At 72.5% G+C, this 56420-nt stretch carries 54 protein-coding genes (1 of these 54 running past the window's edge); 35 read left to right on the top strand and 19 right to left on the bottom strand.

What is annotated here, in order from left to right; translation table 11 throughout:
- Nucleotides 1-118 precede the first annotated feature (118 nt).
- The 9 genes from ACWDNY_RS03055 (at nt 119) to ACWDNY_RS03095 (ending at nt 7885) form a co-directional block, all read left to right on the top strand.
- Nucleotides 119-775: an HAD family hydrolase gene (locus tag ACWDNY_RS03055; RefSeq protein ID WP_451643949.1), complete on the top strand. Its 657-nt coding sequence runs from the start codon at nt 119-121 to the stop codon at nt 773-775.
- Between the two features lie 93 nt (nt 776-868).
- Nucleotides 869-1576, top strand: coding sequence for a VC0807 family protein (locus tag ACWDNY_RS03060; protein WP_451643950.1), 708 nt, complete (start codon nt 869-871; stop codon nt 1574-1576).
- A gap of 78 nt (nt 1577-1654) precedes the next feature.
- Nucleotides 1655-2866, top strand: coding sequence for an MFS transporter (locus tag ACWDNY_RS03065; RefSeq protein ID WP_451643951.1), 1212 nt, complete (start codon nt 1655-1657; stop codon nt 2864-2866).
- Nucleotides 2817-3989 (top strand): acetoin utilization protein AcuC, encoded by a 1173-nt coding sequence (locus ACWDNY_RS03070; RefSeq protein WP_451643952.1) that lies wholly within the window; start codon nt 2817-2819, stop codon nt 3987-3989. The genes ACWDNY_RS03065 and ACWDNY_RS03070 overlap by 50 nt, the downstream gene beginning before the upstream one ends.
- A gap of 103 nt (nt 3990-4092) precedes the next feature.
- A complete protein-coding gene (locus tag ACWDNY_RS03075) occupies nt 4093-4908 on the top strand; it encodes a phosphatase (protein WP_451643953.1) in 816 nt (271 codons plus the stop codon).
- A gap of 129 nt (nt 4909-5037) precedes the next feature.
- Nucleotides 5038-5250 (top strand): helix-turn-helix domain-containing protein, encoded by a 213-nt coding sequence (locus tag ACWDNY_RS03080; RefSeq protein WP_157842153.1) that lies wholly within the window; start codon nt 5038-5040, stop codon nt 5248-5250.
- A gap of 178 nt (nt 5251-5428) precedes the next feature.
- Nucleotides 5429-5527, top strand: coding sequence for a 30S ribosomal protein bS22 (locus ACWDNY_RS03085; RefSeq protein ID WP_003948845.1), 99 nt, complete (start codon nt 5429-5431; stop codon nt 5525-5527).
- A 211-nt stretch (nt 5528-5738) separates the two neighbouring features.
- Complete coding sequence (locus ACWDNY_RS03090) at nt 5739-6800, top strand: NAD-dependent epimerase/dehydratase family protein (protein WP_451643954.1); 1062 nt, start codon at nt 5739-5741, stop codon at nt 6798-6800.
- Nucleotides 6801-6814: 14 nt separating this feature from the next.
- The gene (locus ACWDNY_RS03095; RefSeq protein WP_451643955.1) at nt 6815-7885 is read left to right on the top strand and encodes a lysophospholipid acyltransferase family protein; all 1071 of its coding nucleotides are present in this window, start codon (nt 6815-6817) and stop codon (nt 7883-7885) included.
- A gap of 122 nt (nt 7886-8007) precedes the next feature.
- Here ACWDNY_RS03095 and ACWDNY_RS03100 read toward each other — a convergent pair whose 3' ends face one another.
- The 3 genes from ACWDNY_RS03100 to ACWDNY_RS03110 form a co-directional block, all read right to left on the bottom strand.
- A complete protein-coding gene (locus ACWDNY_RS03100) occupies nt 8008-9240 on the bottom strand; it encodes a DUF5667 domain-containing protein (protein ID WP_451643956.1) in 1233 nt (410 codons plus the stop codon).
- A gap of 232 nt (nt 9241-9472) precedes the next feature.
- The gene (locus ACWDNY_RS03105; protein WP_451643957.1) at nt 9473-10291 is read right to left on the bottom strand and encodes an ECF subfamily RNA polymerase sigma factor, BldN family; all 819 of its coding nucleotides are present in this window, start codon (nt 10289-10291) and stop codon (nt 9473-9475) included.
- A 515-nt stretch (nt 10292-10806) separates the two neighbouring features.
- Nucleotides 10807-11724, bottom strand: coding sequence for an HAD family hydrolase (locus ACWDNY_RS03110; RefSeq protein WP_451643958.1), 918 nt, complete (start codon nt 11722-11724; stop codon nt 10807-10809).
- Between the two features lie 204 nt (nt 11725-11928).
- Between ACWDNY_RS03110 and ACWDNY_RS03115 the strand changes: the two genes are divergently transcribed.
- The 5 genes from ACWDNY_RS03115 to ACWDNY_RS03135 all read left to right on the top strand — a co-directional run bounded on the left by ACWDNY_RS03115 (nt 11929) and on the right by ACWDNY_RS03135 (nt 17874).
- The gene (locus ACWDNY_RS03115; protein WP_451643959.1) at nt 11929-12213 is read left to right on the top strand and encodes a glutaredoxin family protein; all 285 of its coding nucleotides are present in this window, start codon (nt 11929-11931) and stop codon (nt 12211-12213) included.
- A 279-nt stretch (nt 12214-12492) separates the two neighbouring features.
- Nucleotides 12493-13254, top strand: a complete 762-nt coding sequence (locus ACWDNY_RS03120) for a redox-sensing transcriptional repressor Rex (protein ID WP_451643960.1) — start codon at nt 12493-12495, stop codon at nt 13252-13254.
- Nucleotides 13251-15017: a glutamyl-tRNA reductase gene (locus ACWDNY_RS03125; RefSeq protein ID WP_451643961.1), complete on the top strand. Its 1767-nt coding sequence runs from the start codon at nt 13251-13253 to the stop codon at nt 15015-15017. The genes ACWDNY_RS03120 and ACWDNY_RS03125 overlap by 4 nt, the downstream gene beginning before the upstream one ends.
- A 161-nt stretch (nt 15018-15178) precedes the next feature.
- Entirely contained in the window at nt 15179-16171 is a 993-nt protein-coding gene (hemC, locus tag ACWDNY_RS03130) for a hydroxymethylbilane synthase (RefSeq protein ID WP_451644062.1), read from the top strand.
- Complete coding sequence (locus tag ACWDNY_RS03135) at nt 16168-17874, top strand: uroporphyrinogen-III synthase (protein ID WP_451643962.1); 1707 nt, start codon at nt 16168-16170, stop codon at nt 17872-17874. The genes hemC and ACWDNY_RS03135 overlap by 4 nt, the downstream gene beginning before the upstream one ends.
- 159 nt (nt 17875-18033) lie before the next feature.
- Here ACWDNY_RS03135 and ACWDNY_RS03140 read toward each other — a convergent pair whose 3' ends face one another.
- From ACWDNY_RS03140 to ACWDNY_RS03165, 6 genes are all read right to left on the bottom strand, one after another.
- Nucleotides 18034-18240, bottom strand: coding sequence for a DUF397 domain-containing protein (locus ACWDNY_RS03140; RefSeq protein WP_451643963.1), 207 nt, complete (start codon nt 18238-18240; stop codon nt 18034-18036).
- Nucleotides 18230-19075 carry a helix-turn-helix domain-containing protein gene (locus tag ACWDNY_RS03145; RefSeq protein ID WP_451643964.1) on the bottom strand — a complete coding sequence of 282 codons (846 nt, stop codon included), beginning with the start codon at nt 19073-19075 and terminating at the stop codon, nt 18230-18232. The genes ACWDNY_RS03140 and ACWDNY_RS03145 overlap by 11 nt, the downstream gene beginning before the upstream one ends.
- Before the next feature lie 162 nt (nt 19076-19237).
- Nucleotides 19238-20260: a cytochrome d ubiquinol oxidase subunit II gene (locus ACWDNY_RS03150; protein ID WP_451643965.1), complete on the bottom strand. Its 1023-nt coding sequence runs from the start codon at nt 20258-20260 to the stop codon at nt 19238-19240.
- A 165-nt stretch (nt 20261-20425) separates the two neighbouring features.
- Complete coding sequence (locus ACWDNY_RS03155) at nt 20426-21844, bottom strand: cytochrome ubiquinol oxidase subunit I (protein WP_451643966.1); 1419 nt, start codon at nt 21842-21844, stop codon at nt 20426-20428.
- Nucleotides 21845-22085: 241 nt separating this feature from the next.
- On the bottom strand, nt 22086-22334 hold the full coding sequence (locus ACWDNY_RS03160; RefSeq protein WP_451643967.1) for a hypothetical protein: 249 nt from the start codon (nt 22332-22334) through the stop codon (nt 22086-22088).
- Nucleotides 22335-22452: 118 nt separating this feature from the next.
- The gene (locus ACWDNY_RS03165) at nt 22453-22872 is read right to left on the bottom strand and encodes a PPOX class F420-dependent oxidoreductase (RefSeq protein ID WP_451643968.1); all 420 of its coding nucleotides are present in this window, start codon (nt 22870-22872) and stop codon (nt 22453-22455) included.
- 298 nt (nt 22873-23170) lie between these two features.
- Between ACWDNY_RS03165 and hemB the strand changes: the two genes are divergently transcribed.
- Nucleotides 23171-24163 (top strand): porphobilinogen synthase, encoded by a 993-nt coding sequence (gene hemB, locus ACWDNY_RS03170; RefSeq protein ID WP_451643969.1) that lies wholly within the window; start codon nt 23171-23173, stop codon nt 24161-24163.
- A gap of 61 nt (nt 24164-24224) precedes the next feature.
- On the opposite strand, the gene ACWDNY_RS03175 is transcribed toward hemB, so the two are convergent.
- Together ACWDNY_RS03175 and argS are read right to left on the bottom strand one after the other, a co-directional pair.
- Nucleotides 24225-25106 (bottom strand): DUF4253 domain-containing protein, encoded by an 882-nt coding sequence (locus ACWDNY_RS03175; protein WP_451643970.1) that lies wholly within the window; start codon nt 25104-25106, stop codon nt 24225-24227.
- A gap of 408 nt (nt 25107-25514) precedes the next feature.
- The gene (gene argS / locus ACWDNY_RS03180) at nt 25515-27278 is read right to left on the bottom strand and encodes an arginine--tRNA ligase (RefSeq protein WP_451643971.1); all 1764 of its coding nucleotides are present in this window, start codon (nt 27276-27278) and stop codon (nt 25515-25517) included.
- 264 nt (nt 27279-27542) lie between these two features.
- Here argS and lysS point away from each other — a divergent pair, with 264 nt between their 5' ends.
- Nucleotides 27543-29315 (top strand): lysine--tRNA ligase, encoded by a 1773-nt coding sequence (lysS, locus tag ACWDNY_RS03185; protein ID WP_451643972.1) that lies wholly within the window; start codon nt 27543-27545, stop codon nt 29313-29315.
- A 75-nt stretch (nt 29316-29390) separates the two neighbouring features.
- On the opposite strand, the gene ACWDNY_RS03190 is transcribed toward lysS, so the two are convergent.
- The 3 genes from ACWDNY_RS03190 to ACWDNY_RS03200 form a co-directional block, all read right to left on the bottom strand.
- Nucleotides 29391-30785, bottom strand: coding sequence for a DUF2637 domain-containing protein (locus tag ACWDNY_RS03190; RefSeq protein WP_451644063.1), 1395 nt, complete (start codon nt 30783-30785; stop codon nt 29391-29393).
- A gap of 132 nt (nt 30786-30917) precedes the next feature.
- Nucleotides 30918-31868, bottom strand: a complete 951-nt coding sequence (locus ACWDNY_RS03195) for a DUF3558 family protein (protein WP_451643973.1) — start codon at nt 31866-31868, stop codon at nt 30918-30920.
- A 134-nt stretch (nt 31869-32002) separates the two neighbouring features.
- Entirely contained in the window at nt 32003-32884 is an 882-nt protein-coding gene (locus ACWDNY_RS03200; protein ID WP_451643974.1) for a DUF3558 domain-containing protein, read from the bottom strand.
- 206 nt (nt 32885-33090) lie between these two features.
- Here ACWDNY_RS03200 and ACWDNY_RS03205 point away from each other — a divergent pair, with 206 nt between their 5' ends.
- Nucleotides 33091-34284 carry an RtcB family protein gene (locus ACWDNY_RS03205; protein WP_451643975.1) on the top strand — a complete coding sequence of 398 codons (1194 nt, stop codon included), beginning with the start codon at nt 33091-33093 and terminating at the stop codon, nt 34282-34284.
- A 117-nt stretch (nt 34285-34401) separates the two neighbouring features.
- Here the strand turns inward: ACWDNY_RS03205 and ACWDNY_RS03210 are convergent, their stop codons facing one another.
- Both ACWDNY_RS03210 and ACWDNY_RS03215 read right to left on the bottom strand, forming a co-directional pair.
- The gene (locus tag ACWDNY_RS03210) at nt 34402-35178 is read right to left on the bottom strand and encodes an SDR family NAD(P)-dependent oxidoreductase (RefSeq protein WP_451643976.1); all 777 of its coding nucleotides are present in this window, start codon (nt 35176-35178) and stop codon (nt 34402-34404) included.
- A gap of 143 nt (nt 35179-35321) precedes the next feature.
- Entirely contained in the window at nt 35322-35660 is a 339-nt protein-coding gene (locus ACWDNY_RS03215; protein ID WP_451643977.1) for a YnfA family protein, read from the bottom strand.
- A 197-nt stretch (nt 35661-35857) separates the two neighbouring features.
- On the opposite strand from ACWDNY_RS03215, the gene ACWDNY_RS03220 reads away from it, so the two are divergent.
- From ACWDNY_RS03220 to ACWDNY_RS03235, 4 genes are all read left to right on the top strand, one after another.
- On the top strand, nt 35858-36964 hold the full coding sequence (locus ACWDNY_RS03220) for an LLM class flavin-dependent oxidoreductase (RefSeq protein WP_451643978.1): 1107 nt from the start codon (nt 35858-35860) through the stop codon (nt 36962-36964).
- Nucleotides 36961-37662, top strand: coding sequence for a CE1759 family FMN reductase (locus ACWDNY_RS03225; protein WP_451643979.1), 702 nt, complete (start codon nt 36961-36963; stop codon nt 37660-37662). The genes ACWDNY_RS03220 and ACWDNY_RS03225 overlap by 4 nt, the downstream gene beginning before the upstream one ends.
- A 316-nt stretch (nt 37663-37978) precedes the next feature.
- Nucleotides 37979-38764 (top strand): response regulator transcription factor, encoded by a 786-nt coding sequence (locus ACWDNY_RS03230; protein ID WP_451643980.1) that lies wholly within the window; start codon nt 37979-37981, stop codon nt 38762-38764.
- The gene (locus ACWDNY_RS03235; RefSeq protein WP_451643981.1) at nt 38765-40240 is read left to right on the top strand and encodes a HAMP domain-containing sensor histidine kinase; all 1476 of its coding nucleotides are present in this window, start codon (nt 38765-38767) and stop codon (nt 40238-40240) included.
- A 98-nt stretch (nt 40241-40338) separates the two neighbouring features.
- On the opposite strand, the gene ACWDNY_RS03240 is transcribed toward ACWDNY_RS03235, so the two are convergent.
- Nucleotides 40339-40752: a hypothetical protein gene (locus ACWDNY_RS03240; RefSeq protein ID WP_451643982.1), complete on the bottom strand. Its 414-nt coding sequence runs from the start codon at nt 40750-40752 to the stop codon at nt 40339-40341.
- A gap of 547 nt (nt 40753-41299) precedes the next feature.
- Here ACWDNY_RS03240 and ACWDNY_RS03245 point away from each other — a divergent pair.
- Nucleotides 41300-41440 (top strand): hypothetical protein, encoded by a 141-nt coding sequence (locus tag ACWDNY_RS03245; protein ID WP_451643983.1) that lies wholly within the window; start codon nt 41300-41302, stop codon nt 41438-41440.
- A 114-nt stretch (nt 41441-41554) separates the two neighbouring features.
- Here the strand turns inward: ACWDNY_RS03245 and ACWDNY_RS03250 are convergent, their stop codons facing one another.
- Nucleotides 41555-42193, bottom strand: a complete 639-nt coding sequence (locus tag ACWDNY_RS03250) for a hypothetical protein (protein ID WP_451643984.1) — start codon at nt 42191-42193, stop codon at nt 41555-41557.
- 389 nt (nt 42194-42582) lie between these two features.
- Here ACWDNY_RS03250 and hemL point away from each other — a divergent pair, with 389 nt between their 5' ends.
- From hemL to ACWDNY_RS03290, 8 genes are all read left to right on the top strand, one after another.
- Nucleotides 42583-43899 (top strand): glutamate-1-semialdehyde 2,1-aminomutase, encoded by a 1317-nt coding sequence (gene hemL, locus ACWDNY_RS03255; protein WP_451643985.1) that lies wholly within the window; start codon nt 42583-42585, stop codon nt 43897-43899.
- A 50-nt stretch (nt 43900-43949) separates the two neighbouring features.
- The gene (locus ACWDNY_RS03260) at nt 43950-44642 is read left to right on the top strand and encodes a histidine phosphatase family protein (protein ID WP_451644064.1); all 693 of its coding nucleotides are present in this window, start codon (nt 43950-43952) and stop codon (nt 44640-44642) included.
- Between the two features lie 174 nt (nt 44643-44816).
- Nucleotides 44817-46106 (top strand): hypothetical protein, encoded by a 1290-nt coding sequence (locus ACWDNY_RS03265; protein WP_451643986.1) that lies wholly within the window; start codon nt 44817-44819, stop codon nt 46104-46106.
- Between the two features lie 66 nt (nt 46107-46172).
- Nucleotides 46173-46838, top strand: coding sequence for a TlpA family protein disulfide reductase (locus ACWDNY_RS03270; RefSeq protein ID WP_451643987.1), 666 nt, complete (start codon nt 46173-46175; stop codon nt 46836-46838).
- Nucleotides 46839-46844: 6 nt separating this feature from the next.
- On the top strand, nt 46845-47606 hold the full coding sequence (locus ACWDNY_RS03275; protein WP_451643988.1) for a cytochrome c biogenesis CcdA family protein: 762 nt from the start codon (nt 46845-46847) through the stop codon (nt 47604-47606).
- Between the two features lie 3 nt (nt 47607-47609).
- Nucleotides 47610-49397, top strand: coding sequence for a cytochrome c biogenesis protein ResB (gene resB / locus ACWDNY_RS03280; RefSeq protein ID WP_451643989.1), 1788 nt, complete (start codon nt 47610-47612; stop codon nt 49395-49397).
- Nucleotides 49394-50497, top strand: a complete 1104-nt coding sequence (gene ccsB, locus ACWDNY_RS03285) for a c-type cytochrome biogenesis protein CcsB (RefSeq protein ID WP_451643990.1) — start codon at nt 49394-49396, stop codon at nt 50495-50497. Before resB ends, ccsB begins: the two co-directional genes overlap by 4 nt.
- Before the next feature lie 182 nt (nt 50498-50679).
- A complete protein-coding gene (locus ACWDNY_RS03290) occupies nt 50680-51087 on the top strand; it encodes an SRPBCC domain-containing protein (protein ID WP_451643991.1) in 408 nt (135 codons plus the stop codon).
- Nucleotides 51088-51122: 35 nt separating this feature from the next.
- Here the strand turns inward: ACWDNY_RS03290 and ACWDNY_RS03295 are convergent, their stop codons facing one another.
- Nucleotides 51123-51515 carry a PLD nuclease N-terminal domain-containing protein gene (locus ACWDNY_RS03295; RefSeq protein WP_451643992.1) on the bottom strand — a complete coding sequence of 131 codons (393 nt, stop codon included), beginning with the start codon at nt 51513-51515 and terminating at the stop codon, nt 51123-51125.
- Between the two features lie 87 nt (nt 51516-51602).
- Here ACWDNY_RS03295 and ACWDNY_RS03300 point away from each other — a divergent pair, with 87 nt between their 5' ends.
- From ACWDNY_RS03300 to mqnE, 5 genes are all read left to right on the top strand, one after another.
- Nucleotides 51603-53060, top strand: coding sequence for a menaquinone biosynthesis decarboxylase (locus ACWDNY_RS03300; RefSeq protein ID WP_451643993.1), 1458 nt, complete (start codon nt 51603-51605; stop codon nt 53058-53060).
- The gene (gene mqnP, locus ACWDNY_RS03305) at nt 53057-53959 is read left to right on the top strand and encodes a menaquinone biosynthesis prenyltransferase MqnP (protein WP_451643994.1); all 903 of its coding nucleotides are present in this window, start codon (nt 53057-53059) and stop codon (nt 53957-53959) included. The genes ACWDNY_RS03300 and mqnP overlap by 4 nt, the downstream gene beginning before the upstream one ends.
- A gap of 121 nt (nt 53960-54080) precedes the next feature.
- On the top strand, nt 54081-54752 hold the full coding sequence (locus tag ACWDNY_RS03310) for a UbiX family flavin prenyltransferase (RefSeq protein WP_451643995.1): 672 nt from the start codon (nt 54081-54083) through the stop codon (nt 54750-54752).
- Between the two features lie 99 nt (nt 54753-54851).
- Nucleotides 54852-55307, top strand: a complete 456-nt coding sequence (locus tag ACWDNY_RS03315) for an Lrp/AsnC family transcriptional regulator (RefSeq protein ID WP_361505664.1) — start codon at nt 54852-54854, stop codon at nt 55305-55307.
- Nucleotides 55308-55390: 83 nt separating this feature from the next.
- A protein-coding gene (gene mqnE / locus ACWDNY_RS03320; RefSeq protein WP_451643996.1) for an aminofutalosine synthase MqnE crosses the window boundary here: on the top strand, nt 55391-56420 show its 5' portion. The gene runs 134 nt beyond the window's last position; 1030 of the gene's 1164 nt are visible here — the first part of the coding sequence; the start codon lies at nt 55391-55393; its stop codon lies off the right edge, out of view.

Below are 56420 nucleotides of genomic sequence, written 5' to 3' on the forward strand. Positions count from 1 at the left end.
AACAATTTGTGGGAAGACCCCGCACCGTATGGTGCGGGGTCTTCTGCGTTCACGGCCTGGGTGAGCCGGCCGACCGCGGGGAACCGTCCGTCCGCGGTCGGCGCCTAGGCTCGTACGCATGCGCCATGACCTCGTGATCTTCGACAACGACGGTGTCCTCGTCGACAGTGAGCCCATCTCCAACCGGCTTCTGGCCGCCTATCTGACGGAGTTGGGGCACCCCACCTCCTACGAGGACTCCATTCGCGACTACATGGGGTCGGCGATGCACCGAATCCACGACCTCGTGCGGGAACGCACCGGTGAGCGGCTGCCGGACGACTTCGACGACGTCTTCCACGCCCGGGTCTTCGCCGCGTTCCAGCGGGAGTTGCAGCCGGTGCCCGGGGCCGCGGAGGTCCTGGAGAAACTGACCGTGGACGGGGTGCCGTACTGTGTCGCGTCGTCCGGGAGCCACGAGCGGATCCGGGTCGGGCACCGAACCACCGGGCTGGACCGGTGGTTCGACGACACCCGCGTCTTCAGCGCGCAGGACGTGGGCCGCGGGAAGCCGGCACCGGATCTCTTCCTGCACGCGGCCGAACGGATGGGGGTCGCGCCGGAGAGGTGCGTGGTCGTGGAGGACTCCCCGCTGGGCGTGCGGGCCGCCGTCGCCGCGGGGATGGACGTCTACGGGTTCACCGCGATGACGCCGGCCGCGAAGCTCCGCGGCGCCACCCGACTCTTCGGCCGGATGGGGGAGTTGGCCGACCTGCTGGTACGGGTTCCGTCATGACCCCGGCCACCGGGCGGACACTGACAACTGTCACACGGAGCCCGGGACGATCGTCCCTACCGGCGGACGGGGCCCGCCCGTGAAGCTGGGGACATGACGACGAACAGGGCTCCCCAGGGCAAGGACAGCCGGCCGGGCATGCGGAGGAACCTCCAGCCGCTGCTGCTGGACGTGGCCTTGCCGCTCGGCGCGTACTACCTGCTCCGCGAAGGGCTCGGGACGAGCGCGTTCGCCGCGCTCGCCTGGAGCAGCGTCGCGCCGGCCGTGCGGACCGGGTGGGCGGCCGTGCGGCAGCGGACGACGAACGGTCTCGCCCTGCTCATCCTGATCGTGAACGTCGTCGGGCTGCTGCTCGGCTTCGTCTCCGGTGACCCGCGGCTGATGCTCCTCAAGGACAGCGCGATCAGCAGCACCGTCGGCATCGGCATCCTGGTCTCCGTGGCGCTCGGCAAGCCCATGATGACCGCGGGCATGAAGCCGTTCCTGGTGAAGGGCGACGCGGTCAGGGAGGCGGCCTGGGAGCGGCTGAAGCGCGACTCGGCGGCCTTCCGGCGGGCGGAGCGGGTCTTCTCCCTCGTGTGGGGCGTGGTGCTGCTCGGCGAGTGCGTCGTGCGGGGCGTCGGGGCGTACACCGTGCCCGTCGACACCATGGTGGGGCTCGGCTCGGTGGTGATGGTGGCCACGATGGTCTTCGGGTTCCTGCTCAGCGGCGCTCTGGCCGTCGGACCGATGAAGGGCATGCTGGCCGCCGAAACGAAGGGGGCCGGCACGGGGGAGCCGGAGCTCGCGCTCGCCCGGTGACACGGGGGCCGAAGATGAGCGGCATTCATCTTCGGCCGGATCTACCCCCGGGTGGCCCGGAGCCCTACGCTCGCCGCCATGACGGATGTGCCGCGGCACGGCAGGGCCTCGCTGGCGTTCGGTTTCCTCGCCCAGGGCGTCACCTTCGCCCTGCTGGTGACGCGTATCCCGGCCATCCAGGACCGCTACGGCGTGTCCGACGCGCTGCTGCCCGTCTTCCTTGCCGCGGTGCCGGTCCTCGCCGGTGCCGGCAGCGTCGTGACCGAGCAGCTCGTGAAACGGGTCCGGCCCAGCCGGGTGCTGCGCTGGTCGCAGCCGGTGGTGCTGCTGGCGCTGCTCGGCGTGGGCGCCGGCGACCGGACGGCCGTGCTGGGCGCCGCGCTCGCCGCCTTCGGACTGGCGGTGGGCGCCCTGGACGCGTCCATGAACATGCTCGGGGTGAGCCTGCAGCGGGCGTACGGGCGCAGCATCATGCTCGGTTTCCACGCCGCCTACAGCCTGGGCGGCATCCTGGGCGCCTCGCTGGCCTGGGCGGGCGCGCACTGGGACCTGACGCTGCTCGCCTGCTACGGGCCGGTGGTGCTGGTGCTGCTGCCGGCGACGCTGCTGGCCGGCCGCCGGTACGTCGACGGCGATGCCACCGGTCCCGGAGAGCGGACGGGGGAGCGGCCCACCGTCGTCTTCCGGGTGCTGCTGCCGCTGTGCCTGGTGATGACGTTCGCGTACATCGGTGACTCGACCGTCTCCAACTGGAGCGCGAAGTACCTCCAGGACGTGCTCGGCAGCTCGGAGCAGACGGCGACCGTGCCGTACAACGTCTACATGGTCACCACGCTGCTCGGGCGGTCCCTCGGCGACTTCGGGGTGCGGCGGCTCGGGGCGGTGGCCGTCGTACGGCTGGGCGCGCTGGTCGCGGCGGCGGGGTTCGCGGTGGTGGCGGCGGCGCCGGGTGCCGGGGCGGGGATGCTCGGGTTCACCCTGCTGGGTCTGGGGCTGTGCGTGCTGGTGCCGCAGACGTTCGCGGCGGCCGGGCGGCTGTTCCCCGGGGCGTCCGACGCGGCGGTGGCCCGGCTGAACGTCTTCAACTACGTCGGTTTCCTGGTGGGCTCGCCGTTGGTGGGGGCGCTGGGCGACGCCTGGAGCTACCGCGGGGCGATGCTGGTGCCGATGGTGTTGGTGCTGGTGACGTTGGTGTACGCCCGTTCGTTCGCGCCTCGGGCGGACCGATACGGTGGCGGTCATGAGCGGCCGCGCACAGCTGATGTGGGACGAGGCAGTAACGGGCTATGACTTCGGCCGGGACCACCCCATGGATCCGGTGCGGCTGGCCCTGACCCGGAAACTGGTCGGCGCCCTCGGTCTGGACCGGTCCGTGGACGTCGTCGCGGCCAGGCCGGCCGGGGAGTCGACGCTGCGGCTGGTGCACCGGGAGGACTACGTCGAGGCGGTGAAGGCCGCGTCGGCCGACCCGGGGGCCTGTGACGGGTCGTACGGGCTGGGCACGCTGGACGATCCCGCGTTCGCCGGGATGCACGAGGTGTCGGCGCTGATCGCCGGGCAGTCGGTGGGGGCGGCGGAGGCGGTGTGGCGTGGTCGGGCGCTGCACGCGGTGAACTTCACCGGCGGGCTGCACCACGCGATGCCGGGCAGCGCGTCGGGGTTCTGCGTCTACAACGACGCCGCGCTGGCCATCGCGCGTCTGCTGGAACTGGGCGCCGAGCGGGTCGCGTACGTGGACGTCGATGTGCACCACGGGGACGGGGTGCAGGCGGCGTTCTGGGAGGATCCACGGGTGCTGACGATCTCGCTGCACGAGCATCCCCGGACGCTGTTCCCGCAGACGGGCTGGCCGGAGGAGACGGGGGCCGAGTCCGCGCAGGGGTCGGCGGTGAACCTGGCCCTGCCGGCGGGGACGGCGGACGCGGGCTGGCTGCGGGCGTTCCACGCGGTGGTGCCGGAGCTGCTGGCCGATTTCCGGCCGCAGGTGCTGGTGACGCAGCACGGGGCGGACACGCACTTCGAGGATCCGCTGGCGCACCTGGCGGTGTCGCTGGACGCGCAGCGGGCGGTACAGGCGGCCTGCCACGACCTGGCGCACGAGTACGCGGACGGGCGGTGGGTCGCGCTCGGCGGGGGCGGCTACGCGGTGGTGGAGGTCGTGCCGCGTTCGTGGACCCATCTCGTCGGCATCGCGGCGGGGCGCCCGGTGGAGCCGGAGACGGTGATCCCGGAGAGCTGGCGGCAGGAAGTCTATGCGCGGACACGGCAGTTGGGCCCGATGCGGATGACCGACGGGCGGTGGCCGGTGTCCTGGGCCGGGTGGGAGGCGGGCTACGACCCGGCGGACCGGCTGGACCAGGCGATCCTGGCGACGCGGCGGGCGGTGTTCCCCTTGCGGGGGCTGCTCGCGTAGGCAGTCGCCGGACAGCCCCCACGGGAGACGGCCCTTGGGCCGACCGTGCGTTGTTCCCCGGTTTCCGTGACGTCCGTGCTCCCGGTCCGTCACCATCGCTGCCGTGTTGAGCACCGCGGCGCTGCGCGCCCACCTGCTGGCCGCGCGTCTGGCCGGGACCGTCGCCACGACGCGGGAGGAGAGCCTGCGCAGCTACCGGCTGTTCGCCGCACGCGATCCCCGCGTGCTGATCGGCCTCGACCCGGAACGGGAGTGGCGGCAGCGGGACGTGATCGCATTGATGGCGGAGAAGTGCGGGGTTTCGGCCGATCCCCGGCATGTCTCCGGCCATGATGTGATCGACCCGGACCGCACCCTCGCCGCGCTGGACGCGTTCTCGGACCGGCTGGCGGCGGTCGCCCGGCACGGCGGCCCGGTCCTGCTCGGCACCGGTCACCCGCACCGGCTGCTCGGTTTCTACGTCGCTCTGGCCGACGCCCTGTCGGCGGCGGGATGTACTGTCCTCACCCCGGCGCAGGGTCGCTGTGTCGACATAACGACCCGGTTCGGTCTACGCACGCACCGCCTCGACTACGTCCGGGGAGTCGCGCTGGTACGGCCGTCCGACCGGCCCGGCTCCGGTGGCGAGCCCGGCGCACACACGCACTCCCCGTTCCCGGTTCGCCTCGCGCTGGCCGCGGCCGCCGAGGCCGGCGGCCCGCTGCCCGAGCTGGTGATCGGGGACCATGGATGGGTCTGCGGAGCAGGTCAGCTGGGGTTCGAGGCGATGGGGCCGGCCGATACGGACGATCCCGCGCTGTTCGTGGGGGAGGCGGAGGGGCGGGTGTCGGTCGCCGTTCCGCTTGATGACGGCGTGCGCCCCGGGCACTACCGTCCGCTGACCCGCTACGTACTCAATCGGGCATGTCTGTCACAGTAGGCCGCCGATCGGTGCACCTCTTCCCCACTTGCATCACCCGCCCCTAGTCTGGGGAGTGAGCACGCAGCGACGAAGAGTCACCGGAAGGGGAAGCCGGTGGCCGTCGAGTGCGGAAGGTTCAGGTGTGTCATGGCTGCAGCTGGCGAAAGGCCTCTGAACGAGGTTCAGTTCCTTACCGTGGCGGAAGTGGCCTCGGTGATGCGAGTGTCGAAGATGACCGTGTACCGGTTGGTGCACAGCGGTCATCTGCCCGCGATCCGGGTCGGGCGGTCGTTCCGTGTCCCGGAGCAAGCGGTTCACGAGTACCTCCGCGAGAGCTACGTGGGGGTGGACACGGCCTGACGGCGCCCCGGAGGGATCCGGCCCCAGGGCCCTTCGGATCCCTCCGGATCCGCCCGGATCCCCAGCCGTCGGCCCTCGATTACGACCTGAGCGCTCGGTTGGGTAGGCTAGCCCCTCGTAGGTCGTGTGGGCCCATGGCGCCCAAACACCGAGTAATGAGAAGTGAGCGAGGGTAGTCGTGGGCTCTGTCATCAAGAAGCGGCGCAAGCGGATGGCCAAGAAGAAGCACCGCAAGCTGCTGAAGCGCACCCGCGTTCAGCGTCGCAACAAGAAGTAGTGACGCTGGTCGCTATCGGTACGCGACATCGCGAGAGCGTGTCCGTGGCCCCCCACCGCATCCGGTGGGGGGCCACGCGCGTTTCCGGTTCATGCGTTCGGGCATGTCGTCACGCCGCGCAGCGGGTGGTCATCACAGCGCGACGGCCAACCGATAGGTTGGCCGCACACGGGGAACACGGGGTACGTGGTCGGGAAGGAAGGCGCTGATCTTGGGAAAGGTCGTGCTCGTCACCGGGGTCGCCCGTCAGCTCGCGGGCCGGTTCGTACGGCGGATCCAGCGTGACCCGCAGGTGGACCGGGTCGTGGCCGTGGACGTGGTCCCGCCCGAGCACCACCTGGGCGGCGCGGACTTCGTCCAGGCGGACATCCGGCAGCCCACCATCGCGCGGGTGCTCGCCGAGACGGCCGCGGATACGGTCGTCCACATGGACGTGACCGCCACCGCGCTGGGCAGCGGCAGCCGGGCCTCGGTCAAGGAGACGAACGTCATCGGCACCATGCAGCTGCTCGGTGCCTGCCAGAAGTCGCCCACCGTCAGCCGGCTGGTGGTCAAGTCCAGCACCAGCGTCTACGGGTCAGCGCCCCGCGACCCGGCCGTCTTCACCGAGACCACCCCGCCCAAGTCACTGCCCAGCGGCGGCTTCGCCAAGGACATCGTCGAGGTCGAGGGATACGTGCGGGGCTTCGCGCGGCGGCGGCCGGACGTGGCCGTGTGCGTGCTCCGCTTCGCCAACATCCTCGGTCCGGCGGCGGACTCGCCGCTCGCGTCGTACTTCGCGCTGCCCGTCCTGCCGACCGTGTTCGGCTGCGACCCGCGGCTGCAGTTCGTGCACGAGGATGACGTGATCGACGTCCTGCGGATCGCCTCGCACGAACCGGCGCGCGGCACCCTGAACAGCGGCACCTTCAACATCGCCGGCGACGGCGTCCTGCTGCTCTCCCAGTGCTCGCGGCGGCTCGGCCGCCCCACGGTGCCGCTGCTGCTGCCCGCGCTCACCTGGACCGGCTCGCTGGTGCGTACGCTGGGTATGACGGACTTCTCACCCGAACAGATCAGGCTGCTCACCCACGGCCGGGTCGTGGCGACGGACCAGATGCGCGAGACGCTGGGTTTCCACCCGAGGCACACCACCGCGGAGACCTTCGCGGACTTCGTCCGCAGCCGTGGTCCCGGACTCCTGCCGCCGGAGGCCCTCGCGGGGGCCGTCGACCGGATCGCCGCGCTGTCCCGCAGGGCGGGCGGCCACGTGCCGACGCACAGCGCCTACTGAGGAGCGGAGCAACGATGGCGGACGCCAAGGTCATTCCGTTCGACGACGACCGTTCCCGCGGCAGCGCGGGGCAGCGGGCGTCGCGGCGCCGGGCCGCCGGAAGCCGGCGCGCCGGCAGCGAGCCCGCGACGGTCGGCGAGGTCCAGCCCCTGCCGACGCGCGCGCCCGACCAGGATGATGAGCCTGTGCCCCGTGACGAACAGCCGCCGCAGCCGCGCCGGGACCGCGACAGCGGCGACGGCGGGCGCAGCCTGGAACAGCGCGTCGCGAGCGGTCTGGCGTTCCTGCGCCGCCGCCTCACCGGCGACTACGAGGTCGATGATTTTGGATACGATGCCGAGCTGACCGACCAGGTTCTGATGTCCCTGCTGCGGCCGCTGTACGAGAAGTACTTCCGGGTCGACGTGAAGGGCGTGGAGAACATCCCGGACAAGGGCGGCGCGCTGATCGTGGCCAACCACTCCGGCACGCTGCCGCTGGACGGGCTGATGATGCAGGTGGCCGTCCACGACCGGCACCCGGCGGGCCGGCACCTGCGGCTGCTCGCCGCCGACCTGGTCTTCATGCTGCCGGTGGTCAACGAACTCGCCCGCAAGCTCGGTCACACACTGGCCTGCGCGGAGGACGCCGGCCGGCTGCTGGGGCAGGGTGAGCTGGTCGGGGTGATGCCGGAGGGCTTCAAGGGCATCGGCAAGCCGTTCAGCGAGCGCTACAAGCTCCAGCGCTTCGGCCGCGGCGGCTTCGTCTCCACCGCGCTGCGCGAGGGCGCCCCGATCATCCCCTGCTCCATCGTCGGGGCCGAGGAGATCTACCCGATGATCGGCAATGCCAAGACCGTCGCGCGTCTGCTGGGCTTCCCGTACTTCCCGCTGACGCCCACCTTCCCGTGGCTGGGGCCGCTCGGCGCCGTCCCGCTGCCGACGAAGTGGACCATCCAGTTCGGCGAGCCGATCCGGACGGACGGGCATCCGCCGGAGGCGGCCGAGGACCCGATGCTGATGTTCAACCTGACCGACCAGGTCCGGGAGCAGATCCAGCACACCCTGTACAAGCTGCTGGTGCAGCGCCGGTCGGTCTTCTTCTGACGCCGGTGCGCCGGTACGGCCGGATCCGGTGCTGATCCGGCCCTGGTCCAGCGTTGAACCGGCGAAGGGAGCGCCCCCGGTTCGCGGGGGCGCTCCCTTCGCGTGTGCGCCGTGGCGCGGCCCTAGCGGGCGTTCTCCCCGTCGATGCCGAGGCCGGGCAGGAGGCCCGGAAGCAGCGGCGGGATCGTCACGTCCGGGGCGGAGGGGGGTGTGCTGGTGGACGGTGAGGTGCTGCCGCCGGTCTGCGGCGGCTCCAGCAGGCCGCCGGGATTGCCGCCGAGCAGCCCGTCGCGCTCGCCGCCCGTGCCGGCGGACGTGCTGGGGCCGCCGCTGCCGGACTGCCGGCCTCCGGGGGAGGAGGCGCTTCCGGCGCGGGGCCGGGCGGTGCTGCCGCTGCCGGACGGGCCACCGCGGGACGCCGGGCCGGAACTCGAGCGCTCGCCGCCGCCCTGGGCCGGGGACTCGGGGAGGAGGGACCGGAGCGGGGCGACCTCTTCGTCTATGGCGTCGAACACCGACGACACCTGGTCACCGAGGTCGCCGAGCTGTACGGGGAGCTTGTCCCGCAGGGTGCCCCAGGTGGCGCGCTGGGCGCTGGTGAAGGCGGAGAGGGCCTGGATGGGCCCCAGGGAGTCCGGGTGGCGCTCGTACGCCTCGTGCAGCAGGCGGTGGCCCTCGGCCGCGTCGTGCCGCACACCGGACAGGGTGCGGCGGACCTCGGTGACGGTCTCGTGGTCGAGGTGGCCGCCGCGGTCGCGGTCCAACAGCCGGCGCGCCTCGTTCAGACGGGTGGAGGCCTGCTCCAGGTACGCCTTCCCGCGTTCGTCGGCGCCGTCGGCCAGGTAGTTCAGCTTGAAGTCCTCGATGCCCCGTTTGACGCCGTAGAGCGAGTCACCGGGCAGGGCGTCGGAGCTGGCAGCGGCCACCCCGCCGAAGGCCGACGCCGCCACGCCGACGCTCAGCCCCCCGGCGGCCAGACCCTTGGTGAGCCGCGTGCGCGGCCGTAGTTTCCCCAGGCTGCTCGCCCGGTGGGCACCCCGCGCCCGGCTCCTCTGGCCGGGCACCGACGTGTTTCCCGCCTCGCCTTCCGCGGTGCCCTCCTGCAGCATGGCCTCCATCGCGGCCACGAGCTGGGCCCGCTGGACGACCTTGACCTCGGGATCCAGCTCCGGCCTGGGCAGCGCGTCGAGACCGGCGGCCAGGGCGACAAGGCGCCCCTGCTCGGTCTCCTCCGCGGCAGCCGGGTCCGGTGCGGGTCCTTCGGACGGCTCGGCCGCCGTGCCCTGGCCGGACAGCTCCTCCAGGGCCTGGGCGAAGGCGTTCGCCCGCCGGTGCGCCGATACGTTCGCGATCACTGGCGGCACCTCCTCTCGTCATGACGGTCGACTCCCCGGGGGTCCTGAGGGTTGCACGTCCGCGACCCGACCACCCGATCGAGTGATCGGGGCCGGTCAGACGTGACCACAGGGAGCCTGTATCCCGCACAACGATCGGCTCGGCACTTCGGTTACGGACGGCGGTCAAGCGGGCGGGGAAGTCAACGGGCTTTGGCGGACAGTGAGTTGACCGTCGCTGAGCGTGAGGAGGTCAGCGCGCGTCGTCGGGGAGCAGCCGGGCGAGGGTCCGCACGGCCCGGTACTGGAGCGTCTTGATGGCGCCCTCGTTCTTGCCCATCACCCGGGCGGTCTCCGCGACGGACATGCCCTGCAGGAAGCGGAGCGTGACGCACTCCTGCTGCTGCGGGTTCAGCCGCCGCACGGCGTCGAGCAGGGCTGCGTTGGACAGGGACTCCAGGACGGAGTCCTCGGGGGAGCGCTCCACCTCGTTGGCGTCGAGCATCTCGCCGGTGGTGACCTCGAGGCGGAAGCGGCTGGACTTGAAGTGGTCGGCGACGAGATTGCGGGCGATGGTGACGAGCCAGGCGCCGAAGTCGCGGCCCTGCCAGGTGAAGGTGCCGATGCGGCGCAGGGCGCGCAGAAAGGTCTCGCTCGTGAGGTCCTCGGCGGTCGCCTTGCCGCCGACCCGGTAGTAGATGTACCGGTACACCGTGTCGCTGTACTGGTCGTAGAGGCGCCCGAAGGCGTCGGCCTCGCCGGCCTGGGCGCGCTCCACGAGGTCCATCATGCGGGCGCTGTCGCTGTCCGCGGCCGGGCGCCGGGCGGTGGTGGCGGCGCGTCCCCGTCTGCCCACCGCCCGGCCGTCGCCCGAGCGCCGTCCCTCGACGACGGCACTGCGCGCCGGCCCCTGCTGCATGCCCTCGGCGAGCGCGTAGCACGGGCCTGCGGGGGCGGCGGTGGCGAATGCGGGGCCGGCGTACGCGGTGGGGACGAGACCGCGCAGCAGGTCCAGGACCGTAGCGCGGAGCGTAGCCAGGCCCGAGGCGTCAACCCCGACGTGTGGGTACACGGGACTCCCAGAGGCAGAGCTTCCATCACGTGCAGTGCGGGACCGTTCACCCGTCGTAGCGACGGAGGGGTACCGGATTGCGTCTGAGGAGAATAACGCTTCGTAAAGGCCCTGCTACACCCAGTTGCTTAAATCATCGATTACGTCGCTTCCGTATCTGATTGACGCCCGATCAGCTGTCGGAAAGTGTCCGTTTGCTGATCGCTCCAGTCGGGCTTCCGTATGAGTCAGGGCATGTTGTGGCGGTGTACGGCCAAGGCGCATGGTCGGGGCGGTGCGGGGCCGCGTCGTGCTGATTGGCCGAGAATCGCCGGACGCGCGCTGCGGGGCCCGCGTGGAGGACGTCCGCGGTCGACAGTGCGGCGCAGGGCGATCAGCCGAGGGGCGCAGGGTGATCGACGGCGGGGCTCTCGGAGTCCGGAGCGGGGCGCAGGCGGTCGGCGGCGGGCATCGGGGGCCCGGGGCGCGCGGGCGGTCCGGAGCGGAGGACGCGGCCGCGGTCCGGACGGGATGCGTCAGCGGCGGCGCCGGTGCAGGGCGATCGCGGCCGCCGTGCCGCCGGCCACCGCGCCGACCCCGGCCGCCGCCGGGATGCCGACCTTCGCCGCCTTGCGGCCGGTGCGGTAGTCGCGCAGGCGCCAGTCCTTCTCGCGGGCGTGCCGGCGCAGCTTGGCGTCGGGGTTGATGGCGTAGGGGTGGCCGACGAGGGAGAGCATGGGGATGTCGTTGTGGGAGTCGCTGTAGGCGGCGCACCGGGAGAGGTGCAGGCCCTCCGCGATGGCGAGCGCGCGCACCGCCTCCGCCTTCGCCGGGCCGTGCAGCGGCTCGCCGACGAGCCGGCCGGTGTAGACGCCGTCGACCGACTCGGCCACTGTGCCGAGCGCCCCGGTGAGGCCCAGACGGCGGGCGATCACCTGGGCGATCTCCACGGGCGCGGCCGTGACCAGCCACACCCGCTGGCCCGCGTCGAGGTGGGCCTGGGCCAGGGCGCGCGTGCCCGGCCAGATCCGCTCGGCCATGTACTCGTCGTAGATCTCCTCGCCGATCGACTGCAGCTCCGCGACCCGGTGGCCCTTGACGATCGACAGCGCCGAGTCGCGCGCGTCCTGCATGTGCTCCGGGTCCTCGATGCCGGCCAGCCGGAACCAGGCCTGCTGCCAGGCGAACCTGGCCAGGTCGCGGGTCTCGAAGAACTTCCGCTTGTACAGGCCACGGCCGAAGTGGAACAGGGCCGCGCCCTGCATGACGGTGTTGTCCAGGTCGAAGAAGGCGGCGGCCCGGTCGTCCCCGCGGACCGGGAACTCCGGTTCCGCCGTCGCCAGGTCCTGTTCCAGAGTCGACTTGCGCGCTGCCTCCGCCGAGGCCTCGCCTGCCAACACGCTCCGCGCCGTGGCGGAGCGCCTACGGGGGGTGAGCCATCCGAGAGCGGCCATGGCGTGAGCATAGCCATTCGGTTCGCAGGTTCCGGAGCCGAGAGGTTGGGGCGCCGTGAACTCTCCACCACCGTGTGGTGAAACAACTCGTACGGGCGGCGCGTCGGCGCGCGCGCCGGGCGGGCGGTCGTCTCCGGCGTGCCGCGTGTGCCCGGCGGGACCGCCGGTGCGCATGGGGTTCCCCACACCCGTCGCGGCGCGACAATGGCCGACATGAGTCCCGTCTTCCGCCGCAAGTCCCCGGCCCCCGGGGACCGGCTCGTCACGCTCGTCCGCAAGCCCGGCTGCCACCTGTGCGAGGACGCGCAGGCCGTGGTCGAGAAGGTGTGCGCCGACCTGGGGGTTCCGTGGGAGCAGAAGGACATCACCCAGGATCCCGTGCTGCACGACCGGTACTGGGAGCAGATCCCCGTCGTCCTCGTCGACGGTGTCCAGCACACCTTCTGGCGCGTGAACGAGGAGCGCCTCCGGAAGGTACTGACCGAGTAGTACAAAAGACCGGAAAGTCGCTTAGGATCGACGGCGTCTTGGTCTCGGGGGGCGGGATCGTGAGGAGAGTGTGCGGTTTTGCCCCCAGCAACGAAGGACGCCGGAGGTGTGTGCGCCGGTTCCCCGCAGGCTTGTCCGGGACGCGTGACCCCGGTCACGTTGGCCGGGCAAATCGGACACCATCTTTGTGCACGCGTTCACAAAGACATAGCCTGCATTCGACGGGGCGGTCTGGGGACGTGTGACCGCCTGCAGCCCCGCTCTACCCGCAGGAGCACCGTGGCAACTGGCCGAACTCACCGACCGGCGACCCGCAGCCGAGGGATTCCCGAGGCCACCGTCGCCCGGCTTCCGCTGTACCTCCGAGCACTGACCGCGCTGTCGGAGCGCTCGGTCCCCACGGTCTCCTCCGAGGAGCTCGCGGCCGCGGCGGGAGTCAACTCCGCGAAGCTGCGCAAGGACTTCTCCTACCTCGGTTCCTACGGGACCCGCGGTGTCGGCTACGACGTCGAGTATCTCGTGTACCAGATCTCCCGTGAACTGGGGCTGACCCAGGACTGGCCGGTTGTGATCGTCGGTATCGGAAACCTCGGCGCCGCCCTCGCCAACTACGGCGGGTTCGCCTCCCGCGGCTTCCGGGTCGCCGCCCTCATCGACGCCGACCCCGCGATGGCCGGAAAGCCCGTCGCCGGCATCCCGGTCCAGCACAGCGACGACCTGGAGAAGATCATCCAGGACAACGGCGTCTCGATCGGCGTGATCGCGACCCCCGCGGGCGCCGCGCAGCAGGTCTGCGACCGGCTCGTGGCCGCCGGCGTCACCTCGATCCTGAACTTCGCGCCGACCGTGCTGAACGTCCCGGACGGTGTCGACGTGCGCAAGGTCGACCTCTCCATCGAGCTGCAGATCCTCGCCTTCCACGAGCAGCGCAAGGCCGGCGAGGAGGCCTCGCACGACGGCGCCCGGCCGGTCGCCGCGACCCGCGAGGCGCCCGCCGACGAGGGGCCCGACGGGGACGTCCCCGCCGTGATGCCGGCATGAGTCTCCTCGTCGTCGGACTGAGCCATCGCAGCGCCCCGGTCAGCGTGCTGGAGCGGGCGTCGCTGAACGCGGACGACCAGGTCAAGCTGCTGCACGACACGGTCGCCGCCGAACCGGCCGCCGAGGCCGCCCTGCTCGCCACCTGCAACCGCATCGAGCTGTACGCCGACGTGGACAAGTTCCACGCCGGTGTGGCCGAGCTGTCCACGCTGCTCGCCCGGCACTGCGGGGTCGGCCTGGAGGAGCTCACCCCCTACCTCTACGTGCACTACGAGGACCGGGCCGTCCACCATCTGTTCTCGGTGGCCTGCGGCCTGGACTCGATGGTCGTCGGCGAGGGGCAGATCCTGGGGCAGATAAAGGACTCCCTGGGCCGCGCCCAGGAACAGCGCACCGCCGGACGGCTGCTGAACGACCTGTTCCAGCAGGCGCTGCGGGTCGGCAAGCGCGCCCACTCCGAGACCGGCATCGACCGCGCCGGGCAGTCCCTGGTCACCTTCGGCCTGGAGCAGCTGGCCGCCGGCGGGGCCGTGGAGAAGTGGGCCGAGGGCAAGACGGCCCTGGTCGTCGGCGCCGGATCGATGTCCTCGTTGGCCGCCGCGACGCTCGCGCGGGCCGGCGTCGCCGAGGTCGTCGTCGCGAACCGCACCTTCGAGCGCGCCGAGCGCCTGGCCCGGATACTCATGGAGGGCGACGACACGGACGTGCTGGCCCGCGCGGTACCGATGGACGCGGTGCCGGTCGAGCTGACACGTGCCGACGTCGCCGTCTCCTGCACCGGCGCGACCGGCGTCGTGCTGACGGCCGAGTCCGTCGCCGCGGCGGTGCGGGGCCGGACCGGCGAGCCCGTCACCGCGGTCGGGGACGACCGCCGGGCCGCGGGCACCGAGGGCCGCCGTACGACGGCCCGGGCGGACGTCCGCGAGACACCGCTGCCGCCGACCGGTGTCGGCACCGACGAGGACTGCCCGCTGGACCTGACCGGTACCGGCTTCTCGGTGCACGGCGAGGCCGCCGTCGCCGGCATGGACGCCGCCACCCTGGAGCAGCACGCCACCTGGGTGGACAACGGCACCGTCGACCGGCGGGACGGCGCCGCGGCCGGCAGGCCTGCGGAGGACGTCCGCCGCAGCGCCGAGGCCGACGCGGAGCTGATCAGCGCGCTCGCCGCGACCGCGGCCACCGCCGGCCGCATCCCCGAGCGCCGCAAGCCCGAGCCGCTGGAGATCCCGCGGCCCGAGCCGGTGCTGTTCCTGCTGGACCTGGCGATGCCGCGCGACGTCGACGCGTCCGTGCACCGGCTGGCCGGGGTGCGCCTGGTGGACATCGAGTCCCTCGCCGAGGCGTCCGCGGACGCGCCGATGGCCTCCGACGTGGACCTGGTCCGGCGCATCGTCGCCGACGAGGTCGCCGTCTTCGGCGCGGCCCAGCGCGCCGCGCACATCACGCCGACCGTCGTCGCCCTGCGCAGCATGGCCGCCGACGTCGTCGCCGGCGAGATCGCCCGCCTGGAGGGCCGGCTACCGGGCCTCGACGACAGGCACCGGGCGGAGATCACGCAGACCGTGCGGCGCGTCGTCGACAAGCTGCTGCACGCGCCGACCGTACGGGTCAAGCAGCTCGCGGCCGAACCCGGCGGCGCCGGGTACGCGGACGCGCTGCGCACCCTGTTCGACCTCGACGCCGGAACGGCGGAGCCCGTCGCGGCCGCCGGTGGCGCCAAGAACTCAGAGAAGACCAGCAAGAACCGAGGCCCGGCATGACTGACACGCGTGAGCCGAAGGGGCGCACCGGTGCGGAGAGCACACGGGGACACCCCCTGCCCGAAGTGCCCGCGGGAGCGCGAAGCCCCGAAGGACCGGGCACGGCCGCCGGGCTCCCGGCACAGGCCGGAGCGTCCCGCGGGCGGTCCGCTGACCGGCCGCTGAGGCTGGGAACCAGGCGCAGCAAGCTCGCCATGGCCCAGTCCGGGCAGGTGGCGGACGCGGTGCGCCGGGTGACCGGACGGGCCGTCGAGCTCGTCGAGATCACCACGTTCGGCGACGTCTCGCGCGCGCACCTGGCCCAGATAGGCGGCACGGGCGTGTTCGTGACGGCGCTGCGTGACGCGCTGGTGCGGGGCGAGGTCGACTTCGCGGTCCATTCGCTCAAGGACCTGCCCACCACGCAGCCCGAGGAGCTGGCCCTGGCGGCCGTGCCCGTGCGGGAGGACCCGCGCGACGTGATGGTCGCCCGGGACGCGCTGAAGTTCACCGACCTGCCGCGCGGTGCGCGCATCGGCACGGGTTCGCCGCGCCGCATGGCGCAGCTGAACGCGTACGCGCGCGCCCATGGGCTGGACATCGAGACCGTCCCGATCCGGGGCAACGTCGACACGCGGATCGGATACGTCCGCGCGGGCGAGCTCGACGCCGTCGTGCTCGCCGCGGCCGGGATGAACCGGATCGGCCGCATCAACGAGGTGACCGACTTCCTGTCGGTCGACACGGTTCTGCCGGCTCCCGGCCAGGGAGCCCTGGCGATCGAGTGCAGGGCGGCGAACACCGCCGAAGACGCTGCCCTCGTCGCCGCGCTCGCCGAGCTCGACGACCCGTTCACGCGGGCCGCCGTGACGGCCGAGCGGTCACTGCTCGCCGCCCTGGAGGCCGGTTGCAGCGCCCCTGTGGGCGCGTTGGCCGACCTTCCCCCGCTCTCGGCTCCGCTGGAGCGGGCGGAACCCCAGGCCGACCCGCAGTTTGTCAAGGAAATGCGCCTGCGCGCCGTCGTCGGGACGACCGACGGCTCCACGCTGGTGCAGCTGTCCACCACCGGTCCCGTGCCCGAGACGCATGACGGGGCAGTGGCTCTCGGCCGTGAACTCGCCACCGAGATGCTTGCCCAGGGCGCGGCCGGTCTGATGGGGGAGCGAGCACAGTGAGCCCCACCACCCTTCCCGCCGGTCCGGAGCACGGGCACGTCACCTTCCTCGGTGCCGGACCCGGGGATCCGGGACTGCTGACTCTGCGCGCCGTCGAGGCGCTGGCGAACGCGGACGTCCTCGTCGCCGAGCACGAGGTGCTCGACGTCGTCCGTCAGCACGCCAGGCAGGGTGTCGCCGTCATGCACACGGACGCGGATCCCTCTTCGGATCCGGCTCCGGGCACGGGCACGCCCCAGCTGACGGTCGTTGACGGCACGTCAGCAACCGCTCAGGTCCCCGCAGTGCGGGATGCCGCACATCTTGTCATGGAGGCCGCTCGCGGCGGCAGGCGGGTCGTCCGTGCGGTGTCCGGGGACCCGGGACTTGATACGTACGCCGCCGGGGAAATGCTCGCCTGCGCCCGGGCGGGAGTTCCCTTCGAGGTCGTCCCCGGTGTCGCGGCGGCCGTCGGCGTGCCCGCGTACGCCGGTGTGCCGCTGCGGGACCCCGAGGGCGCCGACGTGCGGTTCGTCGACGCGCGCACGGCCACCGGCCGCTGCTGGACCGAGGTCGGTGCCTCCGACGGCACGGTCGTCGTGTCCACGACGCTCGACGCGGTCGCCGCGGCGGCCGGCGAGCTGGTGTCGGCGGGCCGCAAGCCGGACACCCCGCTGACGGTCACCGTCGCCGGTACGACGACCCGCCAGCGCACCTGGACGGCGACCCTCGGCACGATCGCCCAGACCCTGAAGCAGGCGAAGGTGCTGCCGTCGCCGGAGGGCGGCCGGCCGGTGATAGCCGTGGTCGGTGACCGTCCCGCCGTCGCGCAGCGCGACCAGCTGTCGTGGTTCGAGTCCAAGCCGCTGTTCGGCTGGAAGGTGCTCGTGCCGCGTACCAAGGAGCAGGCGGCGTCGCTCTCCGACCAGCTGCGGTCCTACGGGGCCGTGCCGCACGAGGTGCCGACGATCGCCGTCGAGCCGCCGCGCACGCCCCAGCAGATGGAGCGGGCTGTCAAGGGCCTCGTCACCGGCCGCTACGAGTGGATCGCGTTCACCTCGGTCAACGCGGTCAAGGCGGTCCGGGAGAAGTTCGAGGAGTACGGGCTCGACGCGCGTGCCTTCGCGGGCATCAAGGTCGCGGCGGTGGGCGAGCAGACGGCCAAGGCGCTGATCGCCTTCGGTGTGAAGCCGGACCTGGTGCCGAGCGGCGAGCAGTCGGCCGCGGGCCTGCTGGAGGACTGGCCGCCGTACGACCCCGTCTTCGACCCGATCGACCGGGTGTTCCTGCCGCGCGCCGACATCGCCACGGAGACGCTGGTCGCCGGCCTGGTCGAGCTCGGCTGGGAGGTCGACGACGTCACCGCCTACCGGACCGTGCGGGCCTCGCCGCCGCCGGCGGAGACCCGTGAGGCGATCAAGGGCGGCGGCTTCGACGCGGTGCTGTTCACGTCGTCGTCCACGGTGCGCAACCTCGTCGGCATCGCCGGCAAGCCGCACAACGTGACGGTGATCGCGTGCATCGGTCCGGCCACGGCGAAGACGGCCGAGGAGCACGGCCTGCGGGTCGACGTCATGGCTCCGGAGCCGTCGGTGCACAAGCTCGCCGAGGCGCTGGCGGACTTCGGCATGCGGCGCCGGGCGGCGGCCCTGGCGGCCGGCGACCCGGTCACCAGGCCGAGCGAGCGGCGGCCGGGTTCGCGGCGGCGCCGGTCGACGACCTGATCCGCCGGGCCGGTGGCGGTCGGCCGTCCCGCGCGGCGGCGCCGTCCGGCCTGCGCGGCCGTGGCTGTGCAGAAACGAACCCTCAGGGGCGCTCCGGATTCCGGGGCGCCCCTGAGGGCGTTTCCGGCGTCCGGCCGGCAGACGCGGGCCAGATGCCTGTCAGCGCGCGGAGGCGTAGGGCAGGAAGGTCGCCCAGGTGGAGGGGGCGAGGGCGAGCCGGGGGCCGTCGGGGTGCTTGGAGTCGCGGACGAGCACACGGCCGGGGGCGGCGGCCACCTCGACGCAGTCGGGGCCGTCGGATGTGCTGTAGCTGCTCCTTATCCACTTCACGCCGGCGTCCGTTCCTGCTGGGGTCTCAAGCGTCATGTCTCGTTTCTCCCAGTACCTTTTCGATGAAGGCCAAGGACTCCCGGGGGCTGAGAGCCTGGGCGCGGATGGCTCCGTAGCGAATGTGCAGGACCGTCGTCTCTTTGGGATGGGTCATCACTCGGCTGCTGAGGGGTGCCTCGCTGAACGCAACCGTGGCTCCGTCGGTGAGCTTGAGAAGCCTGAAAGAACCGTCCGTCGCCGAGTTCTCCTCTTGGTCCAGAGGCAGGACCTGCAGGTCCACGTTGCGCATGTGCCCCACCTCCAACACTCGTTCGAGCTGCCGTCGCATGACCATCCTCCCCCCGATGGGGCGCCGAAGCGTCGACTCGCACTGGACGAAACTGAAGACGCGGCGGCCGGTCACCGGTTCGAGGATCTCCTGGCGAGCCAGACGTGCCGTCACCTGTTGCTCCACCTCTTCCTCGGTGAACGGGGGGCGACGGGCGTTGAAGACGGCCCGCGCGTATTCCTCCGTCTGCAACAGCCCATGGATGACGGAGTTGTTGTAGGCACCCAGCTCGACGGCCTCGGCCTCCAGCTTCTTGAGGTCCCGCACCTTCTTCGGGTACCGCGCCTCCGCCACGTCCTGCTTGAGCGCCGCGATCTTCCCGCCCGCGCCCAGTACCTCGTCCGCCGCGTCCAGGTACTCGGGCCGGGGGATCCGCCGCCCCCGCTCCACCGAGGACACCAGGTCCTCCCCGTACCCGATGGCCGCGCCGAACTCGGCCTGGGTGAGGCCGGCCGCCTCACGCCACAGCTTCAACTGCCGTGCGACCGTGCGCATCACGGCCCCGGTCTCCTCGTCGGCCAGTCCCGCGTCCCACCCGCTCATGCCCGTCGCCCTCCCGCCGTGCGCCCTTCCCCGGACCAACGCCGCCCGCCCGCACCCGGTCACCCCGGGCGACCCGGACGGAACCGGACCCCTCACGTACAACCAACGGCCGTACGAGCCGATGGCGCCCCGGGCGGATACCGGGGCGTCCGGCGCCCGGCGTCATCCCGATGTCCGCGGCCGGGGCGGCGAGTCGGTGACGGCGGAGCGCTGGAATCCGTACAGCAGCCAGAGCGAGGGGACCAGCAGGACGGCGCCGACGGCCAGGGAGATCAGGCACGCCCACAGGACGGCCGGCCGGGCGGCGGCCTGCTGCACGGTGAGGCTGCCGACGAGCATGGCCGGGTACTGGGCCACGCCCCACGCCCACAGGACGGCCGCGACGGCGAGCGCGGCCGCCGCCCGGGCCGCCGCGTAGCGCCGCAGCACCAGCAGCACCAGTCCGGCGATACCGCCGGCCGCGCTGAGCAGCACGAGCGGCAGCGCCCGGTGGGTCAGACCGTGGAAGAGCGCGGGGGCGTCCGCGCGCAGCACCGCGATGCCGGCCAGGGCGACGACCCCGGTGGCCAGTCCGCTGAACAGGGCGCGCCGTGCGAACGTGTGGGCGAGCGCGGGATCGCCCTCGCGGGCGGCGTCCGCGCACAGGTACACGGCGGCGAGGTGGGCGCAGGTGAGGACGGCCAGCACGCCGCCGAGCACGGAGGTGGGGTTGAGCCAGCTGGTGATCACGTCCCCTTGGGCCAGTCCGGGCGGCACCCGGCCGGAGGCGACCCCTCCGGCGACGGCGCCCAGGAAGAACGGCGTCACCAGTGAGGAGATGGCGAAGCAGCCGCCGAACAGCCGCTGCTGCCACAGTTCGGTGCTGGCCTTGCGGAAGGCGAAGGCGGCACCGCGCGCGATGATGCCCAGCGCCGCCAAGGTCAGAGGCAGGTACAGGGTGGACATCACGGCCGCGAAGACCGGCGAGAACCCGGTCCACAGCAGGACGACCACGAAGATGAGCCAGACGTGGTTCGCCTCCCAGATCGGCCCGATGCTGTGCTCGATGAGCTGCCGCTGGTCCCGGCCGCGACGGGCGCCTCCGGCGAGCAGGTCCCACACGCCGGCGCCGAAGTCGGCGCCGGCGAGCAGGGCGTAACAGGTCAGTCCTACCCACATGACGGCGAGGACGGTGTCGGCGAGCACGTGACCTCCAACGGTGGGCGACGTTCGTCGCGCCGGGCGGGGCGGGGGCGGGGCGGCCCGGTGACGGGCGGGCCGGCAACGGACGGGAGGCGCGGTACGGCGAGGGGCGGGTGACGGTGCCGGCGGGGCGCCGGGGGCGCCTGTGCCCGCCGGGCGCCTCCCCCGTCAGACGACGGGGTAGCTGCGCACGTCCGACTCCTCGGGAGTGACCGGTACGGGCCTGTCGCGGGCCAGGCGGCGCAGCACGTACACCGTGGCGACGGTCATGGCGGCGTAGACCACGAGCACCAGCCACAGGCCCGCCATCAGCCCGGGCGCCGGGTTGACGGCGTCGCGCACGCTCATCACGCCCCACACGATCCACGGCTGCCGGCCCAGTTCGGTGACGGTCCAGCCGCTCTCCAGCGCCACCACGGACGCAGGGCCGGCGAGCGCGACGAGCGCCAGCAGCAGCCGGCTCCCGCGCCGGTCGAGCAGTTCGCCGCCGGAGCGCCGGGTGCGCCACCACGCCAGCAGCAGCCACGCACCGAGCGCCAGCAGGAAGAAGCCGACGCCCACCATGAGGTCGAACGCCCAGTGCACGGCGGTCACCGCGGGCCACTGGCTGCGGGGCACCCGGTCCAGCCCCTGCACCACGGTGTCGGCCCGGTAGCCGACGAGCAGGGACAGCCCGTTGGGGATCTCCAGCCCGTACTTCAGCCGGTCGTCGACGGCGATCCCGCCGATGGTCAGCGGGACGTGGGAGCCGGTGCGGTACACGCCCTCGATGGCCGCCAGCTTGGCGGGCTGGAAGTCGGACAGGAAGCGGGCGGCCCAGTCGCCCACCACGATCTGGAACGGGGCCACCACCGCCCCGACGGTGAACGGGATGGCGAAGCCCGCCTTGTGGTACGCGTCGCGGCGGCCCCGCAGCAGCGCCACCGCGTAGACGGCCGCGGTCAGGAACGACGCCACCATGAACGCGGCCAGGATCATGTGCACCGTCTGCGGTGGGCTCGCCGGGTTGAGCATCGCCGCCCACGGGTCCACGCGCACGACCTTGCCGTCCCGCAGGGTGAATCCGCGGGGCTGGTTCATCCAGGCGTTCGCACAGACCACGAAGAACGCCGAGGCGGTGCCGGCGATCACGATGGGGATCCCGGTGAGCAGGTGTTTGCGCGGCGGCAGCCGGTCCCAGGCGTACAGGTAGATGCCGAGGAAGATCGCCTCGATGAAGAAGGCGATGCCCTCCAGCGCGAAGGGCAGCCCGATGACCTGGCCGAACCGCCCCATCAGGCCGGGCCAGAGCAGGCCCATCTCGAAGCTGAGGATGGTGCCGGAGACGGCACCCACCGCGAAGAGCACGCCCATGGCCCGCGCCCAGCGCCGCGCCAGCAGTTGCAGCGCCGGGCTGTCGCGGCGGATGCCGAGCCACTCGGTGAGCAGGGTGAGCGCGGGCAGGCCGACCCCGAGGCAGGCGACGATGATGTGCCAGGCCAGGGAGAAGCCCATCTGCGCCCGGGCGGCGGACAGGTCGCCCTCCGTGGCCGCTCGCGCCAGCACCAGCGCGGGCCAGGGGCCGGAGGCAACAGCGATGTCGTACACGAGCACTCTCCCGCAGCCGGAGGATCACGACGGCGGCCCGTCCGCTTCCCCTGGCGCTGGACGACGATCCCTCCAGTACCCCGCTCACGGGTTCGAATCCGGTGGGGACCCGGGCCGAGGGCAAGCGGTGGTGAGCTCGGGATGCCGCCCCGTCAGCAGACTCGCCCCTGCCGCGGGAATGCGCAAACGGGGCGGGCGCCACTCGCCGGGTCCCTGCCTGCCGGTCAGCTCCCGGGGGCCGTCACGCGCCGAGTTTCCCGGCCGTGTCACTGAGCGTCTGCGCGAACAGGCGCACCTCGTGCCCGGCCGGCGTGGCCGTGCCCAGACGGTCCACCAGCTCCGCCCGGGTGAGAAGGACCGCGGCTCCCGCGTGGTCCTCCTGCGTGAGCGAGGCTGCGTCGACCACCTGGGCCCTGCCCTCGAGCAGGATCAGCGCGGCGTCGTCGTCCGGCGCGGCGAGCAGCTCTGCGAGATGGGTTTCGTCGATCACGTGTCGGGCCTTCCGTTCGACTACGGGTGCCCGGACAGGCGGGGCGGCGGTGTGCCGGACCCGCTGCCCGGGGCGTGCGGGTGCGCGCGGGCCGGTGATCCCGGCCCTCCACCGGGTCTCACCCCGCCTGGTCGGTGTCCTTGTGCGCGCCCCAGCCGTGCCAGCGCTCGACCTCGACCCAGGCGCTGAACCGGGTGCGCCCCCGGTCCGGGTAGGGCCGTCCGGTGTAGTGCGTGGAGAGGCGGTCGATGTCGGCCAGGCCCTTGTCCTCGTGTATCTCGGTCACCCGGCCGATGAGGGTGACGTGCGTGTACCAGTCGTCCCGGTCGAGGACGGTGAGGGACACCCGCGGGTCGCGGCGCAGGTGCTCCAGGCGGACCCGGCCCTCGTCCATGTTCAGGAGGACGCGGCCGTCCTCCCAGAGGTACCAGGTGGGTGTGGTCACCGGGGCGCCGTCCTGGCGCAGGGTGGCTATCACGCACGGGTTGGGGTGACGCAGCATCTCTTCGGCCGCGGGCGGCAGCGGGGGCTTGGACATGGGCTTCCCTTCCTGTCTCCCTGTCGTTGGCCGCCGGGTTCCCTGAACGGGGTGCGGCGCACCTCGCCGGAGCCGTCGGGCCACGTCCCGCGGCCGGCGGAGGCGGCCGCGGGAGTCCGCGGAGCCGGCCGCGCGGTGTCCGGCGGCCCGGCTCTGGCGTCCGCCGGGCAGCTTGGACGCCCCGGCCGGGGGCCGGGGTGCGACCGGGAAACCGCCCCCGAACGGGTGCCCGCTCGGCTGTCGGTGGTCGACACGGCGTCGGCAAAAGGGGGGTCCGGCCGGGCGTAGCGTAGGAGGTATGACGAAGTACGGATCCTTCCCCGGTACGCGTCCCCGGCGGCTGCGCACCACCCCCGCCATGCGCCGCATGGTCGCCGAGACCAGGCTGCACCCGGCTGACCTCATCCTGCCCGCGTTCGTGCGCGAGGGCATCGGCGAGCCGGTGCCGATCGAGGCGATGCCCGGCGTCGTGCAGCACACGCGGGACAGCCTGAAGAAGGCGGCGGCCGACGCCGTGGCGGCCGGGGTCTCCGGGATCATGCTGTTCGGCGTGCCCGAGGAGGCCAAGAAGGACGGGAACGGGACGTGCGGCACCGACGCGGACGGAATCCTGCAGGTCGCCCTGCGGGACGTGCGGGCCGAGGTCGGCGACGACCTGCTCGTCATGTCCGACCTGTGCCTGGACGAGTTCACCGACCACGGGCACTGCGGTGTGCTCGACGCCGAGGGCCGTGTCGACAACGACGCGACTCTGGAGCGGTACGCCGAGATGGCGCAGGTCCAGGCCGACGCCGGCGCCCACGTCGTCGCCCCCAGCGGGATGATGGACGGCCAGATCGGCGTCATCCGCGACGCGCTCGACCAGATCGGCCGCGACGACGTGGCGATCCTCGCCTACACCGCCAAGTACTCCTCCGCCTTCTACGGGCCCTTCCGGGAGGCCGTCGGATCGTCCCTGCGGGGCGACCGCAAGACCTACCAGCAGGACCCCGCCAACCTGCGCGAGTCGCTGCGGGAGCTGGCCCTCGACCTGGAGGAGGGCGCCGACATGGTGATGGTCAAGCCGGCCGGTCCCTACCTCGACGTCCTGGCCCGCGTCGCCGACGCCGCGGACGTGCCGGTGGCCGCGTACCAGATCTCCGGCGAGTACTCGATGATCGAGGCCGCCGCCGAGCGCGGCTGGATCGACCGGGACCGTGCGATCCTCGAGACGCTGACCGGCATCAAGCGGGCCGGGGCGCGCAACATCCTCACCTACTGGGCCGTCGAGGTCGCGCAGAAGCTGCGCTGACCCCACGGGCCGCCGCCGGCGCCGCCGGTGCCCGCGGCGGCCGCCGCGCGGCGGTGAGCGGTCAGTCCCACCGGAAGGACCACACCGTCTCACCGACGAGGCCCTCGGCGTAGCCGCGCAGCGTCCGGTGCTCGCCCTGGGAGACGTTGTCCGGGCAGAACACGAAGTGCTCCGCCGCGATCCGCTGCGCCTCGGCGAGCGTGGTGGGCGGGGCCGCCACGGAGACGACGAGAGCGTCGAAGCCGAGGGCCACGACCCGTATGCCGAAGCGGTCCTCCCAGGACCGCAGCACCGAGCAGAGGACGGCCACGTCGCTCTCGTGGTCGACCGGGCCGGTCCAGCCGACGGCTGCCGGGATGTCGGCGGAGCGGCGGGCCGGCACCAGGGCCAGACGTGGCTCCTTGAACCAGTCGCGGCTGCCGCCGGTCAGGGAGTCCGCGGCCTCTGCCGCCCGGACCTCCGGTGCGGCGGCGAGCACCCCGGCCGGGGCGAGGCCCGGCCAGGCGGCGCCGAAGGGGGCCACCACCTCGTCGTACGGCTCCGGTTCACCGAGGAGTTCGACGGCCCCGTCCTTGCCGGGGTGGTCCTCGCCGGGATCCGGTGCGTCCTCGGCGTACGACTCCCAGAGGTCGGCCAGCACCTCCTCGGCGTCGTGGTCACCGGGATACGACATCCTTGCGGGCATCAGGTCCCACTGCTCCGGCCCGCCCCCGCTCCCGGCGACGTCGACGAGCACCGGGAGCAGGCCGGCCCGCGCGGCGGTCGCGCCGAGCGCCGCCCAGTTGCCCGGGGACGCCGCCCGGCCGGCGTACCAGAGCAGCGGCTCGTGCCACGAGCCGTCGTCGGTCGCGTCCACCAGGGTCCCGGGAGGGAGTTGCAGCCCGAGCGAGCGTCCGCTCGGGTCGGTCGCCAGCCGGGGCAGCGGGTTGGGAAGAGTCGCCATGCCGGTGACTGTAGGGGCGGCCACTGACAACGCGGTCTCCACCGCGACCACTTGACCCCGATCATGTCGGCCGGCGTGACGGAGACGTACACGTGACACATCTTCACGTCCGATTCCGCCGGCACGGTCGGCGTTCCATCGGTTCCCGGCCGCCCACGTCGATGGCGGCCTCACCTGAAGGTGACGGTCGAAGATCCGGTTCCCGCCCTCCGCCCCGTGGCGCGTCCAGGGCGGTCCGCCAACGGGTTCCCGCACGGGCTCCGTGGCCGGATGCCGCGGAGCCACTCGCACGGACCGAGACCGTGGGGTCGAGGGTTTCGCCCAGCATGGTCACGGCGCGGGGCTGCCGGGACGCAGAGCGCGGAGCCCTGTTTCCCGGCAGGCCCCCGAGGGCGGCCCGGCCCCCCGTCAGAGGCGCTCGGGCGTGCGGATACCCAGGAGGGCCATGCCCTGGTGCAGGGTGCGGGCCGTGACGTCGCACAGGAACAGACGGTTCTCCACCTGCTCCGGCGTCTCGGCCTTCAGCACCGGGCACTTGTCGTAGAACGACGTGTACAGCGACGCCAGCTGGTACAGGTAGGCGGCCAGCTTGTGCGGGGCGTACTCCGCGGCCGCATCCCCGGCCGCCTCCGCGAAGGCGTCGACGTGCAGGCCCAGCGCTCGCTCCGCCGGGGTCAGCCCGAGCTCCGGGTGGGCCGCCGGGCGGAGGTCCCCGGCCTTGCGGAGGATAGACCGGATCCGGGCGTAGGCGTACTGCAGGTAGACCGAGGTGTCGCCGTTCAGCGAGACCATCTGGTCCAGGTCGAACTTGTAGTCCCGGCTCGCCGACGTGGACAGGTCCGCGTACTTCACCGCGCCGATACCGACCTGGGCGCCCCGCTCGGCGATCTCCTCCTCGGACAGGTCCTGCGCCTTCTCCCGGACGACCGCCGACGCCCGCTCGATCGCCTCGTCGAGCAGGTCCACCAGCCGGACCGTCTCGCCCTCACGCGTCTTGAACGGCTTGCCGTCCTTGCCGAGGACCGTGCCGAAGGCCAGCTGGTAGGCCGTCACCTCGTCGTTCAGCCAGCCGGCGCGGCGGGCCGTCTCGAAGACCATCCGGAAGTGGAGCGCCTGCCGGGCGTCCACCACGTACAGCAGCCTGTCCGCCTTCAGCTGGAACACGCGGTCCCGGATCGCCGACAGGTCGGTGGCCGCGTAGCCGTAGCCGCCGTCCGACTTCTGCACGATCAGCGGGACCGGACTGCCGTCCGGGCCCTTGATGTCGTCGAAGAACACGCACAGCGCGCCCTCGGAGCGGACCGCCACGCCCGACTCCTCCAGCAGCCGGCAGGTCTCCTCCAGCATGTCGTTGTAGCCGGACTCGCCGACGATGTCGGCGTCGCGGACCTCCATGTCCAGCTTGTCGAAGACGGAGAAGAAGTAGATCTTCGACTCGTCCACGAACTTCTGCCACGTGGCGAGCGTGTGCGGGTCGCCGGCCTGGAGGTCGACCACCCGGCGCCGGGCCCGCGTCTTGAACTCCTCGTCGGCGTCGAACAGCCTGCGCGCGGCCTTGTAGAGGCGGTCGAGGTTCGACATCGCCTCCTCGCCCGTCACCGCGCCGGCCCGGTGGTCGAGTTCGTGCGGGTGCTCGTCCAGGTACTGGATGAGCATGCCGAACTGGGTGCCCCAGTCGCCGATGTGGTGACGGCGGACCACGTTCTCGCCGGTGAACTCCAGCAGCCGCACCACCGCGTCGCCGATCACGGCGGACCGCAGGTGGCCGACGTGCATCTCCTTGGCGACGTTCGGCTGGGCGTAGTCGATCACCGTCGTGCCGGGGTGATCCGCGCGGGGCACGCCGAGCCGGCCCTCGGAGTCGGCGACGCGCGCCGCGAGGTTCTCGGTGATCGCCCGGTCGGTGACCGTGACGTTGAGGAAGCCCGGCCCGGAGACCTCGACGTCCCCGATCACGTCACCGGTGACGACCTCGGAGACGACCCGCGTGGCCAGCTCCCGCGGGTTCGCCTTGGCCTTCTTGGCCAGGGCGAGGATCCCGTTGGCCTGGAAGTCCGCCCGGTCGCTTCGTCGCAGCAGCGGGTCCGCGTCGGCGGTCTCCGGCAGGGCGGCGGAGAGGGCGGACGCGAGGCGCTGGTGGACGGAGGCGGTGAGGGACGTGACCGAGGCCATAGAAGTGGGTGCCGTTCTCCTCGTACGAACAGATAGACCCAGCCAGTATCCCACGGGGGGTAAAGCGAATTTCGCGGTCGCCGGGTGGACGCGCGCCCCGCGCCCCCGTCCGCGAGCAGGCGAGGGCAGCGGTGCGCCGGTGAGGAGGCGTTTTCGTGGATGCGGTCCCGGCTGGGACAATAGAGCGGTCAGCCGTGCGACCCGTACCGGCTGCTCACGGAGAAACCTCCGGAGAAACCCCCAGAGAACCTTCAAAAAGAGGACGTGCCGATCGTGGCTCAGAGCACCGAGACCACCGACTGGGTCTCCCGTTTCGCGGATGAGGTCATCGAGGAGTCGGAGCGTCGGGCCCCGGGCAAACCGGTCGTCGTCGCGTCCGGGCTGTCGCCGTCCGGTCCCATCCACCTGGGCAACCTGCGCGAGGTCATGACCCCGCACCTCGTCGCCGACGAGATCCGCCGGCGCGGGCACCAGGTCCGCCACCTGATCTCCTGGGACGACTACGACCGGTACCGGAAGGTGCCCAAGGGCATCGACGGTGTCGACGAGGACACGTACGCGGAGCACATCGGCAAGCCGCTCACCTCCGTCCCGGCCCCCAAGGGCTCGGCGTACCCGAACTGGGCCGAGCACTTCAAGGCCGCGATGACCGCCTCGCTGGCCGAGCTGGGCGTGGAGTTCGACGGCATCAGCCAGACCGAGCAGTACACCTCCGGCGCGTACCGGGAGCAGATCCTGCACGCGATGCGGCACCGCGACGACATCGACGCGATCCTCGCCCAGTACCGGACCAGGCCGAAGGCCGGCAAGAAGCAGCAGAAGCCGGCCGACGCGGCCGAACTGGAGGCCGAGGAGGGCTCGGGCGCCGCCTCCGAGGACGACGGCAGCTCCGGCTCCGCCGGGTACTTCCCGTACAAGCCGTACTGCGGCAACTGCGAGAAGGACCTCACCACCGTCACCGCCTACGACGACGACAGCACCGAGATGACGTACGCGTGCACCGCGTGCGGTTTCTCGGAGACGGTACGGCTCAGCGAGTTCAACCGGGGCAAGCTGGTCTGGAAGGTCGACTGGCCGATGCGCTGGGCCTACGAGGGCGTGATCTTCGAGCCGAGCGGTGTCGACCACTCCTCGCCGGGTTCGTCGTTCCAGGTCGGCGGGCAGATCGTGGGGCTCTTCGGCGGGGAGCAGCCGATCGGCCCGATGTACGCCTTCGTCGGCATCTCCGGCATGGCGAAGATGTCCTCCTCCCGCGGCGGGGTGCCCACCCCGGCGGACGCGCTGCAGATCATGGAACCGCAGCTGCTGCGCTGGCTGTACGCGCGGCGCCGGCCGAACCAGTCGTTCAAGGTCGCGTTCGACCAGGAGATCCAGCGGCTGTACGACGAGTGGGACCGCCTGGCCGCCAAGGTCGCCGGGGGTACCGCCCAGGCGTCAGGCACTGGGGGAGGTTCGGCCCTGCCCGGCGACGTCGCCGCGTACACGCGGGCCGTGGGCACGGCCGCCGGTGAGCTGCCGAGGACGACGCGGCCGCTGCCGTACCGCACCCTCGCCTCGGTCGCCGACATCACCGCCGGGCACGAGGACCAGGCCCTGCGGATCCTCAGCGACCTCGACCCGGCCGACCCCCTCGCCTCGCTGGACGAGGCCCGGCCGCGGTACGACAAGGCCGAGGCGTGGATCAACACCCACGTCCCCGCCGACCAGCGCACCATCGTCCGCGACGAGCCCGACGTCGAGCTGCTGAAGTCGCTCGACGAGCCGTCCCGGCGATCGATCCGGCTGCTGCTCGACGGGCTGGAGGAGCACTGGTCCCTCGACGGGCTCACGCACCTCGTGTACGGCGTGCCCAAGGTCCAGGCCGGCTTCCCCGCCGACGCGACGCCGAAGGAGCTGCCGCCGGAGATCAAGACCGCCCAGCGGTCGTTCTTCGCGCTGCTGTACCACCTGCTCGTCGGCCGCGACACCGGGCCGCGGCTGCCCACGCTGCTGCTCGCGGTCGGGCAGGAGCGGGTGCGGGCCCTGCTCGGGGACTGACGCGGCCCGATCCGCCGTGACGAAGGGGGCGCCCGGTGAACACCGGGCGCCCCCCTTCGTCGTACGCGCGGCCGCCTACGCGATGTGGTCGTCCTCCAGTTCCGCGGTGTGGCGGTTCTGGAAGCGCATGACCATCCGCTTGGCCTCGGCGTCCGGGACGGGGCCGCCGTACGTGGCCTCGACGTTGTCGCTGAACTCGCGCGGGGTCGGGTAGCTGCCGTTGATCGACTGCTTGAAGACCTGGTAGTACGCCTCCTCGTCCGGCTCGACGGGCGGGGTGCCGCCGCCCTCGCCGAGCTGGCGGGTGCGGTTCGGGCCGGCCGGGATGGGGAAGGTGCCGGTGTCCTCCGGGCCGGGCGCGGGGGCACCCTGCGGGGCGGCCTGCCGGGGGCCCTGTGCCGCCGGCTGCCGGTGCTCCTGCGGGGCCGCCTGCTCGAACTGGTCCGGGTGCTGCTCCTCGTACCACTGCTCGTACTGCTCGTCCGGTTCGTAGGACGGGTCGTACGGGGGCTCGTACGAGGGGTCGTAGCCGCCGTGGTAGTCGACCTGCCGGGGAGCCTGGAACCAGGGGCTCTGCTCGTCGGGCACCTGCCCGGCGCCGGCCGACCCGCCGGGGCCGTGGGGCCCGGCCGCCTCCGGGCGCTGCTGACCGGCCTGCGCCCGGCCCCCCGCCGGAACGGCCGGGGACCCGTCGGCCGGCGGCGCCGCCCCGGCACCGCCCGCGGTCACGCCGGCGGGGACACCCGCGGGCGCGGCCGCATGACCTACGGTCAGCGCCGGCTGCGGGGCCGGGGGCAGCAGGGCCGGCTCGATGCCCGCCGCGGCCAGCCCCGCCGGTGCCGTCTCCGCCAGCGGCACGCCGTAGCGTGCCAGCCGCAGGGGCATCAGGGACTCCACCGGGGCCTTGCGGCGCCACGCCCGGCCGAAGCGGGAGCGCAGGCGGGCCCGGTAGACGAGACGTTCCTGCTCCAGCTTGATCACCTGCTGGTAGGAGCGCAGCTCCCACAGCTTCATCCGGCGCCACAGCAGGAAGGTCGGCACCGGAGAGAGCAGCCAGCGCGTCAGGCGCACTCCCTCCATGTGCTTGTCGGCCGTGATGTCCGCGATCCGGCCGACGGCGTGCCGGGCCGCCTCGACGGCGACCACGAACAGCACCGGGATGACGGCGTGCATGCCGACGCCCAGTGGGTCGGGCCAGGCCGCCGCGCCGTTGAACGCGATCGTCGCCGCCGTCAGCAGCCACGCCGTCTGGCGCAGCAGCGGGAAGGGGATGCGGATCCAGGTCAGCAGCAGGTCCAGCGCGAGCAGGACGCAGATGCCGGCGTCGATGCCGATCGGGAACACGTAACTGAAGTTCCCGAAGCCCTTCTTGATGGCCAGTTCGCGGACGGCCGCGTACGAGCCCGCGAAGCCGATACCGGCGATGATCACGGCGCCGGTCACGACCACGCCGATGAGAACGCGGTGCATCCGAGTCAGCTGCAGTGGCGCGGCCACCCGTACTCCCCTCCCATTGCGTGTTGTTGCGCGCAACAGAGTGGCACATCCGTGCGAGGAACGGGTGGCCGGTCCGGTTGCTCCGCTGTGCCGGCGTGCCGCCGTTCAGCTCTTCGCGGCCGCCTCGGACACCGACGCGGACGGCTTCGCCGACGCGGACACCGAGGCCGAGGGCTTGGCCGGAGCGGACGCCGACGGCGGGGCCGGCTTCGTCGCGGACTTCGACGCCGACGGCGACGAGGACGTCCCCGGCGCCACGCCGTCACCGTTGGCCGCCGCCACCGCGGCCACGGCCTCCTTGGCCGCCTGCTCGGCGGACTTCGCCAGGGCTGCGGCGTCCGGGGCCTTGTCGCCGGCCAGGCCGGCGCCGTTGTAGTCGACGGTGACGACGACGTTCTCCACGCGCGCCACGACCGTCTGCTGCTTGAAGGTGCCTTCCTTCTTCTTCAGGTCGTACCGCACCAGCGTCGCCTCGTCGCCCGTCCCCGCCACCGGCTGCGACGTGCGGTTCGCGCCGCCCGCCACGGACTGCGCGTCCTTGATCTGCCGCTGGTAGTACTCCCGCGCCTGCTGGTCGCCCTCGCCGCGGGCGACGTCGGACTCGAAGCGCAGCAGGGAGACGTTCAGCCAGCGGAACTGCGAGCCCTTGACCCCTTTGTTGTCCAGGCTGGTCCAGGAGCAGCTGCCGCGCGTGGAGACGTCGCTGGAGGTGCCCTCCTTGGCGGACTTCAGGCCCTTCGGGACGAGCGCGCCGAGCGTCTTCGCCGACAGTGCCCGGCAGGGCTCCGGCAGCTTGCCGTACGCCGCCGCCCGCACCGTCGGGAACGGACTCGCGGACGCTGTCGTACCGCTTCCCGCGGCCTTCTTGGCGTCGTCGGCCGAGCCGGAGTCCGAGGAGGAACAGCCGGCGGCCACCAGCATCGCGGGGACGGCGGCCGCGCAGACAAGGACGCGGTTCAGACGCTTCACTCGCGGACCGTCCCCCGACCGTCCCGAAGGCGTGGGGGACTGCCGCAGGTCTCGCTGGGCTGCTCGCTGCATGGTTCCTTCACTCATGACGCTCGTGGTTCCTGCGATCGGACCGGGACCGGGGGTCCGGGGGTTCGAGTGGCCACGGTACGCGGTGAGTCAGCCGTGTGGTTCCGCTTCCCGCGCATGCCGTCCGGGGGCGAAGTGCCCGTGCCGGGCCGTCAGCCGCCCAGCGAATCCGCCAGCCGGGCCGCCAGTTTCCGGGCCTTGTCCTGCATTTCCTCACTGTCCGGGACCACCCCGACCGTCGCCGGCTGCTCCTCGTACACGATGGTCACGACGACGTTGGACGTGCGGAACGCCACAGTCACGGTGCGCTGCTTGGCCGTCGAACCCGAGCTGCCGAGCGCGTCGTCGACGAACGCCTCGTCACCGAGGTCGCTCAGGGTGCGCGGCTGGAGTTGAGACGAGGACAGTCCCCCGGAGGCGGAGGCGGAGGCGGAGGCGGAGGCGGAGGGCGAGGCGGAGGACGACGGGGAGGCCGGGGCGGAGGAGGTGGAGGCGGGGCCGCCCGGCGCGCCGGAGGCGCCCGGGGCGCCGGCCCGCGCGCCGGAGGGGGAGCCGGAGTCCGCCGCGGAGCCGGAGGAGACGGGCTCGGGCAGGTCCGCCGCCGCCTGCTTCGTCGCGAAGACCCGCTGGGCCTGGGTGTCGTCGCTGACGGCGTTGTCGTAGGAGACGACCCGCTCGAAGTCGACGAAGAGGTGGTCCGTGGCGTCCGTCGCCTCCACCTTCCAACGGCAGCCGACCTTGCGGTCGTTGTCGTAGGTGAGCGTCGCCTCGCCCTCGTACGCCTTCTCGCGCTGGTCCAGGTCGGTGAGCTGCTTGATGCCGGGCAGCAGCGAGTCGAGGGTGCCGTGACCGACGGCGCCGCAGGGCTCCGGCAGCGTGCGGTACTTGCCCGGCTGGGCCGCCGCCGTGGCCGTGCCCGCGGTGTCCGGGTTGGCGTCGTCCGCCGCGCCGTCGCCCGACGAGCCGCCGGTGCAGCCGGCCAGCAGCGCCGCGAGGAGTGCGGCCGTGCCGGGTACGTACGCCTTCCGCAGCACGGTCAGGCTCCCTTCGACGCTGTCGTTCGCTGTCCTGTCGGTCCAGTGTCCCCGCTGGTTATTCGCTTGCCGGGCGGGGGCGCGCGCTGGAGACAATGTGTACCGCACGCACTGCCGTGGACGCCGGTCCGCTGTCCCTTTCGCCGACCTCGGCGCCGGTATTGCGATACGAGACTTCTGTTGACCCATCGGGGGAATGAGGCGATATGTCGTACGTGGAGATACCGGGCGCGAAGGTCCCCATCCGGATGTGGGCGGACCCGGCGGCGGTCGAGGGCGCGGCCATGCAGCAGCTGCAGAACGTCACGACCCTGCCCTGGGTCGAGGGCCTCGCCGTCATGCCGGACGTGCACTACGGCAAGGGTGCGACCGTCGGGTCGGTCATCGCGATGCGGGGAGCCGTGTGCCCGGCGGCCGTCGGCGTCGACATCGGCTGCGGAATGTCCGCGGTGCGGACGTCCCTGACGGCGAACGACCTCCCCGGCGACCTGTCCCGGCTGCGCTCGCGGATCGAGCAGGTCATCCCGGTGGGCCGGGGAATGCACGACGACCCCGTCGACCCGGGGCGTTTCCACGGGTTCGCGACCGCGGGGTGGGACGACTTCTGGACCCGGTTCGACGGGGTGGCGCAGGCGGTGAGGTTCCGTGGGGAGCGCGCCGCGAAGCAGATGGGGACCCTCGGATCGGGCAACCACTTCGTCGAGGTCTGCACGGACACCACCGGCGCGGTGTGGCTGATGCTGCACTCCGGTTCCCGCAACATCGGCAAGGAACTGGCCGAGCACCACATCGGGGTGGCCCAGAAGCTCCCGCACAACCAGGGCCTGGTCGACCGGGACCTCGCCGTGTTCGTGGCGGACACGCCCCAGATGGCGGCGTACCGCAACGACCTGTTCTGGGCGCAGGAGTACGCCAAGCGCAACCGCAGCATCATGATGGCGCTTCTGAAGGACGTGGTCCGCAAGGAGTTCGACAAGGCGAAGCCGGCCTTCGAGCCGGAGATCTCCTGCCACCACAACTACGTGGCCGAGGAGCGGTACGAGGGCCTGGACCTGCTGGTCACCCGCAAGGGCGCGATCCGTGCGGGCTCCGGCGAGTACGGGATCATCCCGGGCTCCATGGGTACGGGCTCGTACATAGTGAAGGGCCTCGGCAACGAGAAGTCCTTCAACTCCGCCTCGCACGGCGCCGGCCGGCGCATGAGCCGCAACGCCGCCAAGCGCCGCTTCTCCGTGCGGGACCTGGAGGAGCAGACGCGGGGCGTGGAGTGCCGCAAGGACTCCGGCGTCGTCGACGAGATCCCGGGCGCCTACAAGCCGATCGAGCAGGTCATCGACCAGCAGCGGGACCTGGTGGAGGTCGTGGCGAAGCTCAAGCAGGTGGTGTGCGTGAAGGGCTGATCCGACGGGGCGTCCACTTCAAGGCGCGCGCTCCTTCTCCGGGGCGAGCCGCCGCCGGTCCGCCGCGCGCCCGCCCTTGCGGCCGGGCCGCGTGCCCGCCCCGCGGCCCGGTCGTCGTCACGACTCCCGGTGCACCTTGGAGTTCGACGCCTGGGCGCGGGGGCGGACGACCAGAAGGTCGATGTTGACGTGGCTGGGGCGGGTCACCGCCCAGGTGATGGTGTCGGCGACGTCGTCGGCCGTGAGCGGTTCGGCGACGCCCTCGTACACCTTGGCCGCCTTCTCCCGGTCGCCGCCGAAGCGGGTCAGCGCGAACTCCTCCGTCCGGACCATGCCGGGGGCGATCTCGATGACGCGGACCGGCCGGCCGACGATCTCCAGTCGGAGCGTCTCGGCGAGGACGTGGGCGCCGTGCTTGGCGGCGACGTAGCCCGCGCCGCCCTCGTAGGTGGCGTGGCCCGCCGTGGACGACACCACGACGACCGTCCCGTCGCCACTGGCCTCCAGCTTGGGCAGGAGGGCCTGGGTGAGGTTCAGGGTGCCGATGACGTTCGTCTCGTACATCCGGCGCCAGTCGTCCGGGTCGCCGGTGGCGACCGGGTCGGCGCCGAGCGCGCCGCCCGCGTTGTTGACGAGGACGCCGACGGTGGTGAAGGCGCCGGCGAACTCGTCCACCGCGGCGCGGTCGGTGACGTCCAGCGGGTACGCCGTCGCCGAGTGGCCGGCCGCGTTGATCTCCTCGGCGAGCGCCTGGATGCGGTCCTTGCGGCGGGCGGTCAGCACGACGCGGTGGCCCGCGGCGGCGAGCTGCCGGGCCGTGGCGGCGCCGATGCCGCTGCTCGCACCGGTGACGACGGCGATGCGGGAGGCGGCGGACGGTGCTGCGGTGGCCATGGGGCTCTCCTCGGGCTGCGGCGGTTCGACCGTGCCAGGGTAGGTGACGGGTGTCTGCCCGCGATCGGGCCGTCCGGCCCCTGGAACGCGGGCGTCCGCCTCTTCCCGGCGCCGTCCGCCCGGTCCCGGCGCCCTCCGGTGCCTCAGGCGCCGCCGCGGGGCGCCCACATGATCAGGGCCATGCCCACGAGGCAGACCAGCGCGCCGCCCAGGTCCCAGCGGTCGGGCCGGTAGCCGTCCGCGACCGCGCCCCACAGCAGGGAACCGGCGATGAAGATCCCGCCGTACGCGGCGAGGACGCGGCCGAAGTGGGCGTCGGGCTGGAAGGTGGCGACGAAGCCGTACGCGCCGAGCGCGAGGACGCCGCCGACGGCCCACAGCCAGCCCCGGTGCTCGCGCACTCCCTGCCAGACCAGCCAGGCGCCGCCGATCTCGAACAGGGCGGCGACGGCGAACAGCGCGGCGGAGCGGAGGATCGGCATGCGGGAAGCTTCGCACGGAGGGGGCGGGGCGGTGGCCGGTGTGCCGGGTGGGGGAGGAGCCGAGCTCGGGGTGCCGGGTGGCGCGAGCCGGGTGGTGGAAGGCGGGAGCCGGGAGCCGGGCCCCGCTGGAATACCGCCGGCCGGGTGGCCGTTGGGGGGTATGGTTGAATCATCAACAACCTGGAGGGTGAGCGACCATGCAGTTCGGGATCTTCAGCGTCGGCGACGTCACGCCGGACCCCACCACGGGCCGTACGCCGACCGAGCGTGAGCGCATCAAGGCCATGGTCGCCATCGCGCTGAAGGCCGAGGAGGTCGGCCTGGACGTCTTCGCCACCGGTGAGCACCACAACCCGCCGTTCGTGCCGTCGTCGCCGACCACGATGCTCGGCTACATCGCCGCACGGACGGAGCGGCTGGTGCTGTCCACCTCCACCACCCTCATCACCACCAACGACCCGGTGAAGATCGCCGAGGACTTCGCGATGCTCCAGCACCTCGCGGACGGCCGGGTCGACCTGATGATGGGCCGCGGCAACACCGGCCCGGTGTACCCCTGGTTCGGCCAGGACATCCGCCAGGGCATCAACCTCGCCGTCGAGAACTACGCGCTGCTGCACCGCCTGTGGCGCGAGGACGTCGTCGACTGGGAGGGCCGGTTCCGCACCGCGCTGCAGGGCTTCACCTCCACCCCGCGCCCGCTGGACGGCGTCCCGCCGTTCGTCTGGCACGGCTCCATCCGCTCCCCGGAGATCGCCGAGCAGGCCGCGTACTACGGCGACGGCTTCTTCCACAACAACATCTTCTGGCCCGCCGACCACACCAAGCGGATGGTCGAGCTGTACCGGGCCCGGTACGCCCACTACGGGCACGGCACGCCCGAGCAGGCGATCGTCGGCCTGGGCGGCCAGGTGTTCATGCGGAGGAACTCGCAGGACGCGGTGCGCGAGTTCCGCCCCTACTTCGACAACGCCCCGGTCTACGGGCACGGCCCCTCCCTGGAGGACTTCACCGCCCAGACCCCGCTGACCGTCGGCTCCCCGCAGCAGGTGATCGAGAAGACGCTGTCCTTCCGGGAGTACGCCGGCGACTACCAGCGCCAGCTGTTCCTGATGGACCACGCGGGACTGCCGCTGAAGACCGTGCTGGAGCAGCTCGACCTCCTCGGCGAGGAGGTCGTGCCGGTGCTGCGCGAGGAGTTCGCCAGGAACCGCCCGGCCGGCGTGCCGGAGGCGCCGACCCACGCGTCCCTGGCGGCCGCGAAGGACACCACGGCCGGTGCCGGGGAGGTGACCTCCGTATGAGGCTCGTCGTCGTCTCGGCGGGGCTGAACGCCCCCTCCTCCACCCGGCTGCTGGCCGACCGGCTGGCGCGGGCGACCGCCGGGCGGACCCCGGCCCAGGTGCGGGTGGTCGAGCTGCGCGATCTCGGGGTCGAGATCGCGCACAACCTCACCAGCGGCTTCCCGGCACCGGCGCTGGCGGACGCGCTGGACGCGGTCACGGAGGCGGACGGCCTGGTCGTCGTCACGCCGGTGTTCTCGGCCTCGTACAGCGGCCTGTTCAAGTCCTTCTTCGACGTCCTCGGCGTACGCGACCAGGACGCGCTGGCGGGCAAGCCGGTGCTGGTCGCGGCGACCGGCGGCACCGCCCGCCACTCCCTCGTCCTCGACCACGCCCTGCGGCCGCTCTTCGCCCACCTGCGGGCCGTCGTCGTCCCGACCGGCGTCTACGCCGCCTCGGAGGACTGGGGCGCCGAGGGCCTGCCGGAGCGGATCGACCGCGCGGCGGGCGAGCTGGCGGCCCTGATGACGGTGCTGCCGGCCGGGCGCGGGAGGCGGGCGGCCGGGGCGGAGGCCGAGGTTGTGAAGCCGCCGACGGAGCCGTCGCCCGCGCCGTCCCCGTCGCCCGCGGTGCCCGCTCCGGTGCCCGATCCGGAGGACCGGCCCGGCGGGTTCACGGTGGTGCCCTTCGAACAGCGGCTGGCGGCCCTGCGCAAGTGAGGCGGCGGCCCGGGGCGGTCGGCCCCGGGCCTTCGTCTTGTACCACCGGGGCGCCGGGCCGTCGTCCCGTTCAGCCGGCCACCGGGCCCCGGCCCCGCACCCGCGGGCGCCGGGGGCGCTCGGCCCCACGGCGCCCGCCCCGTCCGCCCCACGGCGCCCGCCCCGTCCGCCCCACGGCGCCCGCCCCGTCCGCCCCACGGCGCCCGGGGCGGACGGCGCGCCCCGCCGCGGGCCCACCGTGAGAGCCGGGTAAAAAGCGTGATCGTACGTCTGCTCGCCCGGGCCGCACCGCCGGCGGCCTTGGCAGACTGGACGCGTGCCTCAGACCGTGCTGCTCGCCGAAGACGACCGCGCCATCCGCCACGCCCTGGAACGGGCCCTCACCCTGGAGGGCTACGAGGTGACGGCGGTCGCCGACGGTGTCGAGGCGCTCGCGCAGGCCCACCGGACCCCGCCGGACGTCCTCGTGCTCGACGTGATGATGCCCGGCATCGACGGCCTCCAGGTCTGCCGCGTGCTGCGCGCCGAGGGCGACCGCACGCCCATCCTGATGCTGACCGCCCTGGTGGAGACCGCCGACCGGATCGCCGGCCTGGACGCCGGAGCCGACGACTACGTCGTCAAACCGTTCGACGTCGAGGAGGTCTTCGCCCGCCTGCGCGCCCTGCTGCGGCGTACCGGCCCGGTCGGCTCCGGCGGCGCGGCCCCGGCCTCCGCGGGCGGCGGCGCGGGCCCGAACCGGGCCGGGAACGCCGGCGACACGTACGTGCGGGATCAGCCCGCGGCGGCGCAGCCGCCCGGCCGGCGGGTCGAGGCGGCCGGCATCCGCATGGACCTCCAGGCCCGCCGGGTCTGGCGCGGCGGGCGGGAGGTCGAGCTGACCCGCACCGAGTTCGGACTCCTCGAGCTGCTGGTGCGCAACGCCGGAATCGTCCTGGACCACTCCACCATCTACGACCGCATCTGGGGCTACGACTTCGGCCCGGGCTCCAAGAACCTCGCCGTGTACGTGGGTTATCTGCGCCGCAAGCTCGACGAGCCGGGCGCGCCGCAGCTGATCCACACCGTCCGGGGCGTGGGTTACGTCCTACGGGAGGACTGAGTGGGCCCTCTCGGCCGGCTGTCGGAGCGCCCCAGACCCCGGCTGTCGTCGCTGCGGACCACCTTCGCGGTGTCGTTCGCCGTGGTGACGGCCGCCGTCACCGTGCTGGTCGGCATCCTGTCGTACAGCTCGGCGGCCCGCCTGGTACGGGTCGACCAGCAGTCCGTCTTCCTGCAGGTGGTGCAGGACGTGCGGGACGAGGTGCGGCGCTACCAGCGGACCCCCGCGGACTTCTCCTCCTCCCAACCCGGGCACGAGGTCGTCCGGCCGAGTCGCACCGACGTGCAGGTGCTGGGCCCGGGCGGCGTGATCGTCGACCACGGCAGCCCCGCACTTCCCGTCACGGCCCGGGACCGGGCGGCCGCGGCCGCCGCGGTGGCCGGGCGCACCGTCCAGTACGAGGACGTCGTCGTCTCCTCCGACGTGTACCGCATCGCCACGGTGTCGCTCGGCGGCGGACGCGGGGCCGTGCAGGTCGCGCAGGAGTTCAGCGACACCGAGGACCTGCTGCGGGCGCTCCAGCAGCGCACGCTGATCACGATGGGGGCCGTGGTGGTGGCCGCGGGCCTGTGCGGCTGGTGGCTGGCCCGGCGCATCACCCGCCGGCTCGTTGTCCTCACCACCGCCGCCGAGGACGTCGCCCGCACCCGCCGGCTCGGCGTCCAGGTGCCCGTCACCGGCTACGACGAGGTGGGCCGCCTCGGCCGCTCCTTCGACCGCATGCTGGGCCGGCTCGCCCAGTCGGAGGAGGACCAGCGCCGCCTGGTACAGGACGCGGGCCACGAACTGCGCACCCCGCTGACCTCCCTGCGGACGAACATCTCCCTGCTGCGCCGCATCGACGAGCTGCCGCCCGCCACCCGCGAGGAGCTGGTCGCCGACCTCACGCAGGAGGCCCGTGAACTGACGGACCTGGTCAACGAGCTGGTCGACCTCGCCGCCGGCCAGTCCGACACGGAGCCGCCGCAGCGGGTCGACCTCGCCGACATCGCCGAGGACGTCGCGGGCCTCGCCCGCCGCCGCACCGGACGCGAGGTCGTGGTCCGCGCCGGCGGTGACACCACCGCCGACGGGCGCCCGGGGATGCTCCAGCGGGCCGTGTCGAACCTCGTGGAGAACGCGGCGAAGTTCGACCGCGGCGGCACGGCGCCCATCGAGATCACCGTCACCGGTCCGTCCCGCCCGCCGCACACCGGGGGAACGCCCGGCGGTGCGGTCCGCGTGCAGGTCCTCGACCGCGGGCCCGGCGTCGACGGCGGCGACCTGACCCGCATCTTCGACCGCTTCTACCGGGCCCCCGACGCCCGCTCCCTGCCCGGCTCCGGACTCGGCCTGTCCATCGTGCGCGAGGTGGCGACGGCCCACGACGGCACACCGTTCGCGCACCGCCGGCCCGGCGGCGGCTCCGTCATCGGCTTCACGGTGGGCGACGACACGGAGCACCCCGACGGTGGGGAACTGCTGGGCGAGGACTGACGAGTGAGGACGGACGGCCGAGGGCGGGCGGTCAGCTGAAGGCCGACGGTCGGCTGAAGTCGGACGGGCGAGGGTCGACGGGCGGGCGCGCCCGGGCCTCAGTCGGCGCGGGCGGGCGCCGGCGCGCCGTCCCTGGGGACGGCCGGGCCGCCCTCGCCCAGGCCGGCGCGGTCGTCACCGCGCCCCGCGCCAACGCCCGCGCGGCCGCCGTCGGCGGAGGGGGGCTCCCCGGTCCTGGCCGCGCGGCGGCGGGGCGCGGTCAGCAGCCAGGCCAGGTTGCCGACGGCCGCGCCGGCCGTCACCACGGCGACGATGACCCCCGCCGTGGCGAAGCCGTCGTCGAACAGATGCGGGCGCCGGTCGAGGCTGTGCAGACCGAAGCCGCACAGCTGGTACACGCCCACGGCGGCGAGCGTGAGACTCACGACGAGCAGCGCGACGCTCGGACCGAGACCGCGCCCGGCGTCCTCACCGGCGGAGGCGCCGCTCCCCGGACAACGTGCTTCCTGCATGGGTCCCCGTCCAACAGTCGAGTGCCGAGCCGGACCCTACATTACGTAGGGTTGCCCGCCGGGGGAAATCAACGACCCTCCGTCACCGTCCGTGTCCGCCCGCCAGGTCATCGTCACCTGCAGGCGCCGGTCGGGCCGAGGCCGTCCAGCTGGATCCGATCCGGGTGCGGGCCGCCGCTGCCCGCCGGGGCGGCGAGCAGACCGGCCGGCGCGCTCGCCGGGTGGCCGTACACGCTCACCTCGCGCCGGTCCGGCTCACCGCAGGGCCGGGCCGCGCCGGGGCCGGTACGCCTGCCGCGTCCCCTTTGGTCACTGTCCTGTGCCTTCCCCGGCGCATAGCCGTCCGAGGACCCCGCCGGTGAACCAGCGTACGAAGCGCACGCGCCCGGTACACGGGCCACGCGTGTCCCGGAGCTTCACCGGATGCGCCTTCGGCGAATCATCGGTGCACGCGCGGGTGTCCGGGGACACAACGGCCGCGTCGGCGGAGAACGGCATCCGGCGGACTCGCCGGCCACGCTCCGACGCGCCGCCGACGTGCCCACCGGTGCCGGCGGCCGGGGAAGGACTCGTCCGTCCCGCGCCGCTGACCGAGCACGGGGACTCGCGCACCGGCTGGGCCGGACACGGGCTGGGGCACGGCGACGCCCTCGTCGCCCGCACCCTCGCGGGGGCCGGCGGCACCTGAGCCGCCCACCGGCAGACCGGCCTCCCCTGGGAGCCGGCCCGGGCCCGGTGAAGCGCGGAGCCCCACCGCCCCGGGCGGGGCCCGACCGCCCCGCCCGCTACCGGCGAGACCGGCTCAGGGCCACACCAGGCAGTACGGCTGGTGCCCCGCCTCGTGCAGCCGGTGCGAGAAGTCCTGCCACTCGTGCAGCAACTGGTACACGTTGAACGCGTCGCGCGGGCCGCCCCGGTCCGGGACCGTCGACCAGATGAAGGCCGCCGCGCCCACCGCCTCCTCGCCGATGTCGCGCAGCGGGTCGACGACGGTCATCGGGAGCTTCACGACGGCGTAGTCGGGGTGCAGGACGACCAGTTCCAGCGGCGGCACCTTGTGCAGCGGCACGCCCTCGATGCCGGTCAGCACCATGGCGGCCATCGTCTCCGGCTTGATCTTGGTGAACATGCCGTTCATGCCGAGTTCGTCGCCGCCCAGTTCCTCGGGGCGCATCGAGATCGGGACGCGGGCCGCGGTCGCGCCGTCCGGCGCGCCGAAGTACTTGTACGTCACCCCCACCCGACCACCATTCCTGCTCCCCGCCGCTCGGCGGTCCACCCGGTGTTCGGCCCGCCGGTCGGGCCGCTCGGGCTCGCTCGGGGCACCGTGTCCCTGACGTGCTTCGGTCGTTTCCTCCGCGTCGCGTCGGTGCCTTCCCCGCCGGGCACGTCGAGGACCCAGGTCGTCAGTCCCCTCGCCCAGTCCGCCACCGCGATGCATATCTCCACCCGACTGCTTTTCTAGAACGCCTGGTCCCCGCCGCGCAACCCGATCATCGTGTCAGTGACCTCCCCCACGGCCGCACGCCGAAACGTGCGCTGAAACATCAGTCCGCGGGATCTTCCCGGCCCTCGACACGACCCTTCCTCATGTCTATACGTACGCGGGCACCAGTTTCGCAGATGGGCGGTGAGAAAGCCGTTCGTAGCCCCGGTCCGGCCCCGCACCCACCCGCCCGGCGGACGCCCGTCCGCCCAGGTCGCGGCCGCTCCCGCCGGCCGGGGGCGGCGCCACCGCCCCCGGCTCGCCGCCCCGGCTGGCCTACCCTGAAACAGGTCACTGCCCGCCGGATTCCGTCAACCGCCGAGAAATCGGAGAAGTCGCAGGTCATGAGCGAACTGCCATATCCCTATGAAGCCCCCGTCTCGCAGGCGCTGTTCGACCGTGCGGCGGACGTCACGCCGGGCGGCGTGAACTCGCCGGTGCGTGCCTTCGGTGCCGTGGGCGGCACGCCCCGGTTCATGGTGTCCGGCAGCGGCCCCTACCTGAGGGACGCCGACGGCCGGGAGTACGTCGACCTGGTGTGTTCCTGGGGGCCCATGATCCTCGGGCACGCGCACCCCGAGGTGACCGCCGCCGTGCAGGAGGCGGTCGGGCGGGGTACGTCGTTCGGCACGCCCGGTGAGGGCGAGGTCGCGCTCGCCGAGGAGATGACCGGCCGGGTCGGTCCGCTGGAGCAGGTGCGCCTCGTCTCCAGCGGCACCGAGGCGACCATGTCGGCGATCCGGCTGGCGCGCGGCTTCACACGGCGCACCAAGGTGATCAAGTTCGCCGGCTGCTACCACGGGCACGTCGACGCCCTGCTGGCCTCCGCGGGCTCCGGCGTCGCCACCTTCGCGCTGCCGGACACGCCGGGCGTCACCGGCGCCCAGGCCGGCGACACGATCGTCCTGCCCTACAACGACCTCGACGCCGTGCACGCCGCCTTCGCCGCCCACCCCGGTGAGATCGCCTGCGTGATCACCGAGGCGTCGCCCGGCAACATGGGTGTCGTGCCGCCGCTGCCCGGTTTCAACCAGGGCCTGAAGGACGCCTGCGCGCGGAACGGCGCGCTGTACATCTCCGACGAGGTCATGACCGGCTTCCGAACCAGCCGCGCCGGCTGGTTCGGGATCGACGGCGTCGTGCCCGACCTGATGACCTTCGGCAAGGTGATGGGCGGCGGCTTCCCGGCCGCGGCCTTCGGCGGCCGCGCCGACGTCATGGCGCACCTCGCCCCGGCCGGCCCCGTCTACCAGGCCGGCACCCTGTCCGGGAACCCGGTCGCCACCGCGGCCGGCCTCGCCCAGCTGCGCCTGCTCGACGACGCGGCCTACACCGCGCTCGACGCCGTCTCGCGGCAGATCCAGGCCCTCGTCTCCGAGGCGCTGGGCAAGGAGGGCGTGGCGCACACGCTGCAGAGCGCCTCCAACATGTTCTCGGTGTTCTTCACCGACCGGCCGGTGCGCACCTACGAGGACGCCAAGGCGCAGGAGTCGTTCCGCTTCACCGCCTTCTTCCACGCGATGCTGGCGAACGGCGTCTACCTGCCGCCGTCGTCGTTCGAGTCGTGGTTCGTCTCGACCGCGCACGACGAGGACGCCCTCCAGCGGATCGTCGACGCCCTTCCGGCGGCGGCCCGGGCGGCGGCGGAGGCGACGGCATGAGCGGGCAGGGCGGCACGAGCGGGCAGAGCGGCACGAGCGAGAAGGACGGCATGAGCGAGAAGCGGGACGCCGACGACATCACCGTCGTCCACCTGATGCGGCACGGCGAGGTCGACAACCCGGACGGCGTCCTCTACGGCCGCCTGCCGGGCTACCACCTCTCCGGGCTGGGCCGGCAGATGGCCGAGCGGGTCGCCGAGCACCTCGCCTCCCGCGACGTCACCCACGTCGTCGCCTCCCCGCTGGAGCGGGCGCAGGAGACGGCCACGCCGATCGCCAAGGCGCACGGGCTGGACGTGGACACCGACGAGCGGCTGATCGAGGCCGACAACGTCTTCCAGGGCAGGACGTTCGGCATCGGGGACGGTGCGCTGCGCCGGCCCGGGAACTGGCGGCACGTCGTCAACCCGTTCAAGCCGTCGTGGGGTGAGCCGTACGTCGACCAGGTCGTGCGGATGATGGGCGCGCTGGACGCGGCGAAGGACCGGGCGCGCGGGCACGAGGCCGTGCTCGTCAGCCACCAGCTGCCGATCTGGGTCGTGCGCTGCTACGTCGAGCGGCGGAAGCTGTGGCACGATCCGCGCAAGCGGCAGTGCACGCTCGCCTCGCTGACGACGTTCACGTACCGGGGCGACCGCATCGTGTCCGTCGGCTACACCGAGCCGGCGCGCGACCTCGTTCCCGCCCACCTGCTCGCGGGCGCCAAGCCGGTGAAGGGGCAGGGCAAGGGCTACGGCGCCTGAGCCGTGCCAACGTGTCCGCGGAGGCGCTGGGTTGAGGTCCACCGCCACGTCTGACGGGCCGTCACGCACATTCCGCACGATCGTTACAAAATATGTAAACCAGCTCGGAACCTCCCCGATCCGCACGCCCTCTGAGTGGGTGACCACCCAAGGACGTGACGGATCGGGGATCTCATGCGCACCATCTCCCGGAGGGGAATACTCGGCCTCGGCGCGGGCGCGGCGGCCGGCGCCGGACTCGCGGGGTGCGGCACCCACACGCCCTCGGACGCCGCGGCGCACGCGGGTGGTTCCGGCGGTGCCGGGAAGGGGCGCCCGCACGGCACCGTGCAGCCCGCCCGGCCTCTCGGTGACGGCTCCACCTCGTACACCGGCAAGCAGCCCCACCAGCCCCCCGCCGCCGTGCCGCTGGAGCCGGGCCAGACGCCGCCGCAGTTCGTGGTCTTCTCCTGGGACGGGGCCGGCGAGGTCGGCAACGGCCTGTTCCCGCGCTTCCTGGACCTCGCCAGGGAGCACGGCGCGCACATGACCTTCTTCCTCTCCGGCCTGTACCTGCTGCCGGAGTCCAGGAAGCGCCTGTACGACCCGCCGAACAACCCGCGCGGCGCCTCCGACATCGGCTACCTCACCGACGAGCACGTCAGGGCCACCCTCACCAACGTCCGCCGCGCCTGGCTGGAGGGCCACGAGATCGGCACCCACTTCAACGGCCACTTCTGCGCCGGCGGCGGCTCGGTGGCCCACTGGACGCCGAAGCAGTGGCGCGCGGAGATCGACCAGGCGAAGTCCTTCGTGCAGCGGTGGCGAACCAACACCGGCTGGACCGACCTGCCGTCACTGCCCTTCGACTACGACAGGGAGCTCGTCGGCGGCCGCACGCCCTGCCTGCTCGGCCAGGACAACCTGCTGCCCACCGCCCGCGAGCTCGGCTGGCGCTACGACGCCTCCTCGCCCGGCGGCCGGCAGACCTGGCCGCGGAAGAGGCAGGGCCTGTGGGACCTCCCGCTCCAACAGATACCCTTCCCCGGACGCGGCTTCGAGGTCCTCTCGATGGACTACAACATGCTCGCCAACCAGTCGCTGAACTCGACCAAGGCCCCCGCCCACAACTACCCGGGCTGGCGGCGGCAGTCCGCCCAGGCGTACATTCAGGGATTCAGGCGGGCATACGAGACCAACCGGGCGCCGTTCTTCATCGGCAACCACTTCGAGCAGTGGAACGGCGGCATCTACATGGACGCCGTCGAGGAGGCCCTCGAGCACATGGCGCGGGAGAAGGAGAAGGGCGGCGACGTGCGCCTGGTCTCCTTCCGGCAGTTCGTCGACTGGATGGACGTGCAGCGGCCCGAGGTGCTCGCCCGGCTGCGCACCCTGGAGGTCGGACAGCAGCCCGCGGGCGGCTGGGCGGAGTTCCTGAAGGACACCGCCGCGCCGAGCGCGAAGGGCACCGGAAAACCCGCCTGAAATGCTCCTTTCCTGCCGGGAGGGGGGTGCGGAAGATCCCCGCGGAAGGCATGCGAAACTTTTCACATGAGTGCCGCCAGCAGCGCCCCCCCGTGCTCGAACCGGTCCGACCCGGCCTCCCGTACGCACCGTACGCGCCCGACCCGCGCGCGTAGCCGCGCCGCCCTGCTCGCCGCGGGCACCGCCGTCGCGGCACTCGCCCTGTCCGCGTGCGGCTCCGGCGGCACCTCGGGCGGCTCCGGCAACACCCACTTCATCACCGGCACCGACGGCGTCGCGACCGTGAAGAAGGGCGAACGCAAGCCCGCCCCCGACCTGTCCGGCAGGACCGTCGACGGCAAGCAGCTCGACCTCGCCGACTACCGGGGCAAGGTCGTCGTCCTGAACATCTGGGGCTCCTGGTGCTCGCCGTGCCGGGCCGAGGCGCCCAACCTCGTCACGGTGGCCAAGGACACCTCCGCGCGGGGCGTCCAGTTCGTCGGCATCAACACCCGCGACACCAGCACCCAGCCGGCCGCCGCCTTCGAGAAGCGCTACGCGGTGCCCTACCCCAGCCTGTACGACCCGACGGGCAAGCTGATGCTCCGCTTCGGCAAGGGCACCCTCAACCCGCAGGCCATCCCGACCACCCTCGTCATCGACCGGGACGGGAACGTCGCGGCCCGCGCGCTGCAGGCCCTCAGTGAGGACAAGCTGCGCAGGATGCTCGACCCGGTCGTCGCGGAGAAGTGAGCCGCCGTGCTACTGGCCGCGGTCCCCGACCCCAACCACACCGTCCTCACCGGAGCGCTGCTGCTCGCGGTGCCCCTCGCCGTGCTCGGCGGGCTCGTCTCCTTCTTCTCGCCCTGCGTCCTGCCGCTCGTGCCCGGCTACCTCTCCTACGTGACCGGCGTCACCGGCACCGACCTCGGTGAGGCGCGGCGCGGCCGGATGGTCGCGGGCGCCTCGCTGTTCGTGCTCGGCTTCACCGTCGTGTTCGTCTCCGGCGGGGCGCTGTTCGGGTACGCCGGGCAGTCGCTGCAGGACCACAAGGACGTCCTGTCCAAGGTGCTCGGCGCGCTGATGGTCCTGCTGGGCGTCTTCTTCATGGGGCTGATGCCCTGGCTGACCCAGCGCGAGTTCCGCCTCCACCGGCGCCCGGCCGCCGGCCTGGTGGGCGCGCCCCTGCTGGGCGCGCTGTTCGGCATCGGCTGGACCCCGTGCATCGGCCCGACCCTCGCCTCCGTCCTGGCCCTGTCCTCCCAGCAGTCCAGCGCGGGCCGGGGGGCCGTACTGACCGTGGCCTACTGCCTCGGCCTCGGCGTCCCGTTCGTGCTCGCCGCGGTCGCCTTCCGCAGGGCGCTCGGCGCCTTCGACTGGGTCAAGCGCCACTACGTCTGGGTGATGCGCATCGGCGGCACGATGATGATCGTGACCGGCGTGCTGCTGCTGACCGGCGTCTGGGACCGCCTGGTGCAGCAGATGCAGACCTGGTCCGCCGGCTTCTCTGTGGGGATCTGATCGATGAGCAAGACGACAAGCGGCACGCCCACCGAAGAGACCCGGGGCGCGCCACCCGCCGACACGGACGAGCTGGGAGCCGCCGGCTCGCAGCTCTCCACCGCGCCCGTCGAGACGGCAGTCCCGGGCTCCTTCGGCGGCAACCGCGCCCCCGGCCTGAGCGGCCGGCTGGCCTGGACGGCACGGGAGACCGTCGGCTGGGCCCGCTGGTTCTGGCGGCAGCTCACCTCCATGCGGGTGGCGCTGCTGCTGCTGTTCCTGCTCTCCCTCGGCGCGGTGCCCGGTTCGCTCATCCCGCAGACCGGCACCAACGCCATGAAGGTGGAGGAGTTCAAGGACGCGCACCGCACGCTCGGGCCCGTCTACGACAAGCTGGGCCTGTTCCACGTCTACAGCTCGGTGTGGTTCTCGGCCGTCTACATCCTGCTGTTCGTCTCCCTCATCGGCTGCATCGTCCCGCGCACCTGGCAGTTCACCGGCCAGCTCCGCGGCCGTCCGCCGGGCGCGCCCAGGCGGCTGACGCGGCTGCCCGCGTACACCACCTGGCGCACCGCGGCCTCCCCCGAGGAGGTCCGCGAGGCCGCGCTGAAGGTCCTGCGGCAGCGCCGGTTCCGCGCCCACGTCGCCGGTGACGCCGTCGCCGCCGAGAAGGGCTACCTGCGGGAGGCCGGCAACCTGCTGTTCCACATCGCCCTGATCGTGATGCTGGTCGCCTTCGCCTGGGGCCAGCTGTACAAGACCGAGGGCAACAAGCTGGTCGTCGAGGGCGACGGCTTCTCCAACACGCTGATCTCCTACGACGACTTCAAGTCCGGCAACCTCTTCGACGCCGACCAGCTCGTGCCGTTCAGCTTCGACCTGAGGAAGTTCACCGCGACCTACGAGCGCAGCGGGCCGAACAAGGGCTCCGCGCGCACCTTCCAGGCGGACCTCACCTACAGCGAGGGCGCCTACGGCAAGGAGAAGAAGGCCACCGTCAAGGTCAACGAGCCACTGGAGATCGGCGACGCCAAGGTCTACCTGGTCAGCCACGGCTACGCTCCCACCGTCACCGTCCGCGACGGCAGGGGGAAGGTCGTCCTGCACCAGGCCGTTCCCCTGCTGCCCCTCGACGCCAACGAGACCTCGCAGGGCGCGATCAAGGTCTTCGACGGGTACCGCAACGCGCGGGGGGAGGAGGAGCAGCTCGGCTTCGCCGCGTTCTTCGTGCCGACCTTCGCCGGCGCCGGCAAGGGCAGCATGTTCTCGCAGTTCCCGGCGCTGGACTTCCCCGTCCTCGCGCTGACGGGGTACCACGGCGACCTGGGGGTCGACTCGGGCGTCCCGCAGAACGTGTACCAGCTGGACACCAGGAACCTGAAGCAGTTCAAGGACGCCGACAAGAACATCCTCAAGGCCCGTCTGCTGCCCGGCGAGACCATGAAGCTGCCCGGCGGCGCCGGCTCGATCACCTTCGACAAGGAGATCAAGGAGTGGGCCGGGTTCCAGGTCGTGCAGCAGCCCGGCACCGGCTGGGCGCTGGCCGGCGCGCTCGCCGCGATCGCCGGCCTGGCCGGCTCCCTGTTCATCCAGCGCCGCCGCGTCTGGGTGCGCGCCGTCGCGGACGCCGACGGCGCGACCGTGGTCGAGATGGCGGGTCTGGGGCGCAGCGAGTCCGCGAGACTCCCCGAGGAACTGGGCGACCTGGCCGCCCTCGTGCACGACAAGGCACCCACCAAGACCGACGCCGACCCCGACCCGGGGCCGGGCGCCGACACCCCCGCACCTGCCGAAGGGGCTGAGAAGAAGTGACTCTCGCCGCCGCAACCGAGCTCGCCTCGGCGACCAACGAACACCTCGCGAACCTCAGCAACTCGCTGATCTACTCCTCGATGGCCGTCTACACCCTGGCCTTCTTCGCGTACATCGCCGAGTGGCTCCTCGGCAGCCGCAGCAAGGTCGCCCGCACCGCGGCCGCGCTGACGAGGAGCGGCGCCGCGGCCGGGACCGGGGCGCCCGCCGTCACCGTCAAGCGGGCCGGGGGCACCGCGGTCCTGGAGCGGCCGCAGGTCGTCGTCCGGTCCGCGCCCGGCTCGCGCGACGTGCCCGACGGGCCCGGAGCGCACGGCGGCGACGAGAAGGGCGACCTGTACGGCCGCATCGCCGTGTCCCTGACCGTGCTCGCCTTCCTCGTGGAGCTCGCCGGTGTGATCGCCCGCGCGGCGTCCGTGGCGCGGGCGCCGTGGGGCAACATGTACGAGTTCAACATCACCTTCTCCACGGTCGCGGTCGGCGTCTACCTCGGGCTGCTCGCGCTGAGGAAGAACGTGCGGTGGATCGGCCTGTTCCTGACCGCCACGGTGCTGCTGGACCTCGGCCTCGCCGTGACCGTCCTGTACGCGGCCAGCGACCAGCTCGTCCCGGCGCTGCGCTCGTACTGGCTGTACATCCACGTCTCCACCGCGATCTTCTGCGGCGCGGTGCTCTACGTCGGCGCGGTCGCCACCCTGCTGTACCTCTTCAAGGACTCCTACGAGAACAAGCTGGCCTCCGGCGGGACGCCCGGCCGGTTCGCCACCTCCGTTCTGGAGCGGCTGCCCGCCTCGGCGTCCCTGGACAAGTTCGCCTACCGCATCAACGCGGCCGTCTTCCCGCTGTGGACGTTCACGATCATCGCGGGCGCCATCTGGGCGGAGTCGGCCTGGGGCCGCTACTGGGGCTGGGACCCCAAGGAGACCTGGGCGTTCATCACCTGGGTCGCCTACGCCTGCTACCTGCACGCCCGGTCCACGGCCGGCTGGAAGGGCCGCAAGGCGGCGTACATCGCGCTCGTGGCGTTCGGCTGCTGGCTGTTCAACTACTACGGCGTGAACATCTTCGTCAGCGGCAAGCACTCGTACGCGGGCATCTGACGCGACTTCCGCCGGAAGGCCGCGCCCGTGACGCCGGGCGCGGCCTTCCGGCGTACGGGGCGACGGCTCACCGGGCACGGTCCCGCGGCGTACGCACGGGGCGGGACGGCGCCCCGTCACCCCGGCCGCGGCCGGGCGCGCAACCACGTGCGGAAGGCCGCCCCGCGGGTCACGCTGGTGTCATGACCGGTTCCGTCGAACAGGGCACCAGCCAGACCCACGGGAACACGCACATCCTGCACCTGCTGGTACGGCTTCCGCGGCGCATGGAGACGGTCTGGCCGGCCCTGTCCACCCCGCAGGGGCTCGCGGGCTGGTTCACCGCGGCCGACACGCTCGAACCCCGGCTCGGCGGCGCGGTCGCCCTGCGGGGCCTCGGCAGCGGCCACATCACCGCGTGGGACGTCGACCGGGTCGCCGAGTACACCCTGGAGGGCGGCGGCCGCCTCCGCTTCCACCTGGAGCGCGACGGCGAGGACGGCTGCGTCCTCCGCTTCAGCCACGAGTTCCAGGGCGAGGGGGAGACGGAGCCGCGCTGGCGCGCCCGCTTCCAGCGTCTGATCGAGCTGCTGGCCGAGCCGGCGGCGTGACCGGCACGTGGACGGCGGGCCGTCGCGGCGGCGTGTCAGCCGGTGCCGTCCTCGCCGCGTTCCCGGCGCCGCAGCTCCTCCTCGCGGCGGCGCAGGTCGGCCTCCCAGTCCTTGAGCAGCGCCTCGTCCTTCTTGTTGTCCTCCTTCAAGGACTTCAGGAACTCGGGGTTGTCGTCGGGGGCGACGTACTGGACGCGGTGGTTGCGGTGCCACTCGGAGGGCGTGGAGCCGTTCGCCGGGGCGTGCCGCACCTTGCCGGCCGCCAGCCAGGCGATCGGGCCCACCAGCACCTCGCCGAAGAGCAGGATGACGATCACCCAGACCACCTTGGGCAGCCCGCGGACCTCCTCCTCGGGCGTGTTCAGACAGTCGATCAACGCGTAGATCCACAGCGCCAGGACCAGCAGGAACGGCAGATACCTGAGCATGGTGGTGCGATCCCCCAGAAGACGGCGAGGGGCGTGACAGGGCCCCGGTGACCGGGACAGAGTAGCGGGTGTCCGATACTGGACCGCATGGCTTACGACGATCTTCGCTCCCTGCTCAGGGCGCTGGAGCGCGAGGGCGACCTCAAGCGCATCAAGGCCGAGGTCGACCCCTGTCTGGAGGTCGGTGAGATCGTCGACCGGGTGCAGAAGTCCGGCGGACCGGCGCTGCTGTTCGAGAACGTGCGCGGGTCGAGCATGCCGCTCGCCATGAACGTGTTCGGGACCGACCGGCGGCTGCTGAAGGCGCTGGGCCTGAAGTCCTACGCGGAGATCTCCGACCGGATCGGCGGGCTGCTCAGGCCCGAACTGCCGCACGGCTTCGTCGGCGTGCGCGAGGCGTTCGGCAAGCTCGGCGCGATGACGCACGTGCCGCCGAAGAAGGTGAGGTCCGACAGCGCGCCCGTGCACGAGGTCGTGCTGCACGGCGACGACGTCGACCTCGACCGGCTGCCGGCCCTGTTCACCTGGCCCAAGGACGGCGGCTCCTTCTTCAACCTGGGGCTCACGCACACCAAGGACCCCGAGACCGGCGTCCGCAACCTCGGCCTGTACCGCCTGCAGCGCCACGACAAGCGCACCATCGGCATGCACTGGCAGATCCACAAGGACAGCCGGAACCACTACCAGGTGGCGGCGCGGCGCGGCGAGCGGCTGCCCGTCGCCATCGCCTTCGGCTGCCCGCCCGCCGTGACGTACGCGTCCACCGCCCCGCTGCCGGGGGACATCGACGAGTACCTGTTCGCCGGGTTCGTGGCGGGCAGGCGGATCGAGATGGTCGACTGCAAGACCGTCCCGCTGCAGGTGCCGGCCAACGCCGAAGTCGTGCTGGAGGGCTGGCTGGAGCCGGGCGAGATGCGCCCGGAGGGCCCGTTCGGCGACCACACCGGCTTCTACACCCCGCAGGAGCCCTTCCCGGCGCTGACGATCGACTGCGTGACGATGCGCAGACGCCCGCTGCTGCAGTCGATCGTGGTGGGCCGGCCCCCGACGGAGGACGGGCCGCTCGGCCGTGCGACGGAGCGTTTCTTCCTGCCGCTGCTGAAGATCATCGTGCCGGACATCGTGGACTACCACCTGCCGGAGGCGGGCGGCTTCCACAACTGCGCGATCGTCTCGATCGACAAGAAGTACCCCAAGCACGCGCAGAAGGTGATGCACGCGATCTGGGGGGCCCACATGATGTCCCTCACCAAGCTGATCGTGGTCGTCGACGCCGACTGCGACGTGCACGATCTGCACGAGGTCGCCTGGCGGGCCCTCGGCAACACGGACTACTCCCGCGACCTCACAGTCGTCGAGGGGCCCGTCGACCATCTCGACCACGCCTCCTACCAGCAGTTCTGGGGTGGCAAGGCGGGCATCGACGCGACCCGGAAGCTGCCCGAGGAGGGCTACACCAGGGACGGCGGCTGGCCCGAGATGGTGCTGTCCGACCCCGATACGGCGGCGAAGGTCGACCGCCGCTGGAAGGAGTACGGGCTGTGACGTCCGCATCCGCCGCGCTCCCGCAGCAGGGACGCACCAAGGCGTTCCTCCGCCTCGTGATGATCGAGCACTCCGTCTTCGCGCTGCCGTTCGCCTACATCGCCGCGCTGACCGCGATGTACCAGCGCGACGGCAACATCCACTGGGGGCGGCTGCTGCTGGTCACCGTCTGCATGGTCGGCCTGCGCACGTTCGCGATGGCGGTCAACCGGATCATCGACCGGGAGATCGACGCCCGCAATCCGCGCACGGCCCACCGCGAGCTGGTGACGGGGGCCATGTCGGTCCGGCACGCGTGGACCGGCGCCCTGATCGCCCTCGTCGTCTTCCTGGGCGCGGCCGCGCTGCTGAACCCGCTGTGCCTGGCGCTGGCGCCGATCGCGGTGGTCCCGATGGTGGTCTACCCCTACGGCAAACGGTTCACGAACTTCCCGCAGGCCATCCTCGGGCTCGCCCAGTCGATGGGACCCGTCGGCGGCTGGCTGGCCGTCTCCGGCTCCTGGTCCTGGGAAGCGGTGATCCTGGGCCTGGCCGTCGGCGTGTGGATCGGCGGCTTCGACCTGATCTACGCCTGCCAGGACGTCGAGACCGACCGGCGGATCGGCGTGCGGTCGGTCCCGGCCCGCTTCGGCATCCCGGCGGCGATCCGGGGCGCCCGCGGCTGCCACCTGGTGACCACGGCCCTGTTCGTCTGGTACGCGGTCGCCACCGGCGCCGGCGCCTTCTTCTGGCTCGGTCTGGTGATCGTCGCGGGCGCGTTCGTCTACGAGCACACCATCGTCCGCCCGCACGACCTGTCCCGGCTGAACCGGGCGTTCTTCAGCGTCAACGGCTTCATCGGCATCGCCCTGTTCGTGTGCGCGCTGCTGGACCTGCTGGTGCGCGGCCTGACCGTGTGAGGACACGCGGCGCCCCCGCGGGGGCCGGACACCCCGGCGATCCCCGCCGGACGTCCGCCCGTGGGCGCGCGTGCGTCCGGCCGGTCCTGAGCACGCAGCGTGACGCCGGTAGGCTCAAGGTGTGAACGCAGGAGAAACGCAGCGCACGCCTTGGATCGTGGGGGTGTCGGGAGCGTCCGGCACGCCGTACGCGGCCGCGGTGCTGCGCGCGCTCCTCGACGCGGGGGAAAGCGCCGACCTGGTGGTGAGCCGGGCCTCCCGGCTCACCCTCCTCGACGAGACCGGCATCTCCTTCCGGGACGCCCACTGGCGGGACGACCTGCGGCAGTGGCTGTCGCTCGGCGCCGACGGCAAGCCCGGCACGTTCGACGTGGACCTCGCGGGCGTGCGGCACTGGAGCGCCGGGGACCTGGCGGCCGGACCGTCCTCGGGGTCCTACCCGGCCAAGGGCATGCTGATCGTGCCGGCCTCCACGGCGTGCGTGGCGGGCGTCGCGCTCGGCCTGTCGAAGGACCTGCTGCAGCGGGCGGCGAGCGTGACCCTCAAGGAGGGCCGGCCGCTCGCCGTCGCGGTGCGGGAGACCCCGCTGAACGGGCAGACGCTGCGGCACCTGGTGACGCTGGACGACGCGGGCGCCGCCGTGGTGCCCGCCTCGCCGGCCTTCTACGCCGGGGCGACGCACATCCAGCACCTGGTGGACTTCGTCGCCGGCCGCGTCCTGGACTCCGTCGGCGTGCCGCACCGGCTCTACCGCCGCTGGGGCGGCGAACTGGGCGGCGCCCGGCCCGCGTGAGCACCAGCAGGACCAGCGGGACCCATCCCTTCGGAGTACGTCAGCAACTTCGGACCTCAGCAGATCCCTCGGATTTCCTCACCGGAAGGCTTCGATCGCATGGACGCGGTGGACAGGCAGCTCATCCAGGCCCTCAGGGAGAACGGCCGGGCCTCCTACGCGGAGCTGGGGCGCCTCGTCGGCCTGTCGGGACCGAGTGTCACCGACCGCATCAACCGGCTGGAGGCGGCCGGCGTCATCACCGGCTACCGCGCCACCGTGAACGCCGCCTCGCTCGGACTCGGCGTCATCGCCCTGATCGGCATCTCGCTGTCCGACGCCGCCGACCACGAGGACGTCGCGCAGCGGCTGAAGGACCTCCCCGAGATCGAGGACTGCTGGTTCATCGCGGGCGACGACTCCTTCATGCTCAAGGTGCGCGCCACCGACGTGGACGGCCTGGAGAGGATCATCCGGCGGCTGTCGGGCACCAAGGGCGTCTCGCGGACCCGGACCACGATCGTGCTGTCCACGAAGTGGGAGAACCGGGTGGGCGAGCTGCCCGAAGAGGTGTAGCCACCCGGCGGTGAGGGGGCGCCCGAGCCCCCCGGGGCCGGGGAGTACGGTTTACGGAGTCTGTCTCAGAAAGAGGTAACCGCATGGACGTCGGGCTCAAGCGCGAGCTGGAGGAGAAGGTCCGCTCCGGCGAGCGGCTGACCCGCGAGGACGGCATCGCGCTGTACGAGTCGGACGACCTGGCATGGCTCGGCGGCCTCGCGCACGAGGTGCGCACCCGCAAGAACGGCGATGTCGTGCACTTCAACGTCAACCGTCACCTCAACATGACGAACGTGTGCACCGCCTCCTGCGCCTACTGCTCCTTCCAGCGCAAGCCGGGCGAGAAGGACGCGTACACGATGCGCATCGAGGAGGCGGTCAAGCTCGCCAAGGCGATGGAGTCGGAGAACCTGACCGAGCTGCACATCGTCAACGGCCTGCACCCCAACCTGCCGTGGCGCTACTACCCGCGCTCGCTGCGGGAGCTGAAGGCCGCCCTGCCGCACGTGTCGCTGAAGGCGTTCACGGCCACCGAGATCCACCACTTCGAGACGATCTCCGGCCTGTCCGCCTCCGAGATCCTCGACGAACTGATCGACGCGGGCCTGGAGTCCCTCACCGGCGGCGGCGCGGAGATCTTCGACTGGGAGGTCCGGCAGCACATCGTCGACCACCGCACCCACTGGGAGGACTGGTCGCGCATCCACCGCCTGGCGCACGAGAAGGGGCTGAAGACCCCGTGCACCATGCTGTACGGCCACATCGAGGAGCCGCGCCACCGCGTCGACCACGTGCTGAGGCTGCGTGAACTGCAGGACGAGACCGGCGGCTTCCAGGTCTTCATCCCGCTGCGCTACCAGCACGACTTCGTCGACCTGAAGGACGGCAAGGTCCGCAACCGCCTCCAGGCGCGGACGCAGATGGCGACGGGCGCGGAGGCCCTGAAGACCTTCGCGGTCTCCCGCCTGCTGTTCGACAACGTCCCGCACGTCAAGGTGTTCTGGGTGATGCACGGCGTGCAGACGGCGCAACTCGCCCTCCAGCACGGCGCCGACGACATGGACGGCTCGGTCGTCGAGTACAAGATCACGCACGACGCGGACAACTTCGGCACCCCGAACAAGCTGACCC

It is taken from the genome of Streptomyces sp. NPDC003697 (genome assembly GCF_053587115.1).

What these genes read in the sequence shown, in the direction of transcription:
- ACWDNY_RS03055 (WP_451643949.1), top strand. Translation starts at nt 119, where the DNA reads ATGCGCCATGACCTCGTGATCTTCGACAACGACGGTGTCCTCGTCGAC.
- ACWDNY_RS03060 (WP_451643950.1), top strand. Translation starts at nt 869, where the DNA reads ATGACGACGAACAGGGCTCCCCAGGGCAAGGACAGCCGGCCGGGCATG.
- ACWDNY_RS03065 (WP_451643951.1), top strand. Translation starts at nt 1,655, where the DNA reads ATGACGGATGTGCCGCGGCACGGCAGGGCCTCGCTGGCGTTCGGTTTC.
- ACWDNY_RS03070 (WP_451643952.1), top strand. Translation starts at nt 2,817, where the DNA reads ATGAGCGGCCGCGCACAGCTGATGTGGGACGAGGCAGTAACGGGCTAT.
- ACWDNY_RS03080 (WP_157842153.1), top strand. Translation starts at nt 5,038, where the DNA reads ATGGCTGCAGCTGGCGAAAGGCCTCTGAACGAGGTTCAGTTCCTTACC.
- ACWDNY_RS03095 (WP_451643955.1), top strand. Translation starts at nt 6,815, where the DNA reads ATGGCGGACGCCAAGGTCATTCCGTTCGACGACGACCGTTCCCGCGGC.
- ACWDNY_RS03110 (WP_451643958.1), bottom strand. Translation starts at nt 11,724, where the DNA reads ATGGCCGCTCTCGGATGGCTCACCCCCCGTAGGCGCTCCGCCACGGCG.
- ACWDNY_RS03115 (WP_451643959.1), top strand. Translation starts at nt 11,929, where the DNA reads ATGGCCGACATGAGTCCCGTCTTCCGCCGCAAGTCCCCGGCCCCCGGG.
- ACWDNY_RS03125 (WP_451643961.1), top strand. Translation starts at nt 13,251, where the DNA reads ATGAGTCTCCTCGTCGTCGGACTGAGCCATCGCAGCGCCCCGGTCAGC.
- ACWDNY_RS03140 (WP_451643963.1), bottom strand. Translation starts at nt 18,240, where the DNA reads ATGACGCTTGAGACCCCAGCAGGAACGGACGCCGGCGTGAAGTGGATA.
- ACWDNY_RS03145 (WP_451643964.1), bottom strand. Translation starts at nt 19,075, where the DNA reads ATGAGCGGGTGGGACGCGGGACTGGCCGACGAGGAGACCGGGGCCGTG.
- ACWDNY_RS03165 (WP_451643968.1), bottom strand. Translation starts at nt 22,872, where the DNA reads ATGTCCAAGCCCCCGCTGCCGCCCGCGGCCGAAGAGATGCTGCGTCAC.
- hemB (WP_451643969.1), top strand. Translation starts at nt 23,171, where the DNA reads ATGACGAAGTACGGATCCTTCCCCGGTACGCGTCCCCGGCGGCTGCGC.
- ACWDNY_RS03175 (WP_451643970.1), bottom strand. Translation starts at nt 25,106, where the DNA reads ATGGCGACTCTTCCCAACCCGCTGCCCCGGCTGGCGACCGACCCGAGC.
- argS (WP_451643971.1), bottom strand. Translation starts at nt 27,278, where the DNA reads ATGGCCTCGGTCACGTCCCTCACCGCCTCCGTCCACCAGCGCCTCGCG.
- ACWDNY_RS03190 (WP_451644063.1), bottom strand. Translation starts at nt 30,785, where the DNA reads ATGCACCGCGTTCTCATCGGCGTGGTCGTGACCGGCGCCGTGATCATC.
- ACWDNY_RS03195 (WP_451643973.1), bottom strand. Translation starts at nt 31,868, where the DNA reads ATGAGTGAAGGAACCATGCAGCGAGCAGCCCAGCGAGACCTGCGGCAG.
- ACWDNY_RS03205 (WP_451643975.1), top strand. Translation starts at nt 33,091, where the DNA reads ATGTCGTACGTGGAGATACCGGGCGCGAAGGTCCCCATCCGGATGTGG.
- ACWDNY_RS03210 (WP_451643976.1), bottom strand. Translation starts at nt 35,178, where the DNA reads ATGGCCACCGCAGCACCGTCCGCCGCCTCCCGCATCGCCGTCGTCACC.
- ACWDNY_RS03215 (WP_451643977.1), bottom strand. Translation starts at nt 35,660, where the DNA reads ATGCCGATCCTCCGCTCCGCCGCGCTGTTCGCCGTCGCCGCCCTGTTC.
- ACWDNY_RS03220 (WP_451643978.1), top strand. Translation starts at nt 35,858, where the DNA reads ATGCAGTTCGGGATCTTCAGCGTCGGCGACGTCACGCCGGACCCCACC.
- ACWDNY_RS03225 (WP_451643979.1), top strand. Translation starts at nt 36,961, where the DNA reads ATGAGGCTCGTCGTCGTCTCGGCGGGGCTGAACGCCCCCTCCTCCACC.
- ACWDNY_RS03240 (WP_451643982.1), bottom strand. Translation starts at nt 40,752, where the DNA reads ATGCAGGAAGCACGTTGTCCGGGGAGCGGCGCCTCCGCCGGTGAGGAC.
- ACWDNY_RS03250 (WP_451643984.1), bottom strand. Translation starts at nt 42,193, where the DNA reads ATGCATCGCGGTGGCGGACTGGGCGAGGGGACTGACGACCTGGGTCCT.
- hemL (WP_451643985.1), top strand. Translation starts at nt 42,583, where the DNA reads ATGAGCGAACTGCCATATCCCTATGAAGCCCCCGTCTCGCAGGCGCTG.
- ACWDNY_RS03260 (WP_451644064.1), top strand. Translation starts at nt 43,950, where the DNA reads ATGAGCGAGAAGCGGGACGCCGACGACATCACCGTCGTCCACCTGATG.
- ACWDNY_RS03265 (WP_451643986.1), top strand. Translation starts at nt 44,817, where the DNA reads ATGCGCACCATCTCCCGGAGGGGAATACTCGGCCTCGGCGCGGGCGCG.
- ACWDNY_RS03270 (WP_451643987.1), top strand. Translation starts at nt 46,173, where the DNA reads ATGAGTGCCGCCAGCAGCGCCCCCCCGTGCTCGAACCGGTCCGACCCG.
- resB (WP_451643989.1), top strand. Translation starts at nt 47,610, where the DNA reads ATGAGCAAGACGACAAGCGGCACGCCCACCGAAGAGACCCGGGGCGCG.
- ACWDNY_RS03290 (WP_451643991.1), top strand. Translation starts at nt 50,680, where the DNA reads ATGACCGGTTCCGTCGAACAGGGCACCAGCCAGACCCACGGGAACACG.
- ACWDNY_RS03295 (WP_451643992.1), bottom strand. Translation starts at nt 51,515, where the DNA reads ATGCTCAGGTATCTGCCGTTCCTGCTGGTCCTGGCGCTGTGGATCTAC.
- ACWDNY_RS03300 (WP_451643993.1), top strand. Translation starts at nt 51,603, where the DNA reads ATGGCTTACGACGATCTTCGCTCCCTGCTCAGGGCGCTGGAGCGCGAG.
- ACWDNY_RS03315 (WP_361505664.1), top strand. Translation starts at nt 54,852, where the DNA reads ATGGACGCGGTGGACAGGCAGCTCATCCAGGCCCTCAGGGAGAACGGC.